Source organism: Rhodococcus sp. APC 3903 (genome assembly GCF_030407755.1).
GTDB lineage: Bacteria > Actinomycetota > Actinomycetes > Mycobacteriales > Mycobacteriaceae > Rhodococcus_F > Rhodococcus_F erythropolis.
Map to the genome: position 1 here is coordinate 114438 of NZ_JASDCV010000010.1, position 57671 is coordinate 172108.

The following is a 57671-nucleotide window of genomic DNA, read 5'->3' on the forward strand; positions in this document are numbered from 1 at the left end:
CCGCGACGCTTTGACCGCCTTCGCGAACGTCTATCGCGACTACGCGAAGGCACACCCCGGCCGGTACGCCGCGTCACAGATGCGCCTCACCCCGGAGGACGCAGCAGCGAGCGCGGGCTTCAGACACTCGCAGATGATGCGATCAATTCTGCGCGGATACAACCTCAACGACCTCGACCAGACTCACGCAGTTCGGTTGCTAGGCAGCGTTTTCCATGGATATGCCAGCCTGGAGTTAGGTGGATCGTTCAGTCACAGTGCACCGGACAGCGCCGAAAGCTGGTCCAGGATCCTCGAGGCTCTCGATTCGATGCTGACCAATTGGCCAGCGTCGAGTGCATGATCAGGCGTGCTACTTGTGAGCAAAGGTCCTGCGCCACTTGGTGATGGCATGCGGCCTGATGATGGAGACCGCAACCTCGAGCCCACCGCAGGAGCAGCGCCACACAATTGCGCATTCCCGTAATCATTGGTCGCACTGGAACCGCAGAGGGTCCGAGTGGGCAATAAGTCGAGGTGTGGGGCTGCGCTTAGAGGAGAAGCTTGGCACGCAGAGAGTCGATAGTGCCCTGGTCGACGCCGAGGCCCTCCCGTACGTAAGTATCCATACCACCGTAGAGCCGGTCCACCTGGGCATACGCCGCATCGAGCCACGACAGGTCCACCGCGTCGTCCCGGCCCAGGTACGTGTTCGACGCCATGAAGTCGGCACTGATCACCTCACGCGGGACACCGAGGATGGTCAGCAGGATCGCGGTACCCCAACCGGTGCGATCCTTCCCTGCGCTGCAGTGGTAGACGGTTGCGCCGTCGGAGTTGTTCGCGATCGCCGTCAGCAGATCATGGAAGGCGACATCGGAGCCACGATAGTTGACCATGAACGGGTAGCCGATGCTCTGGCCGATGTTCGAGGTTCCGTTGACCGCGCCGTCGATCAACGCGCGACCGAGGGTCAGGGGAACGAACTCGTGGAACGCGATGCCATGGTCGATGCTGACGACGTCGGCGACCTGGTAGGTGACCCCGGCGGGGATCCGATCGGGATCCTCCGTGCGTTCGGAGGTGTTACGCAGATCGACGTCGAGGGTCAGGTTCGCGGCGGTGAGTTTGGCCAGATCAGTCTCATTGAGCGAGCTGAGCTTGTTGGAACGGAACACCAGGCCTGTCCGGACGGTCCTGCCGTCGGTAGTCCGATAGCCGCCGATGTCGCGGAAGTTCCGCGCCTCGTCGAGCCTGATCTCGGCCGCGGACGGCGGTGGGATCTCCGGCAGCGGCGGTTGCTCCCCGGACGATCCGAACTGGCTCGAACCCGATTGCGGGTCGCCGCTCGAGGCGGAGGCGAGTGCGGGGCCAGTCAAGGCCGCCACCACGGTAAACAGCGCAGTGAGGGCGATTCCGAAAGAATGCGCCCCTCGGCGGCGCGTGTAAGCAGTCGTCATCGTCGTCCTCTTCACTCGCTGTGCTGGACGACCCCGCGCCCCCGCAAACTCACGTGCGAGATTACAAGGGTGGCGCGCTCCTCGTCCCGACTTTGCCCCAGAAACCGGACATTTGTTCAGGTGTCCGAATTGCCCGCTCCTGCCACTCCTAGACCCTCGGCACACTGAACCGCGCCCGTGCTTGTCACGCGGGGTTGGAGTCGAGTCGATTCCGAAGCCAAGCACCCATATCGAGCGCAGCACGCCGGGCAACAGGCGTTGGATGGTTTGTAAATCCATGCGGGACAACAGGATAGAGACGCAAGTCGACGTCGTTACCGGCCGCCGACAGCCGCGCCACCATGGCAAGGTTCTCAGCCAGAACCACGTCTTCTGATCCGACCACCATGAGGGTAGGCGGCAGGCCGCTGAGGTCGCCGAATGTCGGAGAAATATCCGGGAGAGTGCGATCATCGACATGCCCGACATAGGCTTCGATGAAGTATTCGTCGCTGATGGTGCGGCCCGCGGGAGTCTGAGCACTGACGTCGTACGTGCCCGCTTCCAACACGGCACCGGAAAACGAGTGGGCCAGACCTCGATCACGAAGGCGCAGCAATGTCGTCGTCACCAAGGTTGCTCCCGCCGACATGCCACCGATGGCGAGCCTGGTTGTCCCGAACCGTTCGGCAGCGACATCAAGTAGCCACAAAGCGACTGCCTCGCAATCGTCCGGCGCTGCCGGCCAAGGGAATTCCGGTGCAAGCCGGTAATCGACGGTAACCACTGCCACCCCGACCGCGTCGGCAAGTCTCGTACTTCGGGCGTCAGCGCTGGCCGCTGAACTCATGTAGAAACCACCACCCGGAAGATACAGATAGACCCCGTTGACAACGCCGTCTTTCGGCGTGACTACGCGCACTGAAACGGATCGACCCTCGATGTCGAGTGTGTGTTCAACAGCCCGGGTCGCCGTGGGCTCAACCACCCTGGATGCTCGCGCCACAAGCAGTTCCTGCAGCGAACTCGGACCGACACCGGCAAGCCGCGACGCATAGAACGCTCGCGTGATCGTCACATCGTCGCCGGGTAGTTGTTCGACCAGATCAGTCAGTGCAAGCTTCACAAATGCTCCCTCGGGTCGCGACTTGTCGACAATTCTCGCACCCCGTACAGCAGCCTCGAGCCGGGGCATTCCAGGCAGTGAAGACGTGACGGGTATGTGCGAATCGCGCCGCAATAAGGCGTTCTCACGCTACCCTCATCTCCGAATTGGACGTTTGTCTAGAAAGGTCGACGGATGCGTGCGCTGTTGCTTGCCACCCTTGCAATCCTGGCTATCCAGATTGCAGCCCCGGCGGCAAACGCTTCACCCCCGGATCCGGGCTGGACTCTCCCCCAACTGACCGTCGCAGATCGAACGATCAAGGACGTCGACGGACGAACGGTGTTGCTCCGCGGCGTGAACGCCAACGGTCTCAATGACTACGCAACCAACGGCACCGGTCTACCCACCGTTACGCCGCTGGGAAGAACGGACTTCGCACAGATGGCCGCGCTGGGCTTCAACGTTGTCCGACTCAACGTCGCGTGGTCCCTCCTCGAACCGACCCGCGGTGCATTCGACACTGCGTATGTCGACCGGATTCGAGGCGCAGTCCAGAACGCGAAAGATCACGGCATCTACACCGTTCTCGACATGCATCAGGACGCATGGGGCCCGTACGTCGGCACCCCGAGCGACCAGTCGTGCCCGTCTTTCATGGAGCCGGGAGTCGGCTGGGACGGCGCACCGGAGTGGGCAACCCTGACCGGCGGATGGACGACCTGCAACATCGGTGGACTCCGGGAAGCCGCACCGGCGATCGCCCATGCCTTCCAGGCGTTTTACGACGACGAGCAAGGAATCCAGAGTCGCCTCGTGGCTACGTGGGCGCGGTTGGCCGCCGAGTTCAAAGACGAACCAGCGGTGGCAGGATACGACCTTTTGAACGAACCGAATCCCGGCCTGCGCGATCCATTCACCGCCGCTGATCAGATCGGGCAGTTCTACAAGCGGGCCACCGACGCCATCAGACAGGCCGAATCAGGCGGATTTCCGCACCTCGTGTTCTTCGAGCCCAGCGCGATCTGGTCGGCATTCGGCTTCGACGCGCTGCCCCCACGCCAGTACCTGACCGATCCTCTGGTGGTCTTCTCGCCACATCTCTACAGCGAATCGATAACAGTCAGTAGCGAATTCCCCGGAATCGAAGACGGGTTCAAGATCGCCGACCGCGCTGCCGCCTGGTACGACGCCCCGTTGTGGACGGGTGAATGGGGTTGGTTCGGGGATGCCGGCGAGCAGGGAGCAGACGTCGACCGCTTCGTCGACGCCACCGACAACTACCGGATAGGCGGCGCGTGGTGGTCGTGGACACAAGCGTGCGGTGACCCCCACCCGGTTCGGGACGGCAACACCCACCAGCCGCAAGGAAATTTGAATCGCATCGACTGCCCTTCCGGCGAATCACTCGGGCTCGTAGAGGGATTTGCCGGGCCTCTCTCGCGTGCTTATCCCCGAGCAGCGCCCGGCACACTGACGGAGTTGTCGCGCAACGGGTTTACCGGGACCGGTACCGGACAGGTCGAAGCCTGGTACCCCGGCACCGACCGGCCACAGCTCGAGACCACGAATCTCGCTGACGTCCGACTGTCCCCGATCGAGGGCGGCTGGCAACTGATCGGCCACGCCGATGGCGACTACGCGGTCAAGCGCGCCTGATCGAACGATCATCCGGGAATCGCACGTTCACACCACGCGAAAGAGCGGATATCAGAAGATTCCGCCGATTCCTTTGCCGATCAGAACAACTCCGACGACCAAGATCAACACGCTCATCACCGTGGTGTTGTTGTCTTGGAGCCAGACCTTGAGCTTGGCCAACGGCTCGCGCAGACGATCAGCAGCCACCAGGTATCCGATGACCGGGATCGCGACCGTTGAACTGGCGATGATCGTGAAGACAAGGACAGAGGCGATCACTCCACTGGTCGCCAGCGACGCCGAGCCGATCGACACTCCCGCCGCGATGCACATCAGCAGATTCTTCGGGTTGATCGCGGCGAGCGCGAATCCTAGGCCCAACCCCTTGACCGCGGTCATCTCGTCGATGGCTTGCATCCACTTCGGTGTTTCGTGTTCGCCGCTGCGCCCTCGCCACTGCTTGACCCCGACCGCCAACAGGAGGACACCGAGAGCGAGTTTGATCCACGATACCGTGGCAGACGGTCCATTGTCCGAGGTGCTGAGGGCACTGGACAGGGTGACAAAAAGAACTGTGGCAATGAAGATTCCGAGCAGCCAACCCAACGCGAACCCGATGCTGGTGCTACCCGCGCGCTTGGAGAGCAACATCAAGATCGTGGCGATGACGGCTACCGGAGACACGGCGACACCGACAGCTATGGGGAGGAGATCTCCGATAACGGAACCCATGTCAAAACTCGTTTCTCATCGGGACGCAGTCGATACCGCTGCGCGCCAATGCTGACACTCTGTGCGCCTACATCGTTCGTGCCTCATTCGAAAGGGATGAGCGCCCGAACGCCGGACCTCCGTCTCGCCCCGTCAATTCGTCTGTGCTTGTTGGAATGCAGCGGCAACACCACCGACGTCTCCCCCGACTTGGAACACGCCCCTAGGCAGGTCGGGAAACACTGCATCGCTGACGGCGACGACAAACAGAAGTCGGCGATCGTCGGGGGTGATCATGTAACCCGACAACGCTTGAAGAGTGACTATCAACCTGCCGGTGTCAGATTCGACGTCGGCGGATGTTCCCGTCTTACCGATGACCTTCCCCTTTGCCGGACTGTCGGTTCCCACGCCCGACAACGAGCCTCGCTCACCGAGTACGGGTTGACCTGCCCAGAACGTATCGGCCCATGGCTGCTGGTCCACCCAGTCGAGCCACTGGAGGACGGCTGCGGGCGTCGATTGTGACGGGTCTCCACCCTGACCGTCCATGACCACCAGGTCGGATGCTGCAATACCTGCCTTCTCGGCGAGTGCCCGCACGGTGGGAAGACCGTCGCTGCACGACGACGATCCTGTCGCTACTGCCAACAGACACAAGAAAGTGTTCGCGCCCGTGTTGTAGCTTGTCGCGAGAATCATCCCTCCCGACTCCGAAATTGGTGCCGATTGCAGGCTCGCAACTTGTCGACTTCCTGAATATGTCCGATCGACAGGCAGGGCAGCCGTGCTGTTCGTACGAGATACCGATGCAACCTCGATTCCATTGCGTCGCAGTGCTTCTACGAACAGCTGACGCGCCCACGTCGGCGCGTCGGTAATGCGATAGACAGTCAGCGATGTCTTTCCAGCCGGCACCGACCCGGTCACGTTGATCCGGGTGGGATCGGACGGATCGGCCGCAACCTTCAGAGTCGAGTCGCTACCTTCCTCACCCGTGGTGACCTGAGCATCGACGCGGAACAGGCCGTTGCCGGGAAGCATGTCGATGGTGGCGGGCTCACCTACCGCACCCGGACTCGCCTGGATATCGACGAGGTTGTCGTTGACGAAAATCGACGGGACCAGGCCTTCGACTGTCGAGTATGTGTCCCACAGACGAGGGTCCACCAGAACGTCGCCGTTTACCCGAGTGATGCCGGCGTCGGCTACTTGTCGTGCGAGATCGTTCAGGCCTGCCAGCGGATCACCGGGCGCGAGAACGGCTCCTGGCAGGGCATCGGCGTAGACGTGGTCGATGCCGTCGGTGGCGAAATCGAATCGGCCTTGTGCGGCGTTGCGCCCACCGAGCGCGAGGTCACCGGAGCCGACCAGCACCAGATCACCGGTAAGGGTGCCCTCGACGGGGAGAGAAGTGGCATAAACGGGGGTGGTGACAGTGTGGTCTACACCAAGGGTGTCGTAGGCGGTGCCGACGGTGAAATGTTTGGTCTGGGAAGCCAAAAACATCGAGCTATCAGCATTGTTGCTGTAAATCACCTCGTCGGTGGCGGGGTCGACCAAGAGATAGGACCACCGAGCCATGGCGTACGGATCGGTGGCCATGATGCGGGCTGCCTCCTCGGGAACCTGTTGCGCCGGAGCCGATGCGGAATCGGAATTCGACGGCTTCGCCGAACATGCGGTGAGGACTACTCCGACGCTGATCAACGCAGCGACGGCGCGAACTGATGTGGTGTGCGGCATGGACGCTCCTGAGGATGCATGACTGATTTGTCGTAATTTACTGCAAAGTGCAGCATGCAGAGTGCAGTATCGCTTAAAGTCCCTCTATGAACCCTTTTGGGAAGTCGACGTCCTTTCACAACGTCAAGACCCGCAAAGTGGCTGTGGCCTGCATCGCTACGGCATTGCTGCTCTCAGCCTGTTCGTCCGCAACCGATTCCGAGTCCCCCTCGTCGTCCCCGCCGACCTCCGCCGGGTCTGCGGACAGCGCCGTCTTGTCTTTCGACAGCGCCGCAATGGATTCCGTCGTCTCCGAGAAGGCAGAAGAGTTCCGTGAGATCGCAATGGTGGTCATGGTCACGACGCCGACGCAGAAGTACGTCAACACATGGGGTTCGGTCAAGGAAGGCGTGAACGAGCCTCCCACTCTGGACACCAAGGTTCGCGTGGGCTCGAACACCAAGACCTGGACCGGTACGGCCATCCTGCAGTTGGTCGACGAAGGCAAGGTTGCGGTAACCGATCCGGTCAGCAAGTTCCGCCCCGATGTCCCCAACGGCGACAACATCACCATCGGCGACCTGCTCGACATGCGTAGCGGCCTGTACAACTACACCGAAACCCTCGAACTCAACCGGGCGCTCGACGAGCAACCGGAGCGAGTGTGGACACCCGAGGAACTGCTGGCAATGGGGCTGAGCCAGCCGCCGTATTTCGCGCCCGACACCGGTTATCACTACTCCAACACCAATACCGTTCTCCTCGGCTTGATCGCCGAGCAGTTGGACGGCAAGCCGATTCAGCAGATCTTCGCGGACCGATTCTTCGGGCCACTCGCACTGGCAGGGACGTCGTTTCCTGCGAACACCGACACCAGCATCCCGACTCCGTTTGCAGACGGCTACACCTACAGTGGCAACGTCGAAACGCTCGGCGAAGGCAAAGAGGCCCTCCCACAATCTCGCCTCGACGCGATCGCCGCAGGCACCGAAAAACCGACCGACACCACTAGGCACAATCCCTCGTGGACATGGTCTGCAGGTCAGGGAATTTCGACTGCAAACGACATGGCGACATGGGTCAAAGCTCTGGGAACCGGTTCGCTCCTGAGTCCCGCCACACAAGAGTTGCGTTTGAACAGTGTGCAACCCACAGATGGCGAAGGATCCGCAGGATACGGATACGGTATCGCTCAAATGGGCCCGATGTACGGCCACATCGGCGAACTGCCCGGCTACAACTCGTTCATGGGCTACGACCCGGTCAACGACGTGACCTTGGTGGTGTGGGGAAATCTGGCACCCACGGCCGATGGTTTCGCCCCGGCCTCTGCCGTCGCTGCAGCGCTCGTCCCCTTCATCTACGGCAAGCCCGCTCAGGACACATCCGACGACATCGCCGACACCGAGGATGCAAACGGTGAAGGGAAGTAGCACTTGTAGGCTCGGATGTAACCGCGGAACGAAGGGAGCCATGTGGCTCAGCGTGATCTCACACCTACCTCGTACATGATCCTGGGACTGCTGACGGTCAAGGACTGGTCGGCATACGAGATCGCCGAACAGGTCGGACGCGGGGTCGCCGAGTTGTGGCCCAGCGCAGACCGACAGCGATACAACGCCCCCAAAATACTGCTTGAACGCGGTCTGGTCACGGCGAGCACGGTAACGAAAGGCACTCAGCGCTCGCGCACGGTCTACTCCATCACCGACGAAGGTCGCACAGCGCTGAGTGACTGGCTCGCCACCCAGGCCACACCCCCCGCCTTGCAGTTCGAAGGCATGATCCGCGTGATCTTCGCCAACCAAGGCACGATCGCCGACCTGCGGACCAACCTGACCACCATGCGCGAACAGGCAACTCGGTCTCGAAGTCTGTTCGTCTCACACGCACAACGGATTTCGGCCCCCGAAGCCGGCACACTCCCCCAGCAGAATCATCTGATGGCACTGGCCAACCGGTTCATGATCGGCCACTTCAACCACATCGCAGAATGGGCCGACTGGGCGCTGGAAGAAACTGCTGACTGGCCCGACACAGTGCAACCGGCAACAACCCACCGAAAGCGCACCGTCTCCACCCTCGCTCACTCGATAGACGATGGAAGTAGCTAGATCCCCCTCGAAAGCCATCGGACGCCGGTCCGACACCTTCTCGAAACCAGTTCGATCAGCGATCTGGAAGAGAACAGTCCGACGGACGCGGACCGCGGACGAACGATCAGAGAAGCGGGACCCGCAAAGTCCGGTGACGAACGAGGATTCCAAGTGCACGGCCGGGAAAGATGTCGACAGCCGGCGGAGGCAGCACTGAACGACATTGAATCTGGAGTAATTTCTCCTCGGAGTGGTTGGTTCACGGGTAGACGGCGATCTCGATGAGGCTTCCGTCGGGTTCGCGACAATAGTGCGAGACCATCTCGCCGAGGGCACCCAGTTTGGTCACGGGCCCGTCGAGCACCTCGACCCCACAGTTCTCCAGGTGCTCACGGACAGTTCCAGGTGACGCAAGAGTGATGAAGCACAAATCCTCGGAACCTGCTGCCTCGACGCCGCCGGTGGTCCAGGCCGGGTCTTGCTCCGCCGATCCGAGAGGCCTCAGATTGATCTTCTGATCTCCGAACTTCAGTGCAGTGCGTGCCGTGGGGCCGAATATCTCGATCGTCATTCCGAATACCTTCGCGTACCACTGGGCGGTGGCGTCGACGTCACCCCGCCACCGATTGAAACGCGAAACGGCACCGAATCGCCGGTCAAGCGACTAGCGTCGAATCGTATGACTGCACTCAACGCTTTTGCACGTACCGGTGCCGCGGTCTTTGCGGCCCTTGCGATCTCCGGCGTGATGATGCCGGGTACCGCGGCAGCGGCGCCGAGCACGGTTCCGTTCCAGGTCGACCCTTACGTCCCGCTCGTCGACTTGCCCACTCCCCACCTTGCAGCGATCGTCGGCGAAGAACCGGGCGTCGCCGTGCTGCACGTGCAACGCGCACCCGGAGACGGAAACCCCCACTCCGCGGTCGTCCACTGGCTCAGTCTCGGCACCGGAGCGTACGGATCCGCATCATTTCCGACACTGGATGCACAACCCGTCACGATTCGTCCGGGCTCGGGTCAGGTCGTCGCATACGTCGATCCCCAGGCGATCGGAACACCGGGCCTCGGAACCTTCTTCGTGCCCTGACACCTGCGTATCCGCCAGACCGTGGTCCCTGCTCTGACAGGGCCTGTCACCTCGACAGCATCCGGGTCGCGATCTGCAATGCCGAGTCTTCCGCGGCATCCAATGCCCGTGATTGCTCTGACGTGATGTTGTCACACAGCCAATCCCAGTGCATCGTCACCAAGGCGCCCTGGACGGGCGTCGGTGCGAGTGAGCGGCCGTCAACGCTCCATCGCACTCGCTGCGTCACCGGCGTGCCGCGTACGAGTTGCTCACCGTCGAACTCGAGCGGGGACGAAACCACCAACGCGTGCTCCTCACTCACGTCCTCGACCACTCCCCATCTGATCCGGCAGTTCTGGAGGACGGACAGTGGGACCGCACCGCGCTTCCGAAGAAGCTTGACCCACGGATACACCAGAAATACGTGAAAACTGTGGTGCGCGAGCGCGCGGTCCCGATCCCCGAGGGCAGGGAGAAACCCGGTGTTCTCGCGTTCACCGAATGCTGCTCTCAAGTGCTGCAACAACGCCCCCGAATCAAGCGAGTCGAGGAGATCACCTCCTACCCAATAGGCTTCGATCACTCGTGGATCGAGAGGATCGTCGATGCCCGCACTTGCGGCCAATGCCTCGAGGTACGGCCACGCACCGTCGAATTGACGAGCGCGATCACGGTCGCCGCTGCCCGAGTTGCCGCTGGCCAGACGAAGCAGCACTGAAGGATCGTCGGGTCCGCAGTAACCCAACTCGTTCGGCGGATACGCGTAGCGGGCAAACAATGCCGGCCCGTTCATACCGACGGCAGTCATCAGCAGATCCGCGGAAGTTGTTCACCTGCCGGCAAATCCACTACCCGATTGCCTCCCAATGCCGTACGCGCCACCACCATTCCGCGATGTTCGGCCACGCACTCCCCGATCACGGCAGCTCCCGCACTCAGCGGATTACCGCGCATCGCTTCCAGAATTCGGTCGGAGTCTTCTCGCGGAACGAAGGCGATCAACTTACCCTCGTTGGCGACGTACAAAGGATCCAAACCGAGTAGCCCACAGGCGTCGCGCACGTCAGCGGGAATCGGCAGATCTCGTTCCACCAGCGCAACACCGATGTTCGACGCTTGAGCGATCTCGTTGAGGGTGGCGGCAACTCCGCCCCGGGTAGGGTCGCGCAAGACATGGATGTCGACGCCGGTGGCAATCATGTCGGCGACCACGCCGTTGAGCGACGCGCAATCACTGCGCACCTCGGTCCCGAATTCGAGACCTTCGCGACAACTCATCACGGCCACCCCGTGAACACCGATGTCGCCGCTGACGATCACGACGTCACCCACTTGTGCGCGAGTGGGGTTGATGTCCACCCCGTCGGCGACAATCCCGATTCCCGCGGTGTTGATGAAGACTCCGTCGCCGTGACCGGCATCGACAACTTTGGTGTCACCCGTCACCAGTCGAACGCCGGCAACGTGCGCAGCCCGCCCGAGCGCCTTCGCGATCCCCGCGATGTCGGTCAACGCGGTCCCTTCTTCGAGGATGAATGCCGTCGACATCACCAAAGGTTGTGCTCCCGCCATCGCCAGGTCGTTCACCGTTCCGTTGACCGCAAGATCGCCGATCGTTCCGCCGGGAAACACCATGGGTTTCACGACGTACGAGTCCGTTGAGAAGGCGAGCCGCACCCCGCCGATGTCGAATACAGCCGAGTCGCCGAGCTCGGCATCGGCAGCGCTTCCGAACGAGGGCAGGAACAGATGCTCGATGAGCTCGGCGGACATCGCTCCCCCACCGCCGTGTCCCATGACGATGTTCGGCGAATCACGCAGCGGCAGTGGGCACACCCATGCCGACAGGTCCACGACAGCGGTCTCCTCAGCCGGCATGACCCGCCTCCTGCAGTTCCAGGCGTCGGTACAGGTAGTACGCAGCGCACGCCCCCTCGGACGACACCATCGTGGCACCGAGTGGATTCCGCGGAGTGCATTCCTTCCCGAAGGCACTGCACTCGTGTGGCTTGATCAAGCCTTGCAATACTTCACCGGACCGGCAGACACTCGACTCGTCGGTGTGGATATCGGTCACCGAAAAACGTTCTTCCGCATCAAAATACGCATACTTCGGCGCCAGCTGCCAACCACTGTCCGGGATCGATCCGATGCCGCGCCACGTCCGGTCCGACACCGCGAACACATCCTCGAGCATCGCTTTCGCTGCGGTGTTGCCCTCCGCCGTGACAGCACGGGCGTAGGCATTTTCGACCTCGTGTCGACCCGATTCCAACTGCAGCACAGTCTTTCTGATGCCCTCCAGGAGATCCAGCGGCTCGAATCCGGTGACGACGATCGGGACCTTGTACTTCTCGGCGAGGGCCGGGTACTCCGACGTTCCCATCACACTGCACACATGCCCGGCCGCCAGAAATGCCTGCACGCGGCACTCTGGCGAGTCCATTATCGCGGCCATTGCCGGCGGGACCAGAACGTGCGAGACGAGCAGCGAGAAGTTCTTGATACCCAGGCGATTGGCCTGATAGACGGTCATGGCGTTGGCCGGCGCTGTGGTCTCGAATCCGATCCCGAAGAACACCACTTGCCGGTCCGGATTCTCCTTGGCAATAGTCAGTGCATCCAACGGTGAGTACACCACGCGAACGTCGCCGCCGGCGCTCTTGATCCGGAACAGATCCGACGAACTCCCCGGAACTCGCAACATGTCCCCGAATGAACAGAAAATGACATCGGGCTTTGCCGCGATTTCGAGAGCTTTGTCGATGATCTCGAGCGGCGTGACGCAGACCGGGCAACCAGGTCCGTGAATCATCTCGATCTGCTCTGGGAGTAGTTGATCGATGCCGTGCCTGATGATCGAATGTGTCTGACCACCACACACTTCCATGATCGCCCATCGGCGCGTGGCCAGCGCGCGGATCTGATCCAGCAGTTTGCCGGCCAGTTCCGGATCGGAGAACTCGTCCAGATACTTCATGATTCCGTCTCCTTCGGTTCGATCCCGGCGGCCCGGGCAGCCCTGGCGAACCCGTCACCGAATTCCTCTTCGAGTACGCCGAGGTGTTCGAATTCCGCCAGCGTGCTGCGTGCGGATTCCTCGTCGAGTCGTTGGATCGCGAATCCGACGTGCACCACGACGTACTCGCCGACTCGGGCGCCCGGAATGTATTCGAGGCACACTTCTTTTCGGACGCCACCGAAGTTCACCACCGACATCGTCGTTCCGTCGCGTTCCTCCAAGGACTCGATACGTCCTGGTACGGCTAGGCACATGGCACAACTCCTGACCTCATGACGAACTCCCGACCAGCACTTGGCCGTAGGCGAGACCACCGTCGTTCGGTGGTAACTGCAGTCCTGTCAACGGCGTGAATCCGGCTTCTCCGAGCAGGGCACACGCCCGGACGAGCAGGAGAGGGTTCTGAAACACGCCTCCGGTGAGAACTACCTCGTCCACTCCCGCCAGTTCCCGGCCACGGATTGCCCACTCGAGTACGAGGTGCGCGACGGATTCGTGGAAGCGCGCGCCGATCACGTCGGCGGGCACCTTCGCCCGGAGATCACGGACAACGGCCCGAATGACCGACCGTGGATCAGCTGTCCATGAATCGTCGTCCGACTGCACCCAGTCGAAGGTGTACCGCGACGGGGCGCAGTCGACTCCCCTCGAAATGCCCTCCAGTTCGATGGCGGCCTGCGCTTCGTAGTCGACGCTCTGACGAACCCCGGTCAGCGAGGAGACTGCATCGAACAACCGCCCCATGCTCGAGGTGTCCACACACCCGAAACCGGTTGCCAACTGGTGAAGTAGGACCGACTGCTCTCGTGGCGGACAGGCTGCCACCGGCGCCAGGTCGGATTCCCAGTCCAACCCGGCATGCCAGAGGTGGGCGAGCGCCATTCGGTACGGTCGTTCCACTCCGGCATCGCCCCCTGGCAGCGGTACGTATCCCAGATGCGCGAGACGGCGATAACCCTTGTACGTCGCCAGCAGCAATTCCCCTCCCCACACTGCGCCGTCCGCCCCGTAACCGGTGCCGTCGAACGCTATTCCGAGAACCGGTTCGCTCCCGTCCCGGCCGTTCTCCCCCATCACGGAAGCCACATGTGCGTGGTGATGCCCGACGACGCGCACCGGTCGGTCGCCACTACGACTGCGAGCCCACGAGGACGAGCGATACCGAGGATGCTCGTCACAGGCAATCTGGTGCGGCACTACTCCGGTGATCGACTCGAAGTGACTCTCCGAGGCAGCAAAACTGTCGATGACAGCGAGGTCGCCCATGTCTCCGATGTGCTGACTCGGCCAGACATACGCACCCTCGGCAAGACAGAAGGTGTTCTTCAGATCGGCCCCGACCGCCAAGGTGGGCGGTAGATCGAACGGCGCCGCAACGGGCAGCGGTGCATATCCGCGCGAGCGACGAAGCAACTGTCGTCCGTTGCCGACTATTCGCATCACCGAGTCGTCACACGGCATCAAGATCGGACGGTTGTGGGTCAACACCCCGTCGGCCAGGTCACCCACCCGTTCGAGATCGTCGTCAGAGTACAGAATTGGCTCGCCGCCGATGTTCGCCGACGTCATCACCAACGCCGCGGGGCCCGCAGCGTCTCCCGCCAACCCGAGAAGAAGATGCTGAATCGGATTGTAGGCCAGCATGATTCCGATGTCCGGAATACCTGGGGCAATCGAGGGAGACAGCGTGTATCCAGACGCTTTGGCAACCAGCACTATGGGACGCTCGCGCGAGGACATGGCATCGGCCTCGGCATCCCCGACCACACCCAGCGCTCTGGCTTCTCTCACATCGCGCACCATCACCGCCAACGGCTTGCTCGGTCGATGCTTGCGTTCACGCAAATCGTGAACCACGCGATCATCACGCGCATCGCAGGCCAAGTGGAATCCTCCAATTCCCTTGACAGCAAGAATCTTCCCGTCTCGTAGCAGCGATCGGGCTCGTAGCAGTGCACCCTCGCCGGTCTCCGTGGGCGCGTCGCCTTCCACGAACGAAAGCGTTGGAGCGCACTCCGGGCAGGCAATCGGTTGCGCATGAAACCGGCGGTCGGAGGGATCCACGTACTCTGCCGCACAGTTCGCGCACAACGGGAACCGCTTCATCGTCGTAGCGGCCCGGTCGTAGGGCATCGACTCGATGATCGTGAATCGTGGACCACAATTGGTGCAGGTGATGAAGGGATGACGATATCGCCGATCGCTCGGATCAGTCAGCTCCCGCAGGCAGTCGTCGCAGATCCCGACATCGGCCGGCGCCAAGGTTCGCCCGACCGCCCCCGCATCCGTCTCGATGATGCAAAACCCCTGACGACCTAGCGGCGGCGAGTCCTCGCGCTCTATCGACTCCACTCGTGCCAGCGGTGGGGGGCGGTTTCGCACCCGAGCGACAAACGCATCGATTGACTCTCCGTCGCCTTCGATGTCGATCACGACCCCGAGAGCAGAATTTCCCACCGAACCCGACAGTCCCAGTTCGGTCGCAGTCGCGTGAACGAACGGCCGGAATCCCACCCCCTGGACTACGCCACGAACGATGACACGGCTGGCGATCATCATGTCCCGACCTCGCCGGTACGAGTATCGGACTCGTCGATCTCACCGTCTTGACCACGGCCCATCAGTTCGAGGCCGGCCCGGGCGCGCTGTGCTCCCTGTTCGTCGACCTTCTCGACTGCAAAGCCCATGTGGATCACCACCCAGTCACCTGCCGTGACGGTGCCTTCGTCGAGCATCCCGATGTTGACCTTGCGCGGTGCACCTTCCACGTCGACGAGGGCGAGTTGACCGCCGTATCCGTCCAGTAGTTCGCGTACCCGTCCCGGAATCCCCAGACACATGACTCACACCTCCGGCCCCAAAGTGGTGGCATCACAATCCACGTCGATCGACCGGACGAGTGCCATCACCGCAGAGGCGGCTTGCCCTACCGAATCACGCATCTCTGCACTCAATCCGATTCCGTCGCCAATCGATTTCGCGTGTGCCCCCACCACGAACGTCCGCGGGAGTGCTCCGCCGAGGGCCTGCAGGCTGGCAAACACCGAACTCGGATGCATCGAGTGTGCGTCGAAACCTCCTTGCGGACCTTCACTTTCGGGATCCACTTCGATGATCGCAAGCTTCCCCGGCACTCCGGTCACCGGTAATGCGTCGATCAGCACCAGCGCGTCCCACGACTCCAACAAGTCGTATGCCAGATGCACACCACGAATCCCGTAGTCGACCAGGCGAACCCCCGTCGGGAGATTCTCATGCTGCAACGCTCGAACAACTTCGGGGCCGAATCCGTCGTCTTCGAGAAATATGTTTCCGACGCCTGCAATCAGCACGCGCACAGTGCTTTACATCTTTCGCATTCGCAGATAGCGCTGGATGTCCGGCATCGACACCACCAGAACGATCGCGGCTGCGATCGCGGTGGCGCCGAGAAGTGCCGTCGACAGCAATCCCATGCTCCTCATGGCGGGTTCTCCTCTCGATAGCAGTGAAGTCCGAAAGCTGTGAAGTCCGATAGCTGTGAAGTCCGACAGCGTGAAGTACGTCAACTCGCGCCGTCTCGCGGCACCGGCTCTATCTCGTCCGGCGCGAAGTACAGGTAGCGGCCGTACCAGTTATGTAGATCGGCGGCCGGGTCGTCCAAGAGCGTCACCCCAACATGAATGTCGCCGTCCACGTCTTCATGAATGGTGGCGACGTGGGCGATCCGGCCGTCGAAGAACAGGTCCTGAGCATCAGCGCGACGTGAGGGGTGAAGCCGAACCGTACTTCCACCACAGACGCGGACGCCTTTGATCAAAACTGCGTCGGTGCGTGGTTGAACGCTGGTGTCGGCTTCCGGCGTCCACCAGTCCACGCCGTCAGGCACCTCGGGTATCAGATCAGAACCGGCATTCGAATCTCGCAGCACGCCGTGCAGGCCGGCTAGATCGTCGGCCGTCAAGCTTTCACATCGGTCGATGATGTCGGCAGCTTTCGAGTCGGTCGCCCGCGCCCGCGCCTTTTCCTCTTCGGTCATGGCCAGAATTCTCAGCGTGAGAATTTCGTCGATCTCCGTCGAGTCGAACAGGGATCCTTCGCTCTGCGGCGCAATCTCGGGAAAGTCGTACAAGATGATCGGTGACACCAGAACGGTGGGCGATGTACCGGGGTGAGTCGGATCCTCGGTCCCCGCAAGCACTGGATAACAGCGATTTTGGCGCAGCGGCTCCGAGTGATCTGGTTCGTCGAACAACGACACGAACTTCGAGCCTGCGCAGGTCAAAATGACGTGAGTGCCGAGCATCGACTGCGCCGTGGCCGTGCCCTTGTCCCTCATGTCGACGCTCGTGTCGTTCATGATGCTCACGGAGATCACCCTGCGTCTGTCCCCTGCGGAGGCGTTCAATTCCAAGCGGCCAGTCACCGGAAGCCGTGTCCGAACGACCCGTCCGACTACCCGGCCCCGAGAATCCGCCAGAGTCTCTCCGTCGACAACTCCCGCCGCACAGAAGGATTCTTCGACGCCGGCCTCGAGTTCGTCCAGACCCCACGGACCCAAGACGATCTCGGATTCGGTGGCTTCGTCCCACGAGATCGCCTCGTGCCCGTCGACTACCAACCGATCCACCGGAATCCACGCGCCGCCGGCGCCGAGTCGTTCAACCGTCCGCGACTGGTGGTGCAAAAATCTCACCGTCGCCGTTACTTCGGCGCCGTTCCGCTCGAGTTCGCCGAGCAGACATTGGGCGGACATCGACGGTTCCTCGCCGACTCCGTCACCGGCGGCGCCGGGCGGTCCGAGAACCCCGAACTGCCAACGGGATTGATTCTTCGCCGAGCCGGCCCGGTAAGGATAGAGAAGATATCCCTCGTACAGGACAGCGTCGGCCACGGCCCGAACGTCGTGATCCATCTCAGTTCGGGTCATCGGGGCACCTCGCTCGCCGTCAGCAACTGCCGCACGGCTGAATCGAGGTCCGTGAGGCCGTGCGCTGCCTTGAATCGCACGAGATCGGCAATCGTCTCATGGTCGAGGCGTACCCAACCAGAGGCCGGATAATGCGTGGCCATCAGCTGTTTCCACACGTCGACCGGCAATTCGTAGGCAGCAGATCTATCCCACGGGATCTGCTGTACCGAGAAACCGCGCTGCCCGTCGGTGAATACGGTTCCGCTCAGTAGAACCACGATCGGAATCGTTCCGTCACGGAGTGCGTGCATGTACTTCGACGCCGTCACCGAGAAGTCGTACGTACACGCCATGGGTAAGGCCGCGACCGTTGTTTCCGTGAATCCCTGAACGACCGCGGAACACTCCATCCACAAGAAGGTTCGCAGCGTACTCGACCAACGCTCCCGCGGACCGAACAAATCGCGCAGGGCGTCGCCTTCCTCGTCGGAGTACGGCCGGCGGTGCGGTTCGATTCGAACCTGTGCGCGTAGAGCGACTGCTCGGACGGTCGCGCCGGTAGTCTCCGACATCCTCAATCTCACCGTCAGATTTGGTGTAACCGCATACGGTTCCACCTCCACGTTGTCGACCGAGAAGTCGAGGACGGTCATGCCGACCTGCTTCGCGCCTCGACGCGCCCGAAGAACTCGTCCACCGCGCGCGCGGCATCCTGGCCCCCGTCGAATCCGCGCCACACTGTGCGCAGCCTGCCCACCAGCTCGTAGCAGGCGTCGATCGGAACAACGAAGCATCTCGGCGATTGTCCTGACGCGGGCACCGAGACAATCAACGCCTCGACGTCGGCCCGCATCTGCGAGAGCCCCGGATTCTCCGCGAGCACAGTCTCGAACGAGTCGATGGGCAGCTCGGATTCGGTAGCTCCGGCAGGTCCCGGATAGAAGACTATGTACTTGTCGAGGAGTGAGTTCCGAAAGAAGAATGCCAGTCCGACGGGGATTTCCAGGGACTCCCACCGGCCAGGGGCGAGTTCGAAGCCCGGAAATTCGAGATACCGATCGGGAACCGCTTTGTATCGGAGATCCGCGTCGACCGGCGCAAAGAGCAGATAGCAGGGACGGCACACGCACATCAGGCTCCGGACCTGTACGTCCACGACGTGTTGGTGTTCGTCACCTATGCCCGCCGCGCACATCTCACACAGCGGCCCGGTCGGAACGGCGCGCGTCGAGGCGATTCGCGTGAGTACCTCTCCCACAGTGGTTTTCATGACCAGGCTTCGTCCACGGCTAGGTCACCGGCAACACGGAATCGTCGGCAAGCGCGACCGAGAGCACACCGTCGCGAATAAGCACCGGCAGAGGCGCCAGGTGCTCGGAGCCGGTGCCGACCCGCGCACCCGCTCCGTACACGCTGAAGTGGGCAGAGCACGTCGGACAGGTAAGGACAGCGGCGTCTCGGACAGGAAGGCCCATCATGCGTTCGAGCACAGCCCCCGCCATCGAATGGTCACATACGGGGCAGTGGTCGCGATACGCGTACAGATCGTCACCGGAGCGGCAGACCAACAGATCGGTATCCGATACCCGGAAACCCGCGACCTCACCCGCGTCGACTTCGGCAAATTCGGGGACCTCCACCCAGTGCGCGCCTCCCCCGTCGGCGTGTACGTGCGAGAACAGGGACTCGACCGAGATCACACCCGACTTCAGCTCGTGCGAATCCGGTGTTTCGACGTCGATTCCGGTGGTCTCGGGTGCCGCCGCCTGCACCGCGTCCTGGACCGCGGTTTCGAGGGTCACCGACGACGAAGGGCAACTGTTACAGCTTCCGAGAAGCCGTAGCCGCACCACGCCGTCCGCCACCTCGATCAGTTCGACGTCCCCGCCGTGCGAGCCGAGGTACGGACGCACGCTGTCGAGCGCAGTGCGTACGCGGGTCTCGACGTCGTGCGGGTGAAGTCCGTGCACCAGTAGGAGGCTCGACACCAGATCGTCGCGAACCATCGCATCCATCATGGCCGGATCCGCCAGTGCGACGGTGCGTTCGAGTGCGGCGCCGTACAACTGCACGACCTCGCGCACCAGTTGCTCGGCGCGATCCCTGGCCACCGGGCCTGCACCGGCATTGGCCTGCAACAACGTCTCGATGCGTTCACCTGCTCCGCGCCAGTAGTCGGCCGATTGCTCCATCGATCACTCCCCGGTCACGGACTGCGTCGGAGAGTGCAACTTCTCCAGGGTCTTACCGCCGCCGAGATACATGTGAACACCACACGGCAGACAGGGATCGAAACTACGCACGGTCCGCATGATGTCGATGCCCTTGAAGTGGTCTCGATCGTTCTCCTCGAAGATCGGCTGACCCTGCACGGCATCCTCGTACGGACCGGGGGTTCCGTAGCTGTCGCGCGGGCTCGCATTCCACGGGGTCGGTGGGTACGGGTGATAGTTCGCGATCTTGCCGTCACGAATCACCATGTGATGTGAGAGAACTCCGCGGACGGCTTCGGTGAATCCGCAACCGATTCCCTCGTCCGGAACCTCGAACGACTCCCACGTCTTGGTGCGGCCTGCCCGGATCTCGACAAGCGCCTTCTCTGCGAAGTGAAGGGCAGCCGCTGCTGCGTATGCCTGGAAATACGTTCGCGCACGGTTTCTTTCGAGAGTATTGCTGCCATGTTCTGGAATCTTCCACTCGAGCGAGACGGGACCTTTCAGTGCTGTTTTCGGAAGATTGATCTTCACACTGTGTCCGGTCGACTCGAGGTATCCGATGTCGACCAGGCCGGCAAGAGCGGTGCTCCACAGACGAGCCAATGCTCCCCCGCCGGTATCCAGAGCGAGGTTGTCTTTTCCGTCGAACCATCGCGGTGACATGACCCAGCTGTACTTGTCCTCGAGATTACGCTTCTGCGGATGTGGGTTGGTGTGTTGATTCCACGGGTGCCGGCGATCGACCGGGTTACCCAGCGGATCGGTTTTGACGAACATCTCCTGATCACTCCAGTCCTCGTAATACGAGGACCCCAGCATGATTCGGATACCGAGGTTGATGTCCACCAGATCCGTGGTGACCAACTTTCCGTCGACAACCACACCGGGAGTGACAAACATCTTCCGGCCCCAGTCGGTCATGTCCTTGTACGAGAAATTGCAGTACTCGGGGTCTTGGAACGATCCCCAACAACCCAGCAGGGTCCGCCGCAGGCCAACCTTTTCGTAACCGGGCAGCGCCTGGTAGAAGAAGTCGAACAGGTCGTCGTGCATCGGCACGACCTTCTTCATGAATTCGACGTACCGCATCAGCCGCGACATGTAGTCCGTCATCAGTTCGATCGTCGCGACGGTTCCGACGCCGCCGGGATAGAGCGTCGACGGGTGGACGTGCCTACCCTCCATCAAGCAGAACATTTCGCGAGTCGAACGCGAGACTTGCAACGCTTCGCGATAGAACTCACCCGTGAACGGATTGAGAGTCCGCATGATGTCCGCGATCGTGCGATAACCGTGCTGCTCCTCGTGCGGGCAGCGCGTGTTCTCTGCCTGCGCCAGCACACCGGGATTCGTCTCGGAGACCATCTTCTCGCAGTAGTCGACTGCGACCAGATTCTCTTGAAAAATGTTGTGGTCGAACATGTACTCGGCGGCCTCGCCGAGATTGACGATCCACTCGCCTAGATGCGGCGGCTTGACGCCGTACGCCATGTTTTGTGCGTAGCACGAGCACGTGGCGTGATTGTCACCGCAGATGCCGCAGATACGACTGGTGATGAAATGCGCGTCGCGCGGGTCCTTCCCCTTCATGAACAGGGAATACCCACGAAAGATCGACGACGTGCTGTGGCACTCCACCACTTCGCGATTGGCGAAGTCGATCTTGGTGTAGATACCCAGACTGCCGACGATTCGGGTGATGGGGTCCCACGCCATCTCGACAAGACCGTCGCGGTCCGCAGTCGAGGTGGGTTCGGGAACGATGGCCGTCATTGCAGTGCCTCCCAGAGACGTTGCTCACGAACTGATTTGAAGGTATCCGGTCGGTCACCAGGTACGCGTCGCACCGGTGAGCAACTTCGACCCGCGCTCGCGCCAGTGCGGTTCCTTGTCCAACGTGTGACCGGTGATCCGGCGCAGACTGTGGATCACGGACCCGTACATTCCCACCGCATTGGTGGAGAGTTTGCCGCCAGGTGGTTCATCCATGAACGGCATGAATTTGTCCGGGAATCCCGGCATTGTGCAGCCGATGCAGATCCCGCCGACATTAGGGCACCCGCCGACTCCGTTTATCCAACCACGTTTGGGGACATTGCATTTCACGACCGGTCCCCAACATCCCAGCTTGACGATGCACTTCGGCGACCCGTACTCCGTCGCGAACTCGCCCTGCTCGTAGTACCCGCCACGGTCACAGCCCTCGTGAACGGTGGCACCGAAAAGCCACTGCGGGCGGAGGGATTCGTCCAAGGGAATCATCGGCGCCTGATCAGTGGCCATGTACAGAAGATAGGTCAGGGTCTCGGAGAGGTTGTCCGGCTGAATGGGACACCCGGGAACGCACACGATCGGGATGCCCGCCTTCGATTTCCAGGTCCACCCGAGATAGTCCGGCACGCCCATCGCACCGGTCGGATTGCCGGCCATCGCATGTATGCCGCCGTAGGTTGCGCACGTGCCGACCGCAACTACCGCAGTGGCTTTCGGTGCCAGCTTGTCGAGCCATTCGCTCGTGGTGACCGGTTGGCCGGTTTCGCGATTGTTCCCGAAACCACACCAGTACCCCTCGTCGTGAAGTTTCTCGTTCGGTATAGATCCTTCGACAACAAGAACAAAGGGTTCCAATTCTCCCCGGTCGGCTTTCCAGAACCATTCCAGGAAATCGTCAGCGCCGCCCTGCGGTCCACATTCGAAGTCGATGAGCGGCCAATGAACCGCCACCTGAGGCAGGCCGGGCAACGCACCGAGCGCGATCTCCTCGATACTGGGTTGCGTGGCCGCGGTGAGCGCCACCGAATCACCGTCGCAACTGAGACCGGCATTGATCCACAGCACGTGGATCAGAGTTTCTTCCGCTTTGGCCGCTGCGCTTTCGGGGGTAGCTGCGCTTTCGGAGGCAGGTTCCGCCGTGGTGCCAGCAGTCGATTTTTGTGTGTCCATGTCAGCCGCTTTCACGGGTGCACTTGCGCCTGATTCTCGGCGCCGCTACTGCCTGACACGCTATGGCCTCAAATTGCTGCGGCACCGAAACGCTGACGCCACCGGAGTCGAACCTCGGCCCACTTGCGTGGCACCCACTCATTTCATTAACTACCCGAGCAGATCAGTTGTCAACGGCCACCGGAGAAATCGCCGAACGACTACCGATCCACTCGTACCACTCGTCCATACCCTCACCTGTCGTGGCCGATAGAACAACAACGCGCACAGCAGGATTGAGTATTTTCGCTTGCGCGACACAGGCATCGACGTCGAACTCGACGTACGGGAGCAAGTCGATCTTGTTGATCACCACGAGGTCCGCGACGGCAAAGATGTGCGGGTACTTTTTCGGCTTGTCGCCCCCCTCCGGCGTCGATATTAGGACAACCTTGCCTTCCTCACCCAGGTCGAAGAGCGCGGGGCACACCAGGTTTCCTACGTTTTCGATCAGAAGCAGCGACTCGTCCGCGGGGTTCAAGGCGCGCAGCGCGCGGTCGATCATCTCGGCATCGAGGTGACAGCCCGCCCCCGTGTTGACCTGGACCACTGACGCGCCGGCCTCACGAATCCGCTCGGCGTCGAGCCGGGTTTCCTGGTCACCTTCGATCACGGCAATCGGTCGTTGTCCTCCTAGTTCCCGGATCGTTCGCGCCAGCAATGTCGTCTTACCCGCGCCGGGCGAACTCATGATGTTGAGCGCCGTGATTCCGCGGCCCCGCATCCACTCACGATTGTGCACCGCAATGCCGTCGTTCTTGGCAAGCACCTGCTGCTCGAGAATTACCGTGTGGTCGGAGTGACCGTGCCCATGGTCATGGTCGTGGTCGTGGTCGTGGTGGTGACCGTGCCCATGGCTGTCGTCCTGCTCGTGTTCTCCGCCGGCGACGACCGACACCCGAGGTCCCGTGGCGTCCCCGCACCCACACGTCGCGCACATGCTCAGCTCACTTCCATCGACAGGATCCGCAACTCGCGGCCGGCAAGCACCTCGACATCAGCACTGCCGCACCCACACAACAAGAACATGTCGGGCGGCGAGAAAGTCACGCCACAGCTATTGCATCGCGCGCTGGTTGCAATCTGATCGATGTGCAAGCTGGCACCCTCGGCGTGAGTACCCGCAGTGACAACGTCGAAGCAGAACAGCAGAGAGTGTGGAACCACCGCGCAGAGTTGGCCTACTTCCAGCCGCACGCTCGATACTCGTCGCTCGCCGGCACGCTCGCACACGGCTTCGACCACACTCTGCGCAATAGACAGCTCGTGCACGGTGAAACCCACGATTCGTGATCCGGAAACCTCCCTTCCACGATAAGCACCAACCGCCGCTGTACGTAACCCGTACATACAAAACAGGCTGCGATCCGCAACTACTTGCGGATCGCAGCCTGTGACCGAGCTATTGGTGACGTAATGTCGCGAGGACCCCTACGGGTTCGGAACCGGCACCTTCGTCGTCGTCGTCGTCGTCGACGTCACCGTCGTGGTCGGGGGCGCCGTCGTCGCATCCGTTCCCGCAACCGGTGAGGTCGGAACAGTCGACGTAGGAGTGACCGCGGCCGAACCAGTCGGCGTCGCTGCTGCTCCCGATGTGACCGGCGCGGATCCTGCCGCAGGTACCGGCGACGTCGTTGCGGGCGCTCCAGCGGATTCCGTCGAGCCCGTGGTTGCGGCCGGTGCCTGACCGGTGCCGTCAGCCACTGCTGCGTCGCCTTCCGCATTGCCGTCGGCCATGTAGGCATCGACTGCCGCGCGGATCTGTTCCGGGGTCGGCTTCGCCGTTGTGTCGACGGGCTTTCCTTCCTTCGCCTGCTGGGCGAGGTAGGTGAGCCAGGCCGCTGCGTACTCAGCTGAAGTCAACGGCTTGCCGTTGGCCGCGTCCGCATCACGCCAGTAATCGAAGTGGTGTCCGACGTCCGGAGCGAGTGTCTGCTGGTAGGGGTCGCTCAAGATCACGGGAATCGTGTTCTGGTTGGTAGCAATCAGACCGACGATCTCCTTGAAAAGCTTCTGCGGCAGATATGCCAGCGGAGACACCTTGTCGGTAGATACCGTCTCGCCCTCGGCTACCGGCGCCGGCGCGGGTGTTTTACCGGGCTTGTACTCCGGATCCGAGACCTTGAGCATCACCTGAAGGAACGTCTCGTCACTCTGCATCCAGTTGGGATTCGACGAAATGTCTGCGAACGCCTCGAAGACGATCTGGCCGAACACCACCGCGACGTCCTGGCCGGTGGCCGGGTTCAGACCCTGTGATTCGAGTTGGTCGATGTTCAACTGCCGACCGACATTTGCCGCCAAGATCAACAGAGAGATGTTGCTGGGAGCCGAGCAGGTGAAGTCACCGTCCGAGCAGAAGGACGCGACCTTGCCGTTCAGCTTGCCGAAACCTCCGGCAGTGCCGGGGAGGACACCTTCGCCGGGTGTCGCGGAGGTGCCGCTCTGGTACTTCGTATCGAAGTTGTCCGGGTTCGTGAACGGATTCTTGGCACCGAGGAACGTACCGTCGCCGGCTTCGCGGCCGGCATCCGCCAGCATGACCACGCCGACAACCTTGTCCGGGTCGACACCGAACTCGTTGTTCTCCTGCGTACCGATGTCCATCGCCACACGACGCACCACATCGGCGCCCTCGCTGTAACCGACGATCGAGAACTGAGTCTTCGGGCATTCCTTGGCGATGGCACTCATCACGGACTGCGTATTTGCAGCACCGGCAGCGACGGCGTCCTCGTAGGACGCCATGTTGGCCGGATATGCGATGTACACCGCTGCGTACGAGCCGGGCTTGTTCGCGTTGACCGAGCCTGCCGGGTTGATCACCTGGTCGACGCGTTCACTCTTGTAGTCACCGGACAGGGCGGCCGGCAGCGGCTTCCCGTCGGCTCCCAGCAACATCTTCACCGTCGAAGCATCCGGCGTGTCGTGTCGACCGGCAACCGCGATACTCACCATGTCGTGGCACTCCGTGACCGACGACGTCAGTTGCGTCTCGATCGTGCGTGACTCCGGAGAGTCCACTGCGACCGCAACCGCGACCAGTGCGGCCACGCCGAGCGCTGCGGGCGCTACTGCACCCGCCAGTATTCGATGTCGCGAAAAGAACCCACGAACCGGCATATCTTCTCCCCAATCAACTTTTGGAAAACGTACGACCGACCCCCGGGGCGTCACGCAACGTCATTCGAGTAGTCGTCCAGTACGAGAGGAGCGTTACAAGGGGTAACGATTTTCCGCGGCGAGGCGTGGGGCTCTCGGAGGCGCAACCCTCTCATTTCCGCTGCATAACACCGATGCGCGCCTACTCCGATTCGAAAATAATGACCTGTCGGATTGCTTTTCCATCGGCCAGTTCGTCCATGCCGGAATTGATGTCGTCCAACTCGATTCGCGAGGAGATGAGCTTCTCGACCGGTAGCTTCCCGTCCCGCCACAATTGCGCGTAGATCGGGATGTCGCGGGCGGGGACGGCGGATCCGAGGTAGCTGCCGATGATGGTCCGCGCTTCGGCCACCAGCCCGAGCGGCGAGATCGACGAGCGCGCGTCAGGCGCAGGCAACCCGACCGTGACGGTCGTGCCGCCAGCTGCCGTCGCAGCCACGGCTGTCTCGAACGCCCGAGCATTTCCCGCAGCTTCGACGACGATGTCTGCGCGAACGCCACTCTCGGACAGGCCGGACGGTGTGAAGACCTCGGTCGCGCCCAGTTCCAGCGCCTGAGCCAGCTTGGACTCCAGTGCATCGACGCCGATGACGTTCTCGACCCCGAGTGCCCGCGCCGTCAGGATTGCGGCCATCCCGACGCCGCCCAAGCCGACCACCATCACAGTGTCCGCCGGGCGAGGCTTGGCCGCGTTGAGTAGCGCTCCCCCGCCGGTCAACACCGCGCAACCGAGTACGGCTGCAATCTCGGCCGGAATATCGTCTTCGACGGCAACTACGGACTTGGCGTTGACCACCGCATGCGTCGCGAAACCCGAAACGCCGAGATGATGTTTGACGCTCTCGCCGGAGCGCCGCAGTCGTTGCGCGCCACCGAGCAAACTGCCGTCGTTGTTGGCGGCGCTACCCACCGTGCACGGCATCCGGCCGTCAGTGGCGCATCCCGCGCACTCGCCACACCGCGGAAGAAAAGTCATCACGACGCGGGTGCCCACCGACAACGAATCAACGCCGTCGCCGAGTTCGACGATTCGACCAGCTGCCTCGTGGCCCAGCAACATCGGCACGGGGCGAACGCGATTCCCGTCGACCACGGAGAGGTCGGAGTGACAAAGCCCGGCAGCTTCGATCTTGACGAGGATCTCACCCGGGCCCGGCGATTCGAGGTCGAGTTCCGAAATCGAAATCGGAGTCGACTCCGCAAAGGGACGCTCCCGGCCGATCTCTTCGAGCACTGCACCACGGATCTTCAACTGCACACCCCGATTTCGATAGTTCGAACTACTTGCCCACGATCCCGCGTACCGACGCAGGGAGGTCACGAACCCGCTTGTACGGGCCGACGACGGCGGCCGCAAAAGGCCTGGTCAAGAGCACCTGCGCCACCTCGAGCACCTCTTCGGAGGTAACCGCGTCGATGGTCGCGAGCGTCTGCGCAACACTGCGATGGTTGCCGTAATTCAGTTCACTGCGACCGATACGGTTCATGCGTGAACCTGAATCTTCCAGTGCCAGAACCAATCCGCCGCGCAGCGATCCCTTGGCGCGGGCGATCTCGGCATCGGTGATTCCGTCCGTCGCCACGTTCGCAAGTACCTCGCGGATCACTGTGGCAACCTCCCCGAGGTTCTCCGGCTGGCAACCCGCGTACACAGAGAACGCTCCGGTGTCCGCGAAGGTGTCTACGCCGGAATAGACGGAGTACGCAAGCCCACGCTTCTCGCGAATCTCTTGGAACAGACGAGAACTCAGCCCGCCGCCCACTGCGGCGTTGAGAACAGACAGGGCCCAGCGATGACCCTCGTGCCGACCGAACGCGCGTACCCCGAGCGCAAGGTGGACCTGCTCGCTGTCGCGGTGGGTCAAGCTCAGTTCAGGCATCGTTCGCAACCGCAGAGTGCCTTCGCGCCGCGGCGCCGGCTTGACCCCACGCTCGAGATGCCCGGCGAATGCGCGGCGAGCGAGCGTCACAACCTGCTTGTGGTCGACGTTCCCCGCTACTGCCAGCACCATCCGCTGCGGCGTGTAACGCCGAACATGGAAGGAGTGCAACTGATTGCGCGACATCGACTCGATCGATTCGACGCTACCGATGATGGGACGACCGACAGGATGATCTCCGAACAACGCGGTCAGGAAGGCGTCGCCGAGCAGGTCTTCCGGATCGTCGTCTCGCATCGCGATCTCTTCGAGCACTACTTGCCGCTCGACGTCGACATCCGCAGTTCTGCAGCGCCCACGCAGTACGACGTCGGCAACAAGGTCCACCGCCATCGGGAGGTCCTCGTCGATCACGTGCGCGTAGAAACAGGTGTGTTCCTTCGACGTGAATGCATTGAGTTCGCCGCCCACACCATCCATGACCTGCGCGATGTCCAACGCGGTCCGTGACGGCGTCGACTTGAACAACAGATGCTCGAGAAAATGCGCCGCACCGGCCACACTCGGCTGCTCGTCGCGGGAACCGACTCCGACCCACACGCCGACGGAGGCGGAACGCACACCGGGGATGAATTCGGTGACGACACGCAGGCCGCCGGGCAGGACCGTGCGCTGCACTCCCGATTCAGGAGTCGCATCGATCGGCGATTTCAGCACAGCGCTGCGGCTGCGCGTGGTGTTGGGAGTGGTCTTTGCCATGAAAAGGTTCAGCAGTCCTCGGTGCAAGTGTTGAATCAGGTATCTACAGGCTCGTGTCTACAGACAGTACAGATGCGGCCCCGCACGGAAATCCGCGCGGGGCCGCATCAGAGTACGAAGTGAGATCTACTCGGAAGCAGCCTCGTCGGCGGCCGGAGCGGCAGCCTCGTCGTTGCCCTCTTCGACCGGGATCAGCGAGATCTTGCCACGTGCATCGATGTCGGCGATCTCGACGCGGATCTTGGATCCGACGTTGACCACGTCTTCGACCTTGGCAATGCGCTTACCGCTGCCCAGCTTCGAGATGTGCACCAGTCCGTCGCGTCCCGGCAGGAGCGACACGAAGGCACCGAAGGCGGTGGTCTTGACGACCGTGCCCAGGAACCGCTCGCCGACCTTGGGGAGCTGCGGGTTGGCAATGGCGTTGATCATGTCGATCGCGGCCTGTGCAGACGGTCCATCGGTGGCGCCGACGAACACGGTGCCGTCGTCTTCGATGGAGATGTTGGCACCGGTCTGCTCGGTGATGGAGTTGATCATCTTGCCCTTGGGGCCGATGACCTCGCCGATCTTGTCGACAGGGACCTTGATGGCCGTCACGCGGGGAGCGAACGGGCTCATCTCGTCCGGGGTGTCGATGGCCTCTGCCATGACCTCGAGGATCGTGGTCCGTGCATCCTTGGCCTGCGCGAGTGCGCCGGCGAGGACCTTGGACGGGATGCCGTCGAGCTTCGTGTCCAGCTGCAGGGCCGTGACGAAGTCCTTGGTGCCTGCGACCTTGAAGTCCATGTCGCCGAAGGCGTCTTCGGCGCCGAGGATGTCGGTCAGAGCGACGTAGCGGGTTTCACCGTCGACCTGGTCGGAGACCAGACCCATGGCGATACCGGCAACCGGAGCGCGAAGCGGCACACCGGCGTTGAGCAGTGCGAGCGTGGACGCACACACCGAGCCCATCGAGGTGGAACCGTTGGAGCTCAGAGCCTCGGAGACCTGGCGAATCGCGTAAGGGAACTCTTCGACGCTGGGTAGAACGGGCATGAGAGCGCGCTCGGCGAGTGCACCGTGACCGATTTCGCGACGCTTCGGCGAACCGACGCGACCCGTCTCACCGGTGGAGTACGGCGGGAAGTTGTAATGATGCATGTAGCGCTTGGTGGTCTCGGGACCGAGCGAGTCGACCTGCTGAGCCATCTTGACCATGTCGAGAGTGGTGACACCCAGGATCTGGGTCTCGCCGCGCTCGAACAGTGCGGAGCCGTGTGCGCGCGGGATGATCGCGACCTCGGCGGACAGCGAACGGATGTCCGTGACGCCGCGGCCGTCGATGCGGAACTGATCGCGCAGGATGCGCTGGCGAACCAGCTTCTTGGTGAGCGAGCGGAACGCTGCTCCCAGTTCCTTCTCGCGGCCTTCGAAGTTGGGTGCAACCTGCTCGAGAACCTCGACCTTGACCTCGTCGGTCTTGTCGTCGCGTTCCTGCTTGCCGGCGATTGTCAGTGCGGCATTGAGCTTTTCGGACGCAGCAGCCTCGACGGCAGCAAAAACGTCGTCCTGGTACGCCGGGAAGACCGGGTAGTCTCCCGTGGGCTTTGCAGCCTTGGATGCCAGTGCTGCCTGAGCAGCGCACAAGCGTGCGATGAACGGCTTGGCGGCCTCGAGGCCCTCGGCGACGATGGCCTCGGTCGGTGCCTGAGCGCCGTCGGCGATCTTCGCGATGACGTTGTCGGTGGCCTCGGCCTCGACCATCATGATCGCTACGTCGGCGTTGTCACCGCTGCCGGACACGACGCGGCCGGCTACGACCATGTCGAAGACGGCGTTCTCGAGCTGATCGACCGTCGGGAATGCAACCCACTGGCCGGCCTTGTTGTCCTCGGAGACGATGAGTGCAACACGCACGCCACCGACGGGTCCGGAGAACGGCAGGCCCGCGATCTGCGTCGACGCGGAAGCGGCGTTGATGGCCACGACGTCGTACAGATCCTGCGGGTTGAGGCTCATGACCGTGACGACGACCTGGATCTCGTTACGGAGACCGTCGACGAAGGACGGGCGCAGCGGCCGGTCGATGAGGCGGCAGGTCAGGATCGCGTCGGTGGAGGGGCGTCCCTCCCGACGGAAGAACGAACCGGGGATGCGGCCCGCTGCGTACATACGCTCTTCGACGTCCACCGTCAGGGGGAAGAAGTCGAAGTGCTCCTTGGGGTGCTTGCTGGCGCTCGTGGCGGACAGCAGCATGGTCTCGTCGTCCAGGTAAGCAACGACGGCGCCGGCGGCCTGCTGAGCAAGGCGTCCGGTCTCGAAACGGATGGTGCGGGTACCGAAGGACCCGTTGTCGATCACGGCGGTGGATTCGAACACGCCTTCGTCGACCTCTACTACGGAATTCTCTGTCATTCTTTTCTCTTCACTTCCCTCTCGTCTTCGCCGTACCCGCGCGGGCGTTTCCACCCTCCTGGTGGAAACTGCGCACCGAGGGACGTCCCCCTCTTGAATTGCAGACGCTCCTTGCGATGCGAGCGATTTCTGCTTCGGGACGTCACGACGTTCGGGCGGCCGTCGATCGAAGTCCGCCGGAGCTTTCGGGCACTTGCCCGGTCCGGAGAACCACTACCGACAACCGACACCACGTTCTCTGGTGCATACGGTGTGCTGGCGGCGCACTGCACAACTGTGCGTAGACAACTGTGCATAGCGCCGACAGCGGAAACTGCCTTGCGGCAGCTAACGCCGAAAGCCAGCGAAGCCCAGTATATGCGTGGCTTCGCCGGCTAACGGAGTGTTCGGCAAACCGAAGCGTGCCGTGTTGCTTTCGATCAGCGTCGTGAGAAAAATCTAGCGACGCAGGCCGAGACGCTCGATGAGCGTGCGGTAGCGAGCGACGTCAGTCTTTGCCACGTACTTCAGCAGACGACGACGGCGACCGACCATCAAGAGCAGTCCACGACGCGAGTGGTGGTCATGCTTGTGGGTCTTGAGGTGCTCGGTGAGATCGGTGATGCGCTTGGTGAGCATTGCCACCTGAGCTTCGGGCGATCCCGTGTCGGTCTCGTGCAAGCCGTACTCGCCGAGAACGACCTTCTTTTCTTCCGTGGTCAATGCCACTTGATTCACTCCTGTGATGACGTTTGCGTGAAAGGAACTAGATCGGTGCGGCCACCGCAAACCGCAGCACGCACCGAGAGAAGATCCTACCAGCAGCAATGAGGCGCTTTCGCCCACCTGGAGCGAATGTGGCCGCCGCCACTAGTGCAACGAGCTCAACCTACGCTGCGCTCTGCATCCTCACTCAGGATTTGGCGTGCGCGTTCGACGTCTCGGTTCATCGCCGTGATGAGCGACTCGATCGAGTCGAACTTCTCCATGCCGCGAATCCGCGAAACCAGGTCGACAGCGACGTGTTGTCCGTACAGGTCGGCTTCGGTGTCGAGAACGTACGCCTCGACGGTTCGGGTCCGGCCGGAGAAGGTCGGATTGGTGCCTACAGACACTGCGGCTTGGTATCGACGACCGGGAACGACAGTTCCGAGTTCCTCGCCGGCGCCGAGCACCGTGAACCACGCTGCGTAGACGCCGTCGGCCGGAATCGCCGAAAACATCGGCGGTGCAACATTGGCCGTCGGGAATCCCAACTCGCGTCCACGCTTGTCACCGTGGACGACCACACCTTCCACACGATGTGGACGGCCGAGAGCTTCGGTAGCCGCTTCCATGTCGCCTGCGTCGACGCACGAGCGGATGTAGGTCGACGAGAACGTCACCGCATGCTCGGCGAGCAGCTGGACGCCGTCGACCGCAAAGCCGAAGCGAGCGCCCATCTCACGAAGAAGATCGACGTTGCCGAGCGCCTTCTTGCCGAAGGTGAAATTGTCCCCCACCACCACCTCGGCGACATGCAGACGTTCGACGAGAATTTCGTGGACGTAGCGCTCCGGCGTCAGCTTCATGAAATCAGCGGTGAACGGCATCACGCAGAACACGTCGATGCCCAGATCCTGAGCCAATTCCGCACGCCGTTGCAGCGTCGTCAACTGGGCTGGATGACTACCCGGCCGCACAACCTCCATGGGATGCGGGTCGAACGTCATCAACACGCTCGGAACACCACGTTTGCGCGCAGCGGTAACCGCTCTCGCTATCAATTGGGCATGCCCACGATGCACACCGTCGAACACACCGATAGTGAGCACACAACGACCCCAATCGGCCGGAACTTCGTCGAGACCACGCCATCTCAGCACGATTGGCAGCCTACGGGTCCACCGGCGGCGGGTCACGTTCGGACCCGCCCAGCGAATCACCGCTGTGCTGCCGCTCACGTACGGAAGTTCCGGATTTCGTAGCCTAAGCTAAGCGTTGTGGCAGCTCACAAGACCGGAACCTCGGAAGCATCATCGACGTCGGATGGCGACAGCACTTCGGCGCACGGCGCGGCAATCGACACGCTCGCACTCTCGTCGGTGGCTCAGGACTACCTCAAGGTCATTTGGACGATCCAGGAGTGGTCCCACGAGCGGGTATCCACCAAGCTCCTGTCCGAGAAGATGAACGTCTCGGCTTCGACGGTGTCCGAGGCGATCCGCAAACTCTCGGACCAGGGCCTCGTCGATCACGCCCGCTACGGTTCCATCGCTCTGACGGACAGTGGCCGCGCGGCTGCTGTGTCCATGGTCCGGCGCCACCGGTTGATCGAGACCTATCTGGTTCAGGAACTCGGGTACGGCTGGGACGAAGTCCACGACGAAGCCGAAGTCCTCGAACACGCCGTTTCCGATCTGATGATCTCGCGGATGGACGCCAAACTGGGCTTCCCCGAACGTGACCCGCACGGCGATCCCATTCCCGCCACCGATGGTTCGGTGCCGACTCCCCCGGCCCGTCAGCTCAGCGACTTCGCCAACGGCGAGCGGGGCCGCGTTGCCCGGATCTCCGATTCCGATCCCGAAATGCTTCGGTACTTCGATTCCGTCGGCGTCAGTCTCGATGTCGACATCACTGTCGAAGAACGCCGTGATTTCGCCGGAACAGTGTCCGTTCGACTCGGCGACAGCCCCGACACCATCGACCTGGGAAGCCCAGTCGCTCAAGCAATTTGGCTCGTGTAGTCGAGGCCGCTCAGAGCGGCAGACGATATCGCCGTTCCACGGGCCGGACGCCGTCGGTCCGGGTCCAGTCGGCGAGCCTCTCGTCGACGTACACCCAACCTCGACGCTCGTACAGCGCGATCGCCGGCAAAGCGTCCTCGACGACGTCGAGCACCAGTTCCAACTGACTTTCTGCTGCGAAATCCGTGACAGCGTCGAGTAGCGCACCGCTGAGGCCGTTTCCGCGCGCATGGGGATGAACGAACAATCGCGACACGGCTATCGATCCCGCGGTGGTGGGCGCGCCTGCGACCTCGCGGTCGACGGCCACATGACCGACAACATGGCCGTCGCTCTCACCGACCCACGCCTTCACCACCGTGGGCGAACTGAGCCAGCGGTGCGGGTTCTGCGGCCACGTGTTCGGATATCCGTCGCACTGGTGGACCTGTGCCAGCGCATCGACGCAACCGTCGAGGTCGCCGTCGACACGCTCGCGGACGATCACCCGCGAAGCGTCGCCGGTCGCACGACCATCACCGAACTGGCGCGTCGACCCTTCTCCTGCAGAAGCGCAATCGTGTGACCGGTGGGATCGATCGCCGCACAGATCCCCTTCATCCCGATCGGCTCGAGCCAGCGCCCCTGGCTGATCGCCTCGGCTTCCTCCGCCGTGATCTGCCGATGCGGAAAAGCCGTCTGCGCGGCCTGATCGATGTCGAGGCTCACACCCGGCTGATCCGCGAGATCTTCGAGCGTGCGCGCATGTTCGAGAGTGAACGGCCCGACGCGGGTGCGGCGCAATGCCGTCAAATGACCGCCGACGCCCAATTCACGACCGAGGTCGCGTGCAAGCGAGCGGATGTATGTTCCGGAAGAGCACTCAACGTCTACATCCAGATCGACGAAGCCACCCGGGACATCTCGCCTAGCCAGAACTTCGAAAGTCGACACCGTTACCGGGCGCGGCGCCAGCTCGACGGTTTCTCCCGCACGCACCAGGGCATGTGCGCGTTGACCGTCGACCTTGATAGCGCTCACGCTTGCCGGGATCTGCTTGATGTCTCCGGTCAGCGTCGCCACGATCGCCGCGATCTCCGCGTCCGTCACCTGCGAAGCGTCTGCGGAAGTCAGGACCTCCCCTTCGGCATCGTCCGTGTCCGTCGCTGCACCGAGGCGAATGGTCGCCGAGTACGCCTTGGTTGTCAGTGCCAGGAGTCCGAGCAACTTGGTCGCACGCTCGACGCCGAGAACGAGGACGCCGGTCGCCATGGGATCAAGAGTCCCGGCATGTCCCACCTTGCGGGTGTTCAACAACTTGCGGCATCGCGCGACCACGTCGTGGCTGGTGATGCCCGCCTCTTTGTCGACAATCAGGATTCCGGCGCCGACAAGACCGGAGGAAGGCTTTTCACGAGCTGACACGTGTGCCGATTCTGCCAGTCGCGCTCACTGCACCGAAATTGCCGTCAGAATGAGCCCGTCCGACACCAACCACCTGCCGTCGAAAGAGGTGAGCGGCGGACCAGACGTCGCCTCACCGGGGACCAGCAGACGCGAGTTGAAAGTTCCGGAAGTTTCCGACTCCGCCTCGAATGTGATGTGGGCGTCCTCGAAACCCAACCAGCGCCCGGTGAGCGGAAACCACGCCTTGTACGTGGCTTCCTTCGCGCAGAAGAGCACTCGATCCCAGTGCACCGGACCGCCGGTTTCCTGAGTGTCCAGCCACGTTCGTTCCGCTTCGATGCTGACCGCGGGCAATACCCCGTCCGGCAGCGGGCCGTGCGGCTCGGCGTCGATACCGAGTGAGCGGACCTGCATGGAGTACGCCAGGACAGCGCCGCGGTAGCCGTCGCAATGGGCGAGGCTTCCGACTACTCCCTGCGGCCAGAGTGGGGCACCACGCTCGCCGCGCATGACAGCGGCAGACGGAACACCGAGCTTGCCCATCGCCTGACGCGCGAGGTGCCGGGTAGTCACGAACTCACGACGGCGCTTCTCGACCGCGCGGCCGATCAACGCCTCCTCACTGGGGTGCGGAACCAGACCGGGCGGATCCACGAAGGCCTCGGCCGTCGCAACTCCACCGGGAAGAATCTGTTCGATCACGTAGCGATACCTCTCAGCGTCCGGCGCGCATGCGCTCGACTTCGGCTTCCTGCTCCGGCGTGACCTTGAAGTGGCCACCCCACTTGTTGAGCGTTCCCGGCGGGTACTCCGGAACGGGAAGAATCTGACGCAACAACTTCTCCGGCAGTCCACGCCGACGCCATTCGCGCGGGTATCCGAGTGAGACTTCCTCGAAGCGGACGCCGTCGTAGTACGTGGTTCGAGGAATGTGCAGGTGCCCGTACACCGAGCACACCGCGTTGTACTTCACATGCCAGTCGGCGGTCGCGGTGGTTCCGCACCACAACGCGAACTCCGGATACATGAGCACGTCCGTGGGCTGCCGGACCATCGGGAAATGGTTCACCAGAACGGTTTTTGTGCCTTCGGGGAGCGCGTCCAGCCGTGCCTGGGTGTATTCGATTCTCGCCCGGCACCACGCGTCGCGCGTTGTATACGGCTGCGGCGAGAGCAGGAACTCGTCGGTGGCGACGACGTTCTTGTCCCGCGCGATCTCGAGCCCGTGTTCCTTGTCTCGCGCGCCTTCCGGCAGGAAGGAATAGTCGTAGAGAAGGAACATCGGGACGACCGTGACCGGGCCCTCGTCTCCCTCCCACACCGGGAACGGGTCCTCGGGCGTGATGACGTCAAGTTCGCGGCACATGTTGACCAGGTACTCGTACCGCGGCGCTCCGTGAATCTGAACCGGATCCTTGGCGGTCGTCCACAGTTCGTGGTTGCCCGGAATCCAGATGACCTTTGCGAATCGGCTGCGAAGGAGCTTCAACGCCCACCGAATGTCGTCAGTTTTCTCGGAAACATCTCCGGCGAGAATGAGCCAGTCGTCAGGCGAATCCGGGAACAGTTCCTCCGTCATCGGCTTGTTGCCGTTGTGACCGACATGAATGTCGCTCACCGCCATCAGCTTTGCTGCCACGATCCCTCTGCTTCCTCAGTTGAACTTCCGCGCTTCGCCGTCGCCGGACCTGTCACTGCCCACTTGCCGGAAAACGCTCGCCACGACACCGCGACCATCCGAAGTACTACGAACACGGTAAGCCCTGCCCAAATTCCGGCCAGCCCCCAGTGGTAGGCGAGGGAGAGCCAGATCGCGGGCAGAAATCCGAGAACTGCGCAGAGCATGGTCGCGTTGCGCAGAAACACCACGTCCCCGGCGCCGAGCAGAACACCGTCGAGTGCAAACACGATTCCCGCTACCGGCATGATCGCGACGAAGAACCACCAGGCGATCGACATTTGACCGAGGACCTCGGCGTCGGACGTGAAAAGTCCGGGGATCACGGAGTGGCCCGCGGCGAAGAAGATCGCGAGTACCACGGCAAATACCGTCGACCAGGCAGTGATCCGCCAGGTCATCCTCTTCGCCGCGGCTGCGAATCCACCGCCGAGGGCAGCTCCGATGAGTGTTTGGGCGGCGATCGCCAAGGAATCGAGAAGGAGCGAAACCAGGTTCCACAGTTGGAGGACAACTTGGTGTGCACCGACTACGGCTGCACCGAACCTCGACGCCACCGCGGCCGCCGAGACGAAACACGCTTGGAATGCGAGGCTGCGCAGGATCAGGTCACGGCCCATCAGCATCTGCGCCCGCATGATTGCAAGATGCGGTCGAGCCGAGACCGGTTCACGAAAGAGTGCCCAAGCGAACAGGACACCCGAAACGCTCTGGCCGACCAGATTCGCGACAGCTGATCCTTCGAGTTCCATCCGGGGAGCACCGAGCAAACCGTGCACGAGAATCGGGCACAACACCGCCGAAATACCCAGGCCGACAAGGACGAACCGAAGCGGTCGCACCGTGTTCTGAACCCCGCGCATCCAACCGTTGCCGGCCAGAGCCACCAGGATGAGTGGAACACCCAATACCGCTATCCGAAGCCAACTTTCCGCAGCCGCCGCAATGTCGGGAGTCCCGGCCACCGCCGAAGTCAGCGGACCCGCGATCACCTGCACGATCACTACCAAGGCCAAGCCGATCGCGGCCGCCAGCCAGGTCGCCTGAACACCCTCGCCCACCGCGTCGCGCTCGCGGCCCGCCCCGTGCAGCCGTGCGGCGCGCGCCGTCGTGCCGTACGACAAGAAGGTCAGCTGCGTACTCACCAACGACAGGATCAGACCACCGACTGCCAATCCGGCCAGCGGAAGCGCCCCGAGTCGGCCGACCACGGCGATGTCGAACAACAGATAGAGGGGTTCGGCCGCCAGTACCCCGAGCGCCGGAAACGCCAGGGAAAAGATTCGACGCCCAGTGACGTCGAAATCAGCTGCCGAAGATCCCGCCGAGGTGGCGTCAGATTCGCTCAATGCCGCGGATTCAGCCGAGTGCCGCGACGAGCGCGGCAACAATCTCGTCGCTGGAAGTGGTCGACGTATATCCGGCCGACAGCCGGTGCCCGCCGCCACCAAGACTTTCAGCGACCGCCGACACGTCGATCGCCGACTTTGCACGCAACGAGATCGACCAGCTTCCGGAAACCGACTCTTTGAGTACGGCGGCAACTTCGGCTTCCGAAGTAGTCCGCACGATATCGACGACGCTCTCGATCTCCTCGGAGCGAAGATCGCCGATGTCACTGCGTCGGATCACCGCGTACACCAGCCCACGGCCGTCCGCGGCTTCCGGGACCAGCACCGCGGACCCGAGTACCGCACCCAGCATCGGCAACCACCCGAACGGATGGGTGTCGAGCAGCTTTCGCGCAATCGCGTCGCCGTCGATGCCGGTCGCCAGCAAACGCGCGGCGAGCACGTGCGGAAGCGGACCTCCCCACCGGAAGGAGCCGGTGTCGGTGACCAGTCCGGCATAGAGACAGTGCGCCAGATCGCTGTCGATCGCGACTCCCCACGCATCGAAGAATCGTGCGATGAGTGCCGTCGTCGACGCCGCGGTTTCGTCGACGACGTTGATGGTTCCGAATTCGGAATTGGAGCGATGGTGATCAAGGACGATTGTGCGATGCGCGCCGGCGAGTCGACTCGCCAACTCACCGAGGCGGCCCTCGCTGCCGACATCCACGGTCACCAGAACATCGACGCTTTCCCGAACATCGGCGGGCGCCGTGAGCAAGTGAACACCAGGGAAATCACACATCGACTCGGGCAGCGCCGACGGCCGACTGAACGCGACCTGCACCGAAATGCCCCGACGCTCGAGAACGAGACCGAGCGCAAGTCCGCTGCCGATCGTGTCCGCATCCGGCTGCACATGGCAGAGAATTGTCACCGTGTGCGCCGATTCGAGAACCTCGGCCACCTGAGCGAACTTCGCCTCGCAGGGGTCGACGTCCGAAAGTGCGGTGATCGTCATTCTCGGTGCGCGTCAGTCGGCTTCACGAACATCTGGCGACGCCTCGTCTTCGTCCGAAGCCACTCGCGGCTCCTTGTACGGATCTGCATCTCCGGCCGGCTGTGCATTCTCACGCGCCTTGGCGACCTCGTCGTCGGCGGCCTTGGCACGGGCCAGCAGTTCTTCCATATGACGCGCGGTGTCGGGAACGGTATCGGCGACAAACGTCAGAGTCGGTGTGAAGCGAACGCCAGTTCCGGCACCGACCTTCGAGCGGAGAACACCCTTGGCCTTCTCGAGTCCTGCGGCGGCGGCTTCCACATCGGGTGCGGAATCGACCTTCTCGCCCATGACTGTGTAGTACACCGTCGCGTCGTGCAGATCGTTGGTGACCTTGGTGTCCGTGATGGTCACGAATGCGAGTCGCGGATCCTTGATCTCGTGATCGATCGCGGTCGCGACGATGGTTCCGATACGCTTTGCCAACTTGCGTGCCCGGGCTGGATCTACCATGACTGTCAGTCTCCTCTACCTGGCCACTCGAATCGAGGTGACTCGATCGATCAAAGTTCTGGTTAACAAGAATTATTACCGACAACAGTCTCGTCCATCGGCTACCCGGCAACCAAATCACCATCGGTAGAGGTCTTCGGCCACAAGCCACCGTGCACATCGAGCGTGAGTACAGATACCGTCACACTTGGACCCGAGGACACCGAATCCCTTGCCGACCAACTCGATTCGGTACGCCGTCCGGAAGAGTGACTCGCTGACACCGATCGGTGATGCTCAGTCTTCCGGGCCGAAGATTCGCCTTCGCACAGCCAGCAACTGAATCTCCGGACGCTCGGCGACCGCTCGCTCACAATGATCGAGAACATCGTGCAGGTGATCGACGGACGAACTGACCATACCGACGCCCACGAGCGCACGACGCAGGCGTCCCTGCTCCCCCGCCTCCGCTGCACTCACGCCGAATCGACGGAGTTCCGTCAGGATCGGCGACAGCATCGAACGCTTTTCCTTGAGTGAGTGGACATCGCCGAAAAGAATGTCGAACTCCAGTGCCCCTACAAACATTTTCCCCCTAGACAGAGCCGAATGGACTCTTCCGGACTTGTATGTTCAAGTCCGGAAGAGTCCATGTCAGCTAGTACTCACGTGCGTCCGCCCCAACGCCCGTGTCGACATAATCAGTCGCGCGGCTTCTCGCGAAGCTCGTAGCACTCGAGAACGTCACCGATCTTGATATCGGAATAGGTGACGGTCAAACCACATTCGTAGCCTTCGCGAACCTCGGTAGCGTCTTCCTTCTCCCGCTTGAGCGAGGAGATGGTGACCGTCTCGGCGATGACCTTGCTGTCGCGGATGAGACGTGCCTTGGCGTTGCGACGGATGCTGCCCGACGTGACCAAGCAACCGGCAATGTTGCCGATCTTGGACGAACGGAACATGGCGCGGATCTCTGCCTTGCCCAGCTCGACCTCTTCGTACACCGGCTTGAGCAGACCCTTGAGTGCCTTTTCGACCTCATCGATGGCCTGGTAGATCACCGAGTAGTAGCGAATGTCGACGCCCTCGCGGTTCGCCAGCTCCGTTGCCTTGCCTTCGGCGCGGACGTTGAAGCCGATGATGATCGCGTTGGACGCAGCAGCCAGGTTGACGTTGGTCTCCGTGATGCCACCGACACCGCGGTCGATGACGCGCAACTGCACCTCGTCGTCGATCGGAATTCCGAGGAGAGCCTCTTCGAGGGCCTCCACGGTTCCCGAGTTGTCACCCTTGAGGATCAAGTTCAGCTGTGAATGTTCCTTCAGAGCTGCATCGAGATCGTCGAGGCTGATGCGCTTACGACTCTTCGCTGCAAGCGCGTTGCGCTTACGTGCGTTGCGACGGTCCGCGATCTGACGAGCGATACGGTCCTCGTCGACCACGAGCAGGTTGTCGCCTGCACCGGGGACCGACGTGAAGCCGATGACCTGGACCGGACGTGAAGGCAGTGCCTCGTGGACGTCCTGACCGTGCTCGTCCACCATGCGGCGGACGCGGCCGTAAGCATCGCCGGCAACGATCGAGTCGCCGACCCGCAGCGTTCCGCGCTGGATGAGCACGGTAGCGACGGGGCCGCGGCCACGGTCGAGGTGCGCCTCGATGGCAACACCCTGAGCGTCCATGTCCGGGTTGGCGCGCAGATCCAGGGAAGCGTCCGCCGTCAACAGCACTGCTTCGAGCAGTGCGTCGATGTTGAGACCCTGCTTCGCCGAGATGTCGACGAACATGGTGTCTCCGCCGTATTCCTCGGCCACCAGTCCGTACTCGGTGAGCTGCTGCCGGATCTTGTCCGGGTTCGCGCCTTCCTTGTCGATCTTGTTCACCGCGACCACGATCGGCACGTCGGCCGCCTGGGCGTGGTTGATCGCTTCCACCGTCTGCGGCATGACGCCGTCGTCGGCTGCGACAACAAGGATCGCGAGGTCGGTGGCCTTGGCACCACGAGCACGCATGGCCGTGAAGGCCTCGTGACCCGGGGTGTCGATGAACGTCACGAGACGCTCGTTGCCCTCGAGCTCGGTCAGCACCTGGTAGGCACCGATGTGCTGCGTGATGCCGCCGGCTTCGCCCTCACGGACATTCGCCTTACGGATCACGTCGAGCAGACGGGTCTTACCGTGGTCGACGTGGCCCATGACGGTGACCACAGGCGGACGGGACTCGAGGTCCTCTTCTCCGCCGGCGTCCTCGCCGTAGGTGAGGTCGAAGCTGTCGAGCAGCTCGCGATCCTCGTCCTCCGGGCTGACGACCTGCACGACGTAGTTCATTTCGCCGCCGAGCAGCTCCAGCGTCTCGTCGTTGACCGACTGAGTTGCCGTGACCATCTCACCGAGGTTGAACAACGCCTGCACGAGTGCTGCGGGGTTCGCATCGATCTTGTCCGCGAAGTCCGACAGCGATGCGCCGCGAGCGAGACGGATGGTCTCACCGTTGCCGCGTGGCAGCCTGACGCCGCCGACTGCGGGAGCCTGCATGCTTTCGTACTCGGCGCGCTTCGCCCGCTTCGACTTACGTCCACGGCGAACTGCTCCGCCGGGACGACCGAATGCACCTGCCGCTGCGCCGCGCTGACCGGGACGGCCACCGCCGCCGGGACGACCGCGGAATCCACCGGCCGGAGCTGCTCCACCGGGAGAACCTGCACCAGCACCTGCGCCGGGAGCGCCACCGCCGCGGTATCCACCGCCGCCGCCGCCCGGACGACCACCGGGAGCGCCACCGGGACGACCCGGACGTCCGCCGCCACCGGGCGCGGGACGAGCGGAACGAGCAGGCATTGCACCCGGGTTCGGGCGAGGAGGCATGGAGCCGGGGCTGGGACGGGGTCCGCCCTGACCTGCAGGCGGACGAGGTCCACCCTGGCCGGGAGCCGGACGGGGACCGCCCTGACCCGGAGCCGGACGAGAACCGCCCTGGCCTGCACCCGGACGCGGTGCGCCGGGAGCCGGACGAGGTGCCGGACGCTCGGCGGGTGCCGAGGAGTACGGGTTGTTACCGACGCGAGGTGCCTTCGGTCCCGGACGCGGTCCGCCGGGCTTTGCGCCGGTGGACGGTGCCGCCGGAGCCGCGGGGGCTGCCGGTGCCGATGCTGCGGGAGCAGCCGGAGCCGGGCGTGCCGGCTGTGCCGGCTTCGGAGCGTTGAACGTCGGGGTGGGGACCGGCGCCGACGGTGCTGCCGGAGCAGCGGCTGCGGGAGCCGCGGGGGCTGCCGGTGCCGGAGCTGCGGGAGCAGCCGGTGCGGGTGCGGCCGGCTTGGGGCCGGGACGCGGGCCACCGGGCTTTGCAGCTGACGGCGACGGTGCGCCGGGCTTTGCCGCGGGGCGAGCCGCCGGAGCGGCTGCGCCGGTCTCGGACTTGGTTTCTGCTCCGCCTGCCGACGGGAATGACTCCCGCAGACGACGGGCGACGGGCGCCTCCACTGTGGATGACGCAGACTTCACGAACTCGCCTTGCTCCTTGAGCGTTGCGAGTAGTTCCTTGCTGGTGACACCGAGTTCTTTAGCCAACTCGTGCACGCGGGCCTTGCCTGCCACTGCTCTCCTCACTGATGAGGTCGAGCAGGAGGCATCCCACAGATGTGGGTCCCGCACGACCTCGGGTTATCGCCGATGGACGTTCATCGTTGGTGCTTCACGGTGTGCTCATGAGTGCTTGTGCCTGTTCTTCTCGAGAGGTACTGCTTTTGTGTGAACTGCGTCGACCAGCTGGTCGACAGCGGACGTGTCCAGATTTCCGGACACTCGCAGTGCTCTGCTGAATGCTCGGCGCCGCTCTGCCAGGCTCAGACAACTCGGATCCAGGTGCAGCCATGCACCTCGACCGGGGAGTCTTCGCGATACGTCGGGGACGAGCGGGGAACCCTCCGGCCCCTGCTCACCAACCACGACCCTCAACAGATCGACAGCCGACCCTTGTTCCCTGCACCCCACACACGTTCTGACCGGCGAACCGGGTTTCACGCGCGCAGAATCCGAGGACTCACGTCGAACCATTGTCCACTCTACCGCCGAACCGTCTCGATCACTGCATTCCACCGTTATCCGTTGGACGTGGCGGGCCGGTCGGACGCGTCGCCAACGGGTGCCGCATCGCTCCGAATGTCGATACGCCAACCCGTCAACCGTGCAGCCAGGCGGGCATTTTGACCCTCTTTTCCGATGGCCAACGAAAGCTGGAAATCGGGCACGATGACACGGGCCGCACGAGCCTCGGGATCGACGACAGTGACGGAGACCACTTTCGACGGGGAAAGTGCGTTGCCCACAAACGTCGCGGGATCTTCGTCGAAGTCGATGATGTCGATCTTCTCCCCCGCAAGTTCGCTCATGACGTTGCGGACGCGCTGACCCATCGGGCCGATGCATGCACCCTTTGCGTTCAGCCCCTGCACGCGTGAGGCAACGGCGATCTTGGAACGGTGTCCCGCTTCGCGCGCGACGTTGATGATCTCGACGCTGCCGTCCGCGATCTCCGGAACCTCGAGTGCGAACAACTTGCGAACCAGGTTCGGATGGGTCCGCGAGAGGGTGATCTGGGGGCCACGGGCGCCGCGAGCAACCCCGACGACGTAGCACTTGATGCGCTCGCCGTGTTCGTAGTTCTCGCCGGGAACCTGTTCTGCGGGCGGCAACAATCCTTCGGCGCCATTGGATTCGCTGCCGATTCGAACGACGACCATCCCGCGAGAGTTTGCACGCGTGTCGCGCTGAATGACACCGCCGACGATTTCACCCTCATGGGTGGAGAACTCACCGAAACTGCGCTCGTGCTCGGCGTCGCGCAAACGCTGCAGGATGACCTGGCGTGCGGTGGTCGCCGCGATTCGACCGAATCCTTCGGGAGTGTCGTCCCACTCCTCGCCGATCATGTTGCCGTCGGCATCGGTGTCGTGTGCCATCACTCGCACCGAACCGGTCTTGATGTTGACATCGATCCGAGCGTTCTGCTTGTGCCCCTCGGTGTGGCGGTACGCCGTCAGCAGCGCGGTCTGGATCGTGGCGATCACAGTTTCGATCGAAACGCCCTTTTCGGCTTCGATCGCTCGCAACGCTGCAATGTCGATATTCACTTGTCGAACCCTTCTTCGTTTTCTACGTCTTCTAATTCTGCTTCGTCGTCTTCGACACTGTCCACGCCCGAGTCATCGGTGAGGTCAACCGCATCCGAGGGAACTGCGCGCCCCTCCGGGATGCCGCCCGCGAGTTCCAACTCCGCCTCACTGGGCTTCGAGAACTCCACCTGAACTACGGCCTTCTGAACGTCGCCCAGTGCAATCTCTCGCACGGTCAGTCCGCCACGGCCACCGATGACAACCGCCACGGAATCGTCGTTCAACGTTCCGATACGGCCGACCACGGTCTCGCCGGCCAGATCGATCCGCGCTTTGCGTCCACGAGCTCGACGCCAGTGACGCTCGAGCGTCAGTGGACGATCGATTCCCGGGGAGGTCACCTCGAGGGTGTACGGCGTTTCACCGATTTCCTCGAGGCTGTCGAAAAGTTCCGAAACGAGTCTGCTGATCTCTGCGGCGGCATCGAGTTCGATCCCGGCATCGCTGTCGACCATGATGCGCACCGCGCTGTGCTTGCCCGCACTGGTCACGACAACGTCTTCGACGTCGTAACCCTGGGCGTGCACGAGTTCGGAGATCAGCTCGATCACCCTCTCCCTGGATGGCACCGGCATCTCGCGAACTCCTCATTTCAGTTGTCGTCGATTGTCCGACTTGTGTCGACTGTCGACGTGGGCGGCTGCGAGCATGAAAGGACACCAGGTGCCTCATGCTGCAAGCATCCAAGAGTACCGCTCATTACGCGTCTCCGTGACCAGAGTGCCCGACGCACGTCACACTTGAACACGTGCCGCGGATTCGAACGATCGGCCGACCACCTGGCACGATGGACTGGTGCTGACGCCCATGACTACTACCCCACTCTCCCGGCGGAGTGCGCTCAAGATGACGGGAACCGCAGCAGCGTTGGGCGCTGCAGCCTTCTCGTTGTCCGCCTGCACCGACAACGGCACAGCGGAGGCGGCTGCAGAAGTCGACCAGTTGACGGCCCAGGCCGAGCGAGCTCGCTCCGACGCGGCAGCCGCAACCGCCGCCATCGCTCTTGCGCCGGACAAGTCGGCATCACTGACCACGATCAGCGCCGAACGCACAGCGCATGCACTCGAACTCGACGCCGAGATTGCGCGAGCAGCAGGCGGCGGCGCTACGACCACTGCGCCCCCGTCGACCTCGGTCGCAAACGCTCCGACGGGCGTTGACACCTTGAGGACCTCGCTTAACGATTCGGCGCGCAGTGCCGCGGATCTCGCTCGCACGATGTCCGGCTATCGCGCGGGCTTGCTCGGTTCGATCAGCGCGTCGTGCTCGACCCAGGTTGCGGTGTTGCTTCCATGATCACTTCGCACACCCGTCGAACCGAGAGTTCTGCCTTGCTGACCGCAATCGAATCAGAGAATGCCGCGATCTTCGCTTACGGAGTGGTTGCCGCGTTTTCGAATCCTGCCCGTGTCAACGAAGTTGCCACACATACAGCCGCGCACCGCGCGCGACGTGATGCGCTGGTTGCCCTGTCGACCGACGCGGGCGAGACCCCGCCGACAGCCGCGGCAGCCTACGAGATCCCGTTCCCGGTGACGGACGCCGTTACCGCGGCACAACTGGCAGCACAGATCGAATCCGACACCGCCGTGACCTACCGGGCATTCGTCGAACAGGTCGATACCGACCAACTCCGCACGTTCGGAATCGACGGCCTGACCGATGCGGCAATCCGCGGCGCCGGATGGCGGTCCGCGCTGGGAACCGCTCCGTCCACATCAGCGTTCCCAGGGGACCCGGCTTCGTAAACTGCTGTGCGCCTTTATTAACCGCCGGCGGTTAATAAAGGCGCACAGCAGTGGCTCAGGCCTTGCGATGTGAGGGCACGAACCAAGCCGCAACCACGGCCACCAATACGAAGCAACCTCCGACGCGCAGTGCAGGTGTCAGCGCATCTCCGTAACCGAGTGGCGTGAGCGCACCCCCGGCCGCAAGGAAGACTGCGGTAAGAACCGCGATTCCCAGCGCAACACCGATCTCGCGAAGCGTCGAGTTGGTCGAACTGGCCGTTCCGTGATCAGGCTCATCCATGTCGACGAGGACAGCCGTGGAACTCGGCGCGAAGGTCAGGCCCATGCCGATGCCCGCCATCAGTAGCGCCGGAACCAGCGAACCGTACGTCACGTCGGGACCGATCAACGCGGCCAACCAGAACAATGCTCCGGCCTGGAGAAGTAGACCGGTCAGCAGAAGTGAACGGAGCCCGACCTTCGGCGCCAGAAAACCGGCGAGAGGAGCGAAGATCATCGGCGCCGCCGTCCACGGAAGCGTCCGCAGGCCTGCTTGGAACGGGCTGTAGCCCATCACGATCTGGAGGTACTGCGACAGAAGGAACACCGCTCCGAAGATCCCGATCGAGAAGGTCAAGCCGATGACGTTCGCCATCGAGAAGCTGCGTGAACGGAACAGACGTAGTGGCATGACCGGATGTGACGTCTTCATCTCGCGAAGAACGAACAGCGCCAACGCGACTGCGGAACCGACCAACGACGCAACCACTCCAAGCGATCCCCAGCCGTCGTCGTTGCCGTGAACGATCCCCCACACCGCCAGAAACACACCGAGTCCGGCGAGTGCGACACCGGGAAGGTCGAGAGGTTGTGTGCGACCGGTCGATTCACGCAACGCATACAACGCGAGAGGAACGGCAACGATCGCAACCGGCACGTTGATCCAGAAGATCCCCTGCCAAGAGAACCCGTCGACTACCGCTCCACCGACCACGGGACCCATCGCGATTCCCAGTCCGGAGACGCCACCCCAGACACCGATTGCCATGGCGCGCTTGGCTTCCGGTACCGCTGCGACGAGGAGGGTCAGCGAGAGCGGCATGATCGCGGCTGCGCCCGCGCCTTGAAATGCCCGGGCCGCAATCAGCAGGCCGGGAGTTGTCGACAGCGCCGAAGCGATCGATGCAGCCGTGAACAGCCCGATTCCGAACACGAACATCCGGCGGCGTCCCCACCGATCGCCGAGCGTCGTCGCCGAAAGCATCAGCGTCGCAAAGCAGAGCGTGTACGCATTCATGAACCATTGGAGCTGCCCGACGGACGCGTTCAGTTCCTTCTCGATCACCGGCAGCGCGCTCGTCATCACGAGGTTGTCGAGGGTAGCCATGAACATGGGCAGAGAAGCAGCAACCATCGCTATCGCGATCGGAACCTTACGCCCTCCACTGTTTTCCGACCCGGATGCGGCGTCCGATCCGGACTTCGTCAAAACGGTCATCGTGATTCCTCGATGTGAAGGTGCCTTAAGGCATCAATTGATTACTTAAGTCGAAACTAAGCTATCCGGTGATAACGTGTCAATATGTCGATCGGTGCAGCTGAACCACGTACCCGCAGGATGAGCGCACCGGAACGTCGCGCACTGGTCCTTGCCGCGGCAACGCGGGCATTTGCAAAGGGCGGGTACTCCGGCACCAGCACGGACGCCGTCGCCAAGGAAGCCGGCGTCTCGCAGCCCTACGTTGTGCGCATGTTCGGAACCAAGGCAGATTTGTTCCACGCGGTGTTCACGCGAGCGCTCGACGAAATCGTCCGCACCTTCAACGACAAATTGGACACCGTCACAATCGATCCGAGCAATCCGCAGTTCTGGGCCGAACTCGGATCCGCCTACGGCGAGCTGGTTCTCGACCGGGATCTGCTGCTTGTCATGTTGCACGGCTTCGCAACCAGCACAGACGACGTCGCCGCCGTCTCCCGGAACGCCATGTCCGGCATCTACACCTTGCTGCGTGAGCGCACCGGTTGCACGCCCGAGCAAGCACGCTTGTTCATCGCGAACGGCATGCTGATCAACAATCTGCTCGCAATGATGGCACCCGAACACGCCGAAGAAGATCCGGCCCTCGGCGAACTCTGGGGCAGCGTCTTCAGCGACTCGACTGCGATCACTCTCACCGGCGACGAATCCTCGAGCGAAACCGACACCGTTTCCTGACCGGTCACTGGGAAAAACTACACACATGTGACTGAGGACACCCTACAGTCGATCCGACATGTCTCCGGGAAACCCAGACGAAAAGGACCGACGGTGGATCTCGCACAACGCCTCGACGCGCTCGAACAGATCGAGGAAATCAAGAAGCTCAAACATGGCTACTGGCGAGCATGTGACGCCAAGGATCCGGTTCGGTTCCGCAGCAGCTTCATCCGTTCAGGAGCGTCGATCGACTACGGCCGTCTCGGCGCGTTCGACGACGCCGGGCCGATGGCGGACATCTTCGAGAAGATCGCTCTTCGCAAGGTCGACGGCCGGTACGCGGTACTCGACATGCATCACGGATTGCATCCCGACATCACACTGACCTCGGAGACGGCGGCGGTGGGGCGATGGACCCTGCAGTTCCGCCAGGTCGACACTGTCGGACGCACCGAGAAGTTGATGACCGGCGAATACGACGACAAATACGTGATCGAGGACGGTGTGTGGAAAATGAGTCAATGCCACTTCACGGAGACGTGGTCGATCACCACTCCCCTGTCCCCCGACACTGATATCGCCGAGGGTTCGTTGGGAGGTCCCCGATGACCACGTCGACAAACGGCAAAGTAGCGCTCGTGACCGGCGCGAGTAGGAGCGTCGGTAAAGGCATTGCACTCGCACTGGGAAGCGACGGCTGGACGGTGTACGTGACGGCGCGAGGAACCGTCGGCGCCGACGGCCCACTCGATCGCACCGCGGCGGAGATCACCGAGCGCGGCGGTCACGGCATTGCCGTGCAGTGCGATCACGCCGACGATCAAAAGATCGTCGACCTGTTTGCACGCATCGCCGAGGAACAGTCAGGCCGCCTCGATCTTCTGGTCAACAACGTCTGGGCCAACCCGGCGGGCTATGCCGGCTTCGCCGATCCGTTCTGGAAGAGGCCGATCGACGATTGGGATTCGCTGATCGGAATCGGACTGCGCGCCCACTACGTTGCTTCGGTAGAAGCGGCGAAGTTGATGGTCCCCCGGGGCAGTGGAGTGATCGGCAATATCTCGTCATTCGGCACCCGCGGGTACCTGCACTCTGTCCTGTACGGGATGTCAAAGGCAGGTTTGGACAAGATGGCCGCCGACATGGCTGTCGAATTGAAGGGAACCGGCGTCACCGCACTTTCCTTCTGGCTCGGGTTGATCCGCAACGAGCGGATGGAGGCGAGTGGGATCGAGAGCTTCGAAGGCTTCTCACTGGCCGAGGCCGAAACCCCGGAATTCGTCGGCCAGGTCATCACTGCATTGGCCAACGATCCAGAAGTGAACGCGCGCAGCGGTCACACACTGATCACCGCCGAGACGGCCGTCGAGTACGGAATCACCGACGCCAACGGGAAACAACCTGCGTCACACCGCAGTGCCTTCGGTGGCGGCCCGCTTTTCTGAATCATCGGTGGCAGTGGTCGCGTCGCGTGCCGGCACAGCACGCGGCGCTGACACTCGCGCCTTCAGGGCAAGCCAGGCACACCCGATGACGACGACGCCGCCGGCCACGATCGAGGGTGACAACGCCTCACCGAGTATCAGCGCCGACCAGGCAATGCTGAGCACCGGTTGAACCAACTGTGTTTGGCTCACAGTGGAAATGGGACCGATCGCCAGACCCCGGTACCAGGGAAAGAACCCGAGAAACATACTCACGCATCCCAGGTAGGCAAACGAAAGCCACGAATTCACATCGGCAGAAACCGGAGCCTGGGCCATGGACGCCACCGTCAACGCAATCGTGACCGGCAGTCCGAGAATCAATGCCCAGGCAATCGTCTGCCACGACCCGATCTCGCGGGCCAGCAACGCACCTTCCGAATATGCCAGCGCTGCACACACAACCGCGGCGAACAGAAGAAGATCAGCGAGATGAAACGAGCCGAGTCCGCCGTTTGCGACGGCCACGAACCCTACGACCGATACCGCGCCGGCGGCGCTTGCCCACCAGAATCCCTTACTGGGACGCTCTTTTCCTCGGACGACGGCAAATACCGCGGTCGCAGCGGGAAGTAGTCCGATCACGACTGCCGCGTGACTCGCCGGCGATGTCTGCAACGCAAACGTGGTGAACAGTGAAAACCCCAGTACCGCGCCAACGGTCACGAGTGCGATGCGAAACCACTGCCGAAGCGTCGGAAGCGTCGCGCGAGTAACCGACAGCATCACAATCGCAAGGGCCCCGGCAACGACGGCGCGGCCCGCGCCGACGAACAGGGGGTCGAGATCCGCGACGGCGACCCTCGTGAGCGGAACGGTGAACGAGAACGCCAGAACACCGAGCAAGCCCCACCACAAACCGGATCGAGACGATGGCATCGGTAGCGGTGCCCGTGACGTGACGATAGCGCTACTCTTCATACTCATATTCAACGATAGCAGTAGCGCACCAACCTGCGAAACTGGTATTTCAGGTGCGAACCCGTGTGCAGGAGATCGAAATTGCACCGAGCAGTCCGACGAGCGCGAAAGCGTAGAAGCCCCACGGCACGGCGTAACCCGCACCCAGGAGAACTCCGCCCAGAATCGGGCCACAGATCGCACCGACCCGGCCGACACCCGCCGACCATCCGAGCGCTGTCGCGCGAATCTGCGGTGGGTGATTGGCGCTCGTGAAGGCGTAGACCAGTACCTGTGCACTGAAAACGAAGCATCCGGCGAGGAAGACCATCACGTAGATTCCGAACGACACCTTCACACTCAGAAGCGCCAGGAACAACGCTGCTCCCGTGAACCACACGATTGCTGCGGTACGCGGGCCGATCTTGTTCGCGACGCCCCCGGCGATCAACAGCCCGACGACGGCTCCGGCATTGAGGATCAGAAGGAACGTCAACGAGGCTCCGAGGTTGTAACCGGCCTCGCGCATGATCGTCGGAAGCCACGTGTTCAATCCGTAGACGAGCAGCAAGCCCATGAAACTGGTGATCCAGATGGCGATGCTGTTACGCAGGAACTTCGAAGAGAACAGTGCGCGAACGGGATTGGCGGCTTCGGCGCGCCCAGCTTCGGACGTAGGCGCAGCCTCGAGCTCGACACCGTAGCGGGCAGCGATTTCCTCGGCCTCGGCACGCTTTCCGTGAGCGAGAAGGTACGACGGGGATTCCGGCAGATACCGCAACATGAGTGGAATCAGGACGACGGCAGGAAGTGCGCCGACAACGAACATCGCTCGCCAACCGAAAGGTTCGATCACGACGAGCGCCAGCGCGGCGGTGGCAACGGCGCCGACGTGATAGCCGGTCATCAGCATGGTCGACGCAGATCCACCGCCTTGTTTCTTCGAGAATTCGTTGACCAGAGCCAATGCCGTCGGAAGGGCGCCACCCAGTCCCACACCGGCGAGGAAGCGCAGCAGCCCGAAGATGAACGGATTGGGCGCAATTGCGCACAACAGAGTCAGAATCGAGAATGCGGCAACGGCGTACAGCAGCGCGCGGCGTCGACCGATGACGTCAGTGAGAGTGCCGATGACGAGGGCGCCGATGGTCATGCCGATGAGCCCGAAGGTCGAGATCGTCGTGATCGTGCCGGTACTCAATCCCCACGCGTCGTAGTCGAGAAGTGAAGGAATGACCGCGCCGAGTACGACCAGATCGAATCCGTCCAGAAGCACAGCTATCCAACACAACGGTGCTACCCACATTGCGGCACGCGCCCCAGGCGAACCGGTGATTGAACTCGATTGCGTATGCGGTGCGGTCATCGGATCCTCGACATTCACTGCTTGTGGGCGTTCGCTACCGGTTCAGATCCAGTAGTCCAGATCGAGATCTGTTCGCATTGCGAACGCATGTTCATAATGAGCACATAGATTGTGTACGGAGTCACAACGCCATGTCAAACGTCGCGGTAATCTCGAGGAATGGCACTCTCCGAAAATGAGCGTGAACAGTTCCTGGCCGAACCCCACATCGGGGCGCTGTCCGTAGCGGACGGCACCGAACGCGGTCCGTTGACCGTCCCGATCTGGTACCTGTACTCACCCGGTGGCAAACCATGGATCCTCACGGGCAAGGATTCGCGAAAGGCTCGACTCATCGAGTCGGCCGGGCATTTCTCGTTGATGGCCGAAAGGCTCGATCCGACAATCCGTTACGTCAGCGTCAGCGGATCCGTCGACAAGATCGTTCCGGGCACCGACGAGATGCTGGTCGAAGTCTCGCGGCGATACCTGACCCCGGACAAGGTCGACGGATATCTCGAATTCGCGCGATCGCAGTTGGGCGAGCAGGTAGCGATCTACATGAATCCGCAGCACTGGCTGTCTGCGGATCTCGGGGCGATCTGACACTTCACCGAAAAGCGAAGGCTCGGCGCGCCGGAGTGGCGCGCCGAGCCTGACCTGCGTTCGAGTGTTCTCGGTATCAGCTCTCGGTGAAGAAGCGCACCCGATTGAGGCGATGACCGCTCGCCTCGAAGCCGAACAGGGCGATGGCCGGTTCCCCGCACACGATTACGCTCGCCGTCACAGTTCGACCGGCAACCAGCATCTTGCTCTTCGTCACGCCGGTGAGCAGAGCGTTGACGTCAGCATTGGACAACTGCGTCCCCGCCGGAAGCTCGACGGGTACCGGCGGCGTTCGACCGACAGCGGCCGCATCAAGGAACCGCGAAGCCGCCTTCTTGCCTTTGTCTCCGACTCCGAAGATGCCGCGCGAGAATCCGAGCGCTCCGCCGATCCCCTGGTTCGAGAGCAGCTGCGGGGTCAATTTCGCGGCAGCCTTCACCCCGGCAACGCCGGCGGTAGCGAGCTGGCTCAGCATCGTTGCCAATTCCCAATGCGCATAGAGGGTTCCGATCCGCAAGGAATCGGGCTCCCCCACCAAGTCGTAGCGCAAATGCATCGGCACGTCGAGGACGACTCCGGTCGACATCTCGGTAGCGAGGCTCAGATCGCGCCACACTGTGCGGCCGCACACGATATCGCGCTCGACGTGGAAGGTGATCGAATTGGGGGCGATGAACGTGTCGTAAAAACTCTCGATCGCCGCCTTCCCGTTGTGCGGACGTGAACCTACAGGGTCGTTGATCTGGCCCTCTTCGGCAAACAGCGCAACCCAGGTCGAGCGATCATGCGCGCCGACGGCTTTCGGGGATCCCTCCACGACGGCCATCAACTGTTCACGTACCACCGGCGCGATCATGCGCGCATCTCGTATGCACCGTCGTACGCCTTGACCTGCTGCCACACCCGGTCGAAGCGTTCACTGTCCACAACAGGCTTCCGCACTGCGGCCAAGGCCCACTTCTGCTGCTCCGGCGTCGACGACGGCTTTCCGTGCAGTGCGATCGCGTATCCCGAGAAGTCGCGAATCTGGAAGTCGAAGATCTGATCGACAACGTCGGCGTCGAGTCCGCTGATCTCGGCCTGCTCGAGAATCAGATGACCGTAGACGACGAGGGAGAACAGGTGCCCGACATTGAGCATGAAATCGAGATCCTTCTGCTGCTGCGCGTCCGGCGCTGCGGCAGTGAGCAATTCGGTGAGTGCGATCGCCTGCTCGTAGAAACGAGCGACGTTCGGGATCGAAGAGTGCTTCTCGTAGACGGGCTTCCACTCGTGGAACTGGATCTTCGCAGCGCCGCGGGTCGGTCCCTGATTCCAGAAGAACTCGTCGTCGGCTGCGTCGTCGCGCGTGACGATCTCCGGGAACTCCGCGGGGTTGAACAGGTAGTTCGGCAAGAACTTGAGGATCAGGCCGACGTTGACGTGGACGGTGCCCTCGAGCTTGGGCAGCGTGCCGATCATCTGCGCTGCTTCACGGAAGTACGTGGACTTCTCGTACCCCTTTGCCGCGATCACGTCGTGCAGCAACCCGACGACCTTTTCACCTTCCGAGGTGACCTTGGCCTTGGTCATGGGATTGAACAGCAGGTAGCGACGGTCTTCGAGGCTGGCGCTGCGGAAGTAGTCGACCGCCCGCGCGCTGAACTGTTTCATCGCGATCAGACGTGAGTACGCGTCGACGAAGGCGGCGCGTACATGGGCGAAGTCGGTGACCGGATTACCGTAGAGAATTCGATTCTGCGCGTGAGTGATTGCTTCGAAGAACGCATGTTCGGTGATCCCGATGGAGCCGGTGCACAGGTTGAACTTTCCGACGTTGACCGTGTTGAGCGCGGCCTCGAATGCGGCGACGCCGGTGTGCAGAATGTCTTCCTCGCGCACCGGGTAGTCGTCGAGGCGGAAATTGCTGACGTACATTTGCCCGCGCAGGACATTGTCCACAAGCTGATAGTTCGGATGTGCACTGTCGGCGACGAAGAACACGTAGCCTTCGGGACCCTCGACGTCGGTACGACGCCCGAACACAGACACCATTCCGGCTACGTTGCCGTTTCCGATGTAGTACTTCTCGCCGCTCGCGCGGAAGGCGACGTCGCCGTCGGTGGGAGTGAGAAGCATGTCGGTGGAGTACACGTCGGCGCCGTGATCACGCTCGGAGAGGCCGAACGCCATGACGCCGCCGTCGGCAAGTTCCTGCGCTGCACGCTTCTTCGCTGCGTCGTTGTCACTCATCCAGATCGGTCCGAGTCCGAGGATCGTGACCTGCCAGGCGTACCAGTAAGCGAGTCCGTAGAAACCGAAGATCTCACTCAAGGCCGCGTTGCGGGCACCGTCCCAACGACGGTTCTCGTCACCGTCGGCGAATGCCGCCGGAGTCTGGAACGTCGCGAACAACTTCTCCTTGCCGACGAACTCGAGAAAGTCGGAGACCCACACTGCGTCGAGGTCGTCCTGAAGCAGTTGCTTCTTGCCGCGGTTCTCGAACCATTCGATGGTGGCTCGCAGCAAACGGCGGGTCTCCGGATCGAACTGAGCGGGGTCGTAAGTATGGGGGTTGAAGAGCAATCCATCGGTGCCAGACACGTCATTACCTTTCGTCGATGACGCTAAACTACCAGCGGGTAACTTTCCGCGGTGCGATTCATGGAAGACCTGCGATTCTTCGCGAATGCCACAGGTCCATCGGATTCCACGTGCCCGCCCGAGCACGCGTGATCGGATAGCACGCCAATCCCAGCAACAACGCAGACATGTGGCCGATGGCGGTGAAATTGGTGGCGAAAATCAGAGGTACACCGTAGAAGACCAACAGCCCCGCGAGATAGACGTATCGCCACGGATCGACGATGCGGTACACCAGAATCCCCATAATGCCGGCCAGACCGTAGCTCACTCCCACGTCGAGAGTGTTGACCGCCGACTCCGCCACGTATCCGTGCCGAATACCTTCGTACAGAACACCTTCGCTGATGTACGTGGCTCCGACGTGGGCGATGACGACAACACACAGCCACCGCCACGTCCCGAGCCAACGCTCAGCCGTTGCATGAAAGATGGTGAAGAGAACCAGGTATCCCAACCAACCGCCACCTTCGAGCCAAAAGGCACTCGAGAACAGGACTCGTAGCGGGTCTTCGGCCAGGTGATGCAGATTGGTCGAGCGCTTGCCGAGAAAACGCTCCTCGACATTGTCAGGCAGATGCCGCAGGAACAGTGTGGTGAACAGCAGGGCCAGCAACCAGACGTAGGTACCGGGAGCACTGCGCACCCATCGCCATGCCGCCTTTGCTGCCCCCAGCATCCTCACCGCTTCGAGTCTGCGCTCACTCGTTCACTACTGCAACGGCAAACCCGTCCCATCCCTTCGAACCCACGGTTTGAAGGGCGGTGCCGTCGAGTTTCGGCTCGGCCGCGATCATCTCCAACACCGCTCGACTCGCTTTGACGCGCTCGTCGTCGATATCCGGGTTGGACACATGTCCCCCACGCACCACGTTGTCCACGATGATGACGGTTCCGGGATGCGAAAGGGCCAACGCCCACCGCACGTACTCGGTGTTGTTCTCCTTGTCTGCGTCGATGAAGACCAAGTCGAAAGGTCCCAACTCTTCCTTCGCGATCGACGGGAGGCTGTCGAGCGCAGCCCCGACGCGGATGTCGACACGGTCAGCCAAGCCGGCGCGCTCGATATTCGCCCGAGCGACATCCGCATGGGTGGGATCGAATTCCAGCGTGATGACTTGGCCGGAGGGACCGACTGCGCGAGCGAGCCAGATCGTGCTGTATCCGCCGAGCGTTCCGATCTCGAGGACATTGCGCGCCAGGCACATTCGCGCCAGAAGATTGAGGAGCTTGCCCTGGTTCGGCGCCACGTCGATGGGCGGGAGGCCGGCCTCGGAATTGGCGGCGAGTGCCGCGTCGAGAACCGGATCTTCACCTACCAACGTGGAAACGAGATAGCCGTCGACTTCTGCCCAATCCGGTTCGCGTTCCATAGCCACGATTGTGGCAGAAAAGAAGGGCCGCCGCAGACACCTCGGAAGGTGGCTGCGGCGGCCCTGACGACTATTCGAATCAGCCGCGAACTGCGCTGATGATCGCCTCGATCGCCGAGTCGGCGTCGATCTCACGGCTCTCGCCGGTGAAGCGGTCGCGAATTTCGACCTTGCCGTCGGCCCAACCGCGTCCGACGACAACGATCAGCGGAACGCCGATCAGCTCGGAGTCCTTGAACTTCACGCCCGGCGATGCCTTGCGGTCGTCGAGGATCACTTCGAGTCCGGCACGGTCGAGTTGCGCGGCGAGGCCTTCGGCGCCTTCGCGCGCGGTCTCGTCCTTGTTCGCGATGACGAGGTAGACGTCGGCCGGTGAAACCTCGGCAGGCCAGCGCAGGCCCTTCTCGTCGTGATGCTGCTCAGCAATGACGGCCACCAGACGCGAGACGCCGACGCCGTACGAACCCATGGTCGGGCGGACGGGCTTGCCGTTCTCGGCGAGGACGTCGACGGTGAAGACGTCGGTGTACTTGCGGCCGAGCTGGAAGACGTGCCCGATCTCGATACCG

At 62.5% G+C, this 57671-nt stretch carries 57 protein-coding genes and 1 pseudogene (2 of these 58 cut by a window edge); 12 read left to right on the forward strand and 46 right to left on the reverse strand.

From position 1 onward, the window contains the following. Positions 1-343 carry the 3' portion of a TetR/AcrR family transcriptional regulator gene (locus tag QMA15_RS16130; RefSeq protein ID WP_029255204.1) on the forward strand. The gene continues 233 nt to the left of window position 1, outside the view, so only the last 343 of its 576 coding nucleotides appear in the window; its start codon lies beyond the left edge, outside the window; its stop codon occupies positions 341-343. A 187-nt stretch (positions 344-530) separates the two neighbouring features. On the opposite strand, the gene QMA15_RS16135 is transcribed toward QMA15_RS16130, so the two are convergent. Together QMA15_RS16135 and QMA15_RS16140 are read right to left on the reverse strand one after the other, a co-directional pair. Further along, positions 531-1439, reverse strand: coding sequence for a tyrosine-protein phosphatase (locus QMA15_RS16135; RefSeq protein WP_042951711.1), 909 nt, complete (start codon positions 1437-1439; stop codon positions 531-533). 184 nt (positions 1440-1623) lie between these two features. Further along, positions 1624-2544 (reverse strand): alpha/beta hydrolase, encoded by a 921-nt coding sequence (locus tag QMA15_RS16140; RefSeq protein WP_279163935.1) that lies wholly within the window; start codon positions 2542-2544, stop codon positions 1624-1626. 174 nt (positions 2545-2718) lie between these two features. Between QMA15_RS16140 and QMA15_RS16145 the strand changes: the two genes are divergently transcribed. Further along, on the forward strand, positions 2719-4182 hold the full coding sequence (locus QMA15_RS16145; RefSeq protein ID WP_092764490.1) for a cellulase family glycosylhydrolase: 1464 nt from the start codon (positions 2719-2721) through the stop codon (positions 4180-4182). A 51-nt stretch (positions 4183-4233) separates the two neighbouring features. Here QMA15_RS16145 and QMA15_RS16150 read toward each other — a convergent pair whose 3' ends face one another. Together QMA15_RS16150 and QMA15_RS16155 are read right to left on the reverse strand one after the other, a co-directional pair. Continuing rightward, complete coding sequence (locus QMA15_RS16150) at positions 4234-4896, reverse strand: GAP family protein (protein WP_020969425.1); 663 nt, start codon at positions 4894-4896, stop codon at positions 4234-4236. A 132-nt stretch (positions 4897-5028) separates the two neighbouring features. After that, positions 5029-6621 (reverse strand): D-alanyl-D-alanine carboxypeptidase, encoded by a 1593-nt coding sequence (locus QMA15_RS16155; protein WP_099697902.1) that lies wholly within the window; start codon positions 6619-6621, stop codon positions 5029-5031. Between the two features lie 86 nt (positions 6622-6707). On the opposite strand from QMA15_RS16155, the gene QMA15_RS16160 reads away from it, so the two are divergent. Beyond that, positions 6708-8033: a serine hydrolase domain-containing protein gene (locus tag QMA15_RS16160; protein ID WP_279163936.1), complete on the forward strand. Its 1326-nt coding sequence runs from the start codon at positions 6708-6710 to the stop codon at positions 8031-8033. A gap of 42 nt (positions 8034-8075) precedes the next feature. Further along, positions 8076-8714, forward strand: a complete 639-nt coding sequence (locus QMA15_RS16165; RefSeq protein ID WP_020969422.1) for a PadR family transcriptional regulator — start codon at positions 8076-8078, stop codon at positions 8712-8714. A 241-nt stretch (positions 8715-8955) separates the two neighbouring features. Here the strand turns inward: QMA15_RS16165 and QMA15_RS16170 are convergent. Beyond that, positions 8956-9315: pseudogene (locus QMA15_RS16170) on the reverse strand (VOC family protein); the annotation flags it as partial. 60 nt (positions 9316-9375) lie between these two features. Between QMA15_RS16170 and QMA15_RS16175 the strand changes: the two are divergent. After that, a complete protein-coding gene (locus tag QMA15_RS16175; RefSeq protein WP_019748092.1) occupies positions 9376-9783 on the forward strand; it encodes a hypothetical protein in 408 nt (135 codons plus the stop codon). Between the two features lie 46 nt (positions 9784-9829). Here the strand turns inward: QMA15_RS16175 and QMA15_RS16180 are convergent, their stop codons facing one another. From QMA15_RS16180 to QMA15_RS16280, 21 genes are all read right to left on the reverse strand, one after another. Then, entirely contained in the window at positions 9830-10573 is a 744-nt protein-coding gene (locus QMA15_RS16180) for a DUF6390 family protein (protein WP_279163938.1), read from the reverse strand. After that, complete coding sequence (gene hypE / locus QMA15_RS16185; RefSeq protein WP_020969420.1) at positions 10573-11643, reverse strand: hydrogenase expression/formation protein HypE; 1071 nt, start codon at positions 11641-11643, stop codon at positions 10573-10575. Before hypE ends, QMA15_RS16180 begins: the two co-directional genes overlap by 1 nt. Then, positions 11633-12745, reverse strand: coding sequence for a hydrogenase formation protein HypD (gene hypD / locus QMA15_RS16190; RefSeq protein WP_020969419.1), 1113 nt, complete (start codon positions 12743-12745; stop codon positions 11633-11635). Before hypD ends, hypE begins: the two co-directional genes overlap by 11 nt. Next, entirely contained in the window at positions 12742-13041 is a 300-nt protein-coding gene (locus QMA15_RS16195) for a HypC/HybG/HupF family hydrogenase formation chaperone (protein WP_020907459.1), read from the reverse strand. Before QMA15_RS16195 ends, hypD begins: the two co-directional genes overlap by 4 nt. 16 nt (positions 13042-13057) lie before the next feature. Further along, the gene (hypF, locus tag QMA15_RS16200) at positions 13058-15346 is read right to left on the reverse strand and encodes a carbamoyltransferase HypF (RefSeq protein WP_279163939.1); all 2289 of its coding nucleotides are present in this window, start codon (positions 15344-15346) and stop codon (positions 13058-13060) included. Beyond that, positions 15343-15627, reverse strand: a complete 285-nt coding sequence (locus QMA15_RS16205; protein ID WP_021333538.1) for a HypC/HybG/HupF family hydrogenase formation chaperone — start codon at positions 15625-15627, stop codon at positions 15343-15345. The genes hypF and QMA15_RS16205 overlap by 4 nt, the downstream gene beginning before the upstream one ends. 3 nt (positions 15628-15630) lie before the next feature. Then, positions 15631-16125 (reverse strand): hydrogenase maturation protease, encoded by a 495-nt coding sequence (locus QMA15_RS16210; protein ID WP_021333537.1) that lies wholly within the window; start codon positions 16123-16125, stop codon positions 15631-15633. Positions 16126-16331: 206 nt separating this feature from the next. Beyond that, positions 16332-17696 carry a hypothetical protein gene (locus QMA15_RS16215; RefSeq protein ID WP_070385293.1) on the reverse strand — a complete coding sequence of 455 codons (1365 nt, stop codon included), beginning with the start codon at positions 17694-17696 and terminating at the stop codon, positions 16332-16334. Then, a complete protein-coding gene (locus QMA15_RS16220) occupies positions 17693-18331 on the reverse strand; it encodes a DUF6084 family protein (protein ID WP_205907838.1) in 639 nt (212 codons plus the stop codon). Before QMA15_RS16220 ends, QMA15_RS16215 begins: the two co-directional genes overlap by 4 nt. Continuing rightward, positions 18328-18948 (reverse strand): DUF5947 family protein, encoded by a 621-nt coding sequence (locus tag QMA15_RS16225; RefSeq protein WP_166655195.1) that lies wholly within the window; start codon positions 18946-18948, stop codon positions 18328-18330. Before QMA15_RS16225 ends, QMA15_RS16220 begins: the two co-directional genes overlap by 4 nt. A 19-nt stretch (positions 18949-18967) precedes the next feature. Further along, positions 18968-19870 carry a NifU family protein gene (locus QMA15_RS16230; protein ID WP_019748081.1) on the reverse strand — a complete coding sequence of 301 codons (903 nt, stop codon included), beginning with the start codon at positions 19868-19870 and terminating at the stop codon, positions 18968-18970. Positions 19871-19873: 3 nt separating this feature from the next. Beyond that, complete coding sequence (locus QMA15_RS16235) at positions 19874-21667, reverse strand: nickel-dependent hydrogenase large subunit (protein WP_019748080.1); 1794 nt, start codon at positions 21665-21667, stop codon at positions 19874-19876. A 54-nt stretch (positions 21668-21721) separates the two neighbouring features. Further along, a complete protein-coding gene (locus QMA15_RS16240; protein WP_020969412.1) occupies positions 21722-22837 on the reverse strand; it encodes a NiFe hydrogenase small subunit in 1116 nt (371 codons plus the stop codon). A gap of 163 nt (positions 22838-23000) precedes the next feature. Beyond that, on the reverse strand, positions 23001-23816 hold the full coding sequence (gene hypB / locus QMA15_RS16245; RefSeq protein ID WP_279163940.1) for a hydrogenase nickel incorporation protein HypB: 816 nt from the start codon (positions 23814-23816) through the stop codon (positions 23001-23003). A gap of 2 nt (positions 23817-23818) precedes the next feature. Then, positions 23819-24148: a hydrogenase maturation nickel metallochaperone HypA gene (locus QMA15_RS16250; protein WP_020907448.1), complete on the reverse strand. Its 330-nt coding sequence runs from the start codon at positions 24146-24148 to the stop codon at positions 23819-23821. A gap of 159 nt (positions 24149-24307) precedes the next feature. Continuing rightward, entirely contained in the window at positions 24308-25999 is a 1692-nt protein-coding gene (locus QMA15_RS16255) for a cutinase family protein (protein WP_279163941.1), read from the reverse strand. A gap of 181 nt (positions 26000-26180) precedes the next feature. Next, positions 26181-27293: an alcohol dehydrogenase catalytic domain-containing protein gene (locus QMA15_RS16260; protein WP_024487609.1), complete on the reverse strand. Its 1113-nt coding sequence runs from the start codon at positions 27291-27293 to the stop codon at positions 26181-26183. A gap of 28 nt (positions 27294-27321) precedes the next feature. Then, positions 27322-28680 (reverse strand): pitrilysin family protein, encoded by a 1359-nt coding sequence (locus tag QMA15_RS16265; RefSeq protein ID WP_019748074.1) that lies wholly within the window; start codon positions 28678-28680, stop codon positions 27322-27324. 126 nt (positions 28681-28806) lie between these two features. Next, positions 28807-31077 (reverse strand): polyribonucleotide nucleotidyltransferase, encoded by a 2271-nt coding sequence (locus QMA15_RS16270; RefSeq protein ID WP_097387456.1) that lies wholly within the window; start codon positions 31075-31077, stop codon positions 28807-28809. 438 nt (positions 31078-31515) lie between these two features. Next, entirely contained in the window at positions 31516-31785 is a 270-nt protein-coding gene (gene rpsO, locus QMA15_RS16275) for a 30S ribosomal protein S15 (RefSeq protein WP_003942254.1), read from the reverse strand. 155 nt (positions 31786-31940) lie between these two features. Further along, positions 31941-32921 (reverse strand): bifunctional riboflavin kinase/FAD synthetase, encoded by a 981-nt coding sequence (locus QMA15_RS16280; RefSeq protein ID WP_019748071.1) that lies wholly within the window; start codon positions 32919-32921, stop codon positions 31941-31943. A gap of 117 nt (positions 32922-33038) precedes the next feature. Between QMA15_RS16280 and QMA15_RS16285 the strand changes: the two genes are divergently transcribed. Beyond that, entirely contained in the window at positions 33039-33785 is a 747-nt protein-coding gene (locus tag QMA15_RS16285; protein WP_019748070.1) for a metal-dependent transcriptional regulator, read from the forward strand. A 10-nt stretch (positions 33786-33795) separates the two neighbouring features. Here the strand turns inward: QMA15_RS16285 and QMA15_RS16290 are convergent, their stop codons facing one another. The 12 genes from QMA15_RS16290 to rimP form a co-directional block, all read right to left on the reverse strand. Then, the gene (locus QMA15_RS16290) at positions 33796-34272 is read right to left on the reverse strand and encodes a GNAT family N-acetyltransferase (protein ID WP_019748069.1); all 477 of its coding nucleotides are present in this window, start codon (positions 34270-34272) and stop codon (positions 33796-33798) included. Then, the gene (gene truB / locus QMA15_RS16295) at positions 34269-35189 is read right to left on the reverse strand and encodes a tRNA pseudouridine(55) synthase TruB (RefSeq protein ID WP_020907442.1); all 921 of its coding nucleotides are present in this window, start codon (positions 35187-35189) and stop codon (positions 34269-34271) included. Before truB ends, QMA15_RS16290 begins: the two co-directional genes overlap by 4 nt. Before the next feature lie 24 nt (positions 35190-35213). Continuing rightward, the gene (locus QMA15_RS16300) at positions 35214-35873 is read right to left on the reverse strand and encodes a 4'-phosphopantetheinyl transferase (protein WP_003942126.1); all 660 of its coding nucleotides are present in this window, start codon (positions 35871-35873) and stop codon (positions 35214-35216) included. Positions 35874-35886: 13 nt separating this feature from the next. Beyond that, the gene (locus tag QMA15_RS16305; protein ID WP_290285402.1) at positions 35887-36810 is read right to left on the reverse strand and encodes a metallophosphoesterase; all 924 of its coding nucleotides are present in this window, start codon (positions 36808-36810) and stop codon (positions 35887-35889) included. Continuing rightward, positions 36795-38132 carry an MATE family efflux transporter gene (locus tag QMA15_RS16310; protein WP_290285493.1) on the reverse strand — a complete coding sequence of 446 codons (1338 nt, stop codon included), beginning with the start codon at positions 38130-38132 and terminating at the stop codon, positions 36795-36797. Before QMA15_RS16310 ends, QMA15_RS16305 begins: the two co-directional genes overlap by 16 nt. A 76-nt stretch (positions 38133-38208) precedes the next feature. Beyond that, positions 38209-39201, reverse strand: a complete 993-nt coding sequence (locus tag QMA15_RS16315) for a bifunctional oligoribonuclease/PAP phosphatase NrnA (RefSeq protein WP_046378424.1) — start codon at positions 39199-39201, stop codon at positions 38209-38211. A 12-nt stretch (positions 39202-39213) separates the two neighbouring features. Further along, a complete protein-coding gene (gene rbfA, locus QMA15_RS16320; protein WP_003942248.1) occupies positions 39214-39693 on the reverse strand; it encodes a 30S ribosome-binding factor RbfA in 480 nt (159 codons plus the stop codon). A 276-nt stretch (positions 39694-39969) separates the two neighbouring features. Next, complete coding sequence (locus QMA15_RS16325; protein ID WP_279163943.1) at positions 39970-40260, reverse strand: DUF503 domain-containing protein; 291 nt, start codon at positions 40258-40260, stop codon at positions 39970-39972. A gap of 113 nt (positions 40261-40373) precedes the next feature. Beyond that, complete coding sequence (infB, locus tag QMA15_RS16330; RefSeq protein ID WP_290285407.1) at positions 40374-43265, reverse strand: translation initiation factor IF-2; 2892 nt, start codon at positions 43263-43265, stop codon at positions 40374-40376. 108 nt (positions 43266-43373) lie between these two features. Further along, positions 43374-43724, reverse strand: a complete 351-nt coding sequence (locus QMA15_RS16335; protein WP_019748063.1) for a YlxR family protein — start codon at positions 43722-43724, stop codon at positions 43374-43376. A 44-nt stretch (positions 43725-43768) separates the two neighbouring features. Next, positions 43769-44800, reverse strand: coding sequence for a transcription termination factor NusA (nusA, locus tag QMA15_RS16340; RefSeq protein WP_003942738.1), 1032 nt, complete (start codon positions 44798-44800; stop codon positions 43769-43771). Beyond that, the gene (gene rimP, locus QMA15_RS16345; RefSeq protein ID WP_020907437.1) at positions 44797-45417 is read right to left on the reverse strand and encodes a ribosome maturation factor RimP; all 621 of its coding nucleotides are present in this window, start codon (positions 45415-45417) and stop codon (positions 44797-44799) included. Before rimP ends, nusA begins: the two co-directional genes overlap by 4 nt. A 271-nt stretch (positions 45418-45688) precedes the next feature. Here rimP and QMA15_RS16350 point away from each other — a divergent pair, with 271 nt between their 5' ends. Continuing rightward, positions 45689-46138 (forward strand): hypothetical protein, encoded by a 450-nt coding sequence (locus tag QMA15_RS16350; protein WP_019748061.1) that lies wholly within the window; start codon positions 45689-45691, stop codon positions 46136-46138. Beyond that, positions 46135-46590: a ferritin-like domain-containing protein gene (locus tag QMA15_RS16355; RefSeq protein ID WP_080945658.1), complete on the forward strand. Its 456-nt coding sequence runs from the start codon at positions 46135-46137 to the stop codon at positions 46588-46590. The genes QMA15_RS16350 and QMA15_RS16355 overlap by 4 nt, the downstream gene beginning before the upstream one ends. A gap of 55 nt (positions 46591-46645) precedes the next feature. Here the strand turns inward: QMA15_RS16355 and QMA15_RS16360 are convergent, their stop codons facing one another. Beyond that, positions 46646-48070: an MFS transporter gene (locus QMA15_RS16360; protein WP_047888852.1), complete on the reverse strand. Its 1425-nt coding sequence runs from the start codon at positions 48068-48070 to the stop codon at positions 46646-46648. Positions 48071-48154: 84 nt separating this feature from the next. On the opposite strand from QMA15_RS16360, the gene QMA15_RS16365 reads away from it, so the two are divergent. The 3 genes from QMA15_RS16365 to QMA15_RS16375 all read left to right on the forward strand — a co-directional run bounded on the left by QMA15_RS16365 (position 48155) and on the right by QMA15_RS16375 (position 50217). Continuing rightward, positions 48155-48790 (forward strand): helix-turn-helix domain-containing protein, encoded by a 636-nt coding sequence (locus QMA15_RS16365; RefSeq protein ID WP_021333000.1) that lies wholly within the window; start codon positions 48155-48157, stop codon positions 48788-48790. Between the two features lie 93 nt (positions 48791-48883). Next, positions 48884-49381, forward strand: a complete 498-nt coding sequence (locus QMA15_RS16370; RefSeq protein WP_097387459.1) for a nuclear transport factor 2 family protein — start codon at positions 48884-48886, stop codon at positions 49379-49381. Beyond that, positions 49378-50217: an SDR family NAD(P)-dependent oxidoreductase gene (locus tag QMA15_RS16375; RefSeq protein WP_070386732.1), complete on the forward strand. Its 840-nt coding sequence runs from the start codon at positions 49378-49380 to the stop codon at positions 50215-50217. The genes QMA15_RS16370 and QMA15_RS16375 overlap by 4 nt, the downstream gene beginning before the upstream one ends. Here QMA15_RS16375 and QMA15_RS16380 read toward each other — a convergent pair. Beyond that, positions 50179-51135, reverse strand: a complete 957-nt coding sequence (locus QMA15_RS16380; protein ID WP_097387460.1) for a DMT family transporter — start codon at positions 51133-51135, stop codon at positions 50179-50181. The two genes, QMA15_RS16375 and QMA15_RS16380, sit on opposite strands and share 39 nt — an antisense overlap. A gap of 91 nt (positions 51136-51226) precedes the next feature. Further along, on the reverse strand, positions 51227-52522 hold the full coding sequence (locus tag QMA15_RS16385; RefSeq protein ID WP_279163787.1) for an aromatic acid/H+ symport family MFS transporter: 1296 nt from the start codon (positions 52520-52522) through the stop codon (positions 51227-51229). A gap of 159 nt (positions 52523-52681) precedes the next feature. Here QMA15_RS16385 and QMA15_RS16390 point away from each other — a divergent pair, with 159 nt between their 5' ends. Further along, positions 52682-53107, forward strand: a complete 426-nt coding sequence (locus tag QMA15_RS16390; protein WP_020907428.1) for a pyridoxamine 5'-phosphate oxidase family protein — start codon at positions 52682-52684, stop codon at positions 53105-53107. 76 nt (positions 53108-53183) lie between these two features. On the opposite strand, the gene QMA15_RS16395 is transcribed toward QMA15_RS16390, so the two are convergent. The 5 genes from QMA15_RS16395 to QMA15_RS16415 all read right to left on the reverse strand — a co-directional run. Continuing rightward, positions 53184-53963 (reverse strand): nuclear transport factor 2 family protein, encoded by a 780-nt coding sequence (locus QMA15_RS16395; protein ID WP_279163788.1) that lies wholly within the window; start codon positions 53961-53963, stop codon positions 53184-53186. Beyond that, positions 53960-55690 (reverse strand): acyl-CoA dehydrogenase, encoded by a 1731-nt coding sequence (locus QMA15_RS16400; RefSeq protein WP_279163789.1) that lies wholly within the window; start codon positions 55688-55690, stop codon positions 53960-53962. Before QMA15_RS16400 ends, QMA15_RS16395 begins: the two co-directional genes overlap by 4 nt. Positions 55691-55748: 58 nt before the next feature. After that, complete coding sequence (locus tag QMA15_RS16405; protein ID WP_070386971.1) at positions 55749-56408, reverse strand: rhomboid-like protein; 660 nt, start codon at positions 56406-56408, stop codon at positions 55749-55751. Between the two features lie 22 nt (positions 56409-56430). Beyond that, on the reverse strand, positions 56431-57102 hold the full coding sequence (locus QMA15_RS16410) for an O-methyltransferase (RefSeq protein WP_279163790.1): 672 nt from the start codon (positions 57100-57102) through the stop codon (positions 56431-56433). Positions 57103-57181: 79 nt separating this feature from the next. After that, positions 57182-57671 carry the 3' end of a proline--tRNA ligase gene (locus QMA15_RS16415; RefSeq protein WP_020907423.1) on the reverse strand. It continues 1256 nt past the right edge of the window, so the window shows 490 of its 1746 coding nt (coding positions 1257-1746); its start codon lies beyond the right edge, outside the window; it ends in the stop codon at positions 57182-57184.

Bases quoted from the DNA above. Each gene is read 5' to 3' on its own strand.
- QMA15_RS16135 (WP_042951711.1), bottom strand. From the start codon at position 1,439: ATGACGACTGCTTACACGCGCCGCCGAGGGGCGCATTCTTTCGGAATC.
- QMA15_RS16145 (WP_092764490.1), top strand. From the start codon at position 2,719: ATGCGTGCGCTGTTGCTTGCCACCCTTGCAATCCTGGCTATCCAGATT.
- QMA15_RS16150 (WP_020969425.1), bottom strand. From the start codon at position 4,896: ATGGGTTCCGTTATCGGAGATCTCCTCCCCATAGCTGTCGGTGTCGCC.
- QMA15_RS16155 (WP_099697902.1), bottom strand. From the start codon at position 6,621: ATGCCGCACACCACATCAGTTCGCGCCGTCGCTGCGTTGATCAGCGTC.
- QMA15_RS16160 (WP_279163936.1), top strand. From the start codon at position 6,708: ATGAACCCTTTTGGGAAGTCGACGTCCTTTCACAACGTCAAGACCCGC.
- QMA15_RS16175 (WP_019748092.1), top strand. From the start codon at position 9,376: ATGACTGCACTCAACGCTTTTGCACGTACCGGTGCCGCGGTCTTTGCG.
- QMA15_RS16180 (WP_279163938.1), bottom strand. From the start codon at position 10,573: ATGACTGCCGTCGGTATGAACGGGCCGGCATTGTTTGCCCGCTACGCG.
- hypE (WP_020969420.1), bottom strand. From the start codon at position 11,643: ATGCCGGCTGAGGAGACCGCTGTCGTGGACCTGTCGGCATGGGTGTGC.
- hypD (WP_020969419.1), bottom strand. From the start codon at position 12,745: ATGAAGTATCTGGACGAGTTCTCCGATCCGGAACTGGCCGGCAAACTG.
- QMA15_RS16195 (WP_020907459.1), bottom strand. From the start codon at position 13,041: ATGTGCCTAGCCGTACCAGGACGTATCGAGTCCTTGGAGGAACGCGAC.
- hypF (WP_279163939.1), bottom strand. From the start codon at position 15,346: ATGATGATCGCCAGCCGTGTCATCGTTCGTGGCGTAGTCCAGGGGGTG.
- QMA15_RS16205 (WP_021333538.1), bottom strand. From the start codon at position 15,627: ATGTGTCTGGGGATTCCGGGACGGGTACGCGAACTACTGGACGGATAC.
- QMA15_RS16215 (WP_070385293.1), bottom strand. From the start codon at position 17,696: ATGACCCGAACTGAGATGGATCACGACGTTCGGGCCGTGGCCGACGCT.
- QMA15_RS16220 (WP_205907838.1), bottom strand. From the start codon at position 18,331: ATGACCGTCCTCGACTTCTCGGTCGACAACGTGGAGGTGGAACCGTAT.
- QMA15_RS16225 (WP_166655195.1), bottom strand. From the start codon at position 18,948: ATGAAAACCACTGTGGGAGAGGTACTCACGCGAATCGCCTCGACGCGC.
- QMA15_RS16230 (WP_019748081.1), bottom strand. From the start codon at position 19,870: ATGGAGCAATCGGCCGACTACTGGCGCGGAGCAGGTGAACGCATCGAG.
- QMA15_RS16235 (WP_019748080.1), bottom strand. From the start codon at position 21,667: ATGACGGCCATCGTTCCCGAACCCACCTCGACTGCGGACCGCGACGGT.
- QMA15_RS16240 (WP_020969412.1), bottom strand. From the start codon at position 22,837: ATGGACACACAAAAATCGACTGCTGGCACCACGGCGGAACCTGCCTCC.
- hypB (WP_279163940.1), bottom strand. From the start codon at position 23,816: ATGTGCGCGACGTGTGGGTGCGGGGACGCCACGGGACCTCGGGTGTCG.
- QMA15_RS16255 (WP_279163941.1), bottom strand. From the start codon at position 25,999: ATGCCGGTTCGTGGGTTCTTTTCGCGACATCGAATACTGGCGGGTGCA.
- QMA15_RS16265 (WP_019748074.1), bottom strand. From the start codon at position 28,680: ATGGCAAAGACCACTCCCAACACCACGCGCAGCCGCAGCGCTGTGCTG.
- QMA15_RS16270 (WP_097387456.1), bottom strand. From the start codon at position 31,077: ATGACAGAGAATTCCGTAGTAGAGGTCGACGAAGGCGTGTTCGAATCC.
- QMA15_RS16315 (WP_046378424.1), bottom strand. From the start codon at position 39,201: ATGACGATCACCGCACTTTCGGACGTCGACCCCTGCGAGGCGAAGTTC.
- rbfA (WP_003942248.1), bottom strand. From the start codon at position 39,693: ATGGTAGATCCAGCCCGGGCACGCAAGTTGGCAAAGCGTATCGGAACC.
- QMA15_RS16325 (WP_279163943.1), bottom strand. From the start codon at position 40,260: ATGTTTGTAGGGGCACTGGAGTTCGACATTCTTTTCGGCGATGTCCAC.
- QMA15_RS16335 (WP_019748063.1), bottom strand. From the start codon at position 43,724: ATGGTTCGACGTGAGTCCTCGGATTCTGCGCGCGTGAAACCCGGTTCG.
- rimP (WP_020907437.1), bottom strand. From the start codon at position 45,417: ATGCCGGTGCCATCCAGGGAGAGGGTGATCGAGCTGATCTCCGAACTC.
- QMA15_RS16350 (WP_019748061.1), top strand. From the start codon at position 45,689: ATGACGGGAACCGCAGCAGCGTTGGGCGCTGCAGCCTTCTCGTTGTCC.
- QMA15_RS16355 (WP_080945658.1), top strand. From the start codon at position 46,135: ATGATCACTTCGCACACCCGTCGAACCGAGAGTTCTGCCTTGCTGACC.
- QMA15_RS16360 (WP_047888852.1), bottom strand. From the start codon at position 48,070: ATGACCGTTTTGACGAAGTCCGGATCGGACGCCGCATCCGGGTCGGAA.
- QMA15_RS16365 (WP_021333000.1), top strand. From the start codon at position 48,155: ATGTCGATCGGTGCAGCTGAACCACGTACCCGCAGGATGAGCGCACCG.
- QMA15_RS16375 (WP_070386732.1), top strand. From the start codon at position 49,378: ATGACCACGTCGACAAACGGCAAAGTAGCGCTCGTGACCGGCGCGAGT.
- QMA15_RS16380 (WP_097387460.1), bottom strand. From the start codon at position 51,135: ATGCCATCGTCTCGATCCGGTTTGTGGTGGGGCTTGCTCGGTGTTCTG.
- QMA15_RS16385 (WP_279163787.1), bottom strand. From the start codon at position 52,522: ATGACCGCACCGCATACGCAATCGAGTTCAATCACCGGTTCGCCTGGG.
- QMA15_RS16390 (WP_020907428.1), top strand. From the start codon at position 52,682: ATGGCACTCTCCGAAAATGAGCGTGAACAGTTCCTGGCCGAACCCCAC.
- QMA15_RS16395 (WP_279163788.1), bottom strand. From the start codon at position 53,963: ATGATCGCGCCGGTGGTACGTGAACAGTTGATGGCCGTCGTGGAGGGA.
- QMA15_RS16405 (WP_070386971.1), bottom strand. From the start codon at position 56,408: ATGCTGGGGGCAGCAAAGGCGGCATGGCGATGGGTGCGCAGTGCTCCC.
- QMA15_RS16410 (WP_279163790.1), bottom strand. From the start codon at position 57,102: ATGGAACGCGAACCGGATTGGGCAGAAGTCGACGGCTATCTCGTTTCC.